The sequence below is a fragment of the Nonomuraea sp. NPDC003707 genome (genome assembly GCF_053587055.1).
The window spans coordinates 676,805-731,943 of the sequence record NZ_JBSFNK010000001.1; the positions used below are offsets into that span (position 1 = coordinate 676,805).

A 55,139-nucleotide genomic window follows, 5' to 3' on the forward strand; every position below is an offset into this window, starting at 1 on the left:
TGACCTCCCCGCCGAGGAACTTGTCGATGTTGTCCTGGAAGCGGCCCCGGTCCTCGTACGGCACGCCCAGCAGCTCGCAGATGATGATGGCGGGGATGGGCTTGGCGAAGGCGGTCACCAGGTCCGCCGACGGGCCGGCCTTCTCCATGGCGTCCAGGTGCTCGGCGGTGACCTGCTCGACGCGCTCGGTGAGCAGCCGCATCCGCCGGACCGTGAACTTGCCCACCAGCGGTTTGCGGTAGCGGCTGTGCTGCGGGTCGTCCATGAGGAGGAACTCGCCGGGCGGCGCCGGAGGGAGCTCGATGTCGCCGTATTCGCTGTAGTCGATCAGCGGGTGGTGGCGCATGAGCTCCTTGCGCGAGCTGAACCGCGGGTCGGCCAGGACCGACCGGGCCAGGTCGTATCCGGTGATGAGCCAGCCCTGGTGTCCGCCGGGGAACGGGTAGGGGGTGATCGGGCTGTGCTCGCGGGTCTGGATCAGCTCCTTGGGCGGGTCGAAGGGGCAGCCGGGCTGACGCGCGGTCGGCATCTTGGTGAGGGGGATTTCCATGGTCATTCCTCTCATCGACCTAGGTTCAAGTCGGGACATCGCGATCAGGACTGAACGGAAGCGATGACGCTGGGTCTGCCATCAGCAGCGGGTTTTCCTCGCCGGTGAGCCGGTCGTGCGGGGGCCAGCAGCGTGGTCAACACGTTCGCTGCCGCGGTCTTCCCAGCGCCGTCGGATCCGAGCCGTGCCGGTCCGGGCATCCGGCGCGATGCCGTCGAGCACGGGGCCGTGATGGCTGAGCCGTTCATGGGATCCACCATCGCCGACCGCGCTGATATCGGACCGTTGCCGAGCTGACACGGTCTCTGACACGTCACCGCATCAGACCTGATCGCCGCCGGGACCTCCACTGCGGCACATGCGCGCACAAGACAGCAGAGCCACCGTCACCTCGGCGGCATCCCAAGCTTCGGCAGTGGCCTCGTCGGCATACATCGGCCTCTACAGCGTCTCCCGCCCCAACAGCCTCGGCGGCATCCGGGCCTCAGCGGCCTTGGCGGCATCTCCGGCTGTGCCTCCAACCACGCCGACGCCAACCAGCCCATCAACCAACCGGCTCGGCACCGCCGAGGAGATCGCCCAAGCCGCCCTACGGCCACCGGGACGAACACCTCGGGTCACACGGCAAGGACACCCACGCTCACGCCCCGCCACGGACGGCTTCGATCAGTGCGCGGAGGAGGGCGGTGCGCCGGGGCATCTCGGCGACGATGACGTGCTCGTCGTCCGCGTGCGCCCCGCCGCCCACCGCACCCAGCCCGTCGAGGGTCGGGCAGCCGACTCCCGCCGTGAAGTTGCCGTCCGAGGCGCCGCCCACCGAGGCCGAGATCAGCGGCCCCACTCCCAGGTCCGATGCCAGCTCCTGCGCCAACGCGTACAACGAGGCCGACATCGCGCTCTCGAGCGGCGGCCGGTTGGGGCCGCCCAGGACCTCCAGGCGGGTGCCGGGCAGGACCGGCCGGAGCGCGCGGAAGGCCGCGTCCACCCGATCCTGCTCCGACATCTCAGCCACTCGCACGTCCACCGAGACCGAGGCCGCGGCGGGGACGGTGTTGCGTGCCGTGCCGGCCGACAAGACCGTCGGCGTGACAGTGGTGGCCCCTGCGCCCATGGCGGCGATGGCCAGGACCTGGTGAGCCAGCTCGATCGCGGAGTTCAGCCCCTTCTCGGGCTCCAGCCCGGCGTGCGCGGCCCGGCCGCGGACGTTGACGGTGTAGAGAGCGGTGCCCTTGCGGGACGTCTTCAGCGCGCCGCCGTCGGCGCTCGCCTCCATGACGAACGCGGCGGCCAACCCGCGGGCGGTCTCCTTGATCAGCTCGGCCGACGTACGGGAACCGCACTCCTCATCACCGTTGATCAGCAGAGTGATGCCGTCGAGCGAGTCGAGCCCGGCCAGCGCGTGGAACGTCTGCACCAGCCCCGCCTTCATGTCGAACACCCCGGGCCCCCGGGCCACGCCGTCCACCACGGACCAGGGGTGGGTGGCGAGGGTGCCGATCGGCCAGACGGTGTCGTGATGACACAGCAGGAACACCTTGGGGGTGCCGAACGTCCAGCGCAGGTGCGTGACGCCGTCGATCACGAGGAACTCGGGCTGCGTGCCCAGGTAGCGGGCTCCCATCGCCGCCACGACCTTCGCGCTGCGGGCAACGGCTTCCAGGTCGTGGGTGAAGGACTCGCACAACACCAGCTCTTCGAGATCCTCGATCATGCCGTCCCTCCGTAGAGCTCGTGCTTCATTCCGTTTCCTCTCCGCAGCCGTCAGCTCGCACCGGCCCGATCGCCGTCCGAGAAGGGGTGATGAAGGGGTCATGCGCCTGCCGCGCACTTAGATCCTCTGAAAGCGGTGCATGCTGCCGCCGACCGAACCGGCTCCCGCCCAGGAACCAGCGCACGCTGTCGCCAACGCCGTCAATTGCTCACTCAGGAGATGGCGAACGCCGCCGCCCACTCCACCGACCACTCGCCCAAGCAGCACATCCGCTGCCACCAACCGAACCGGCTCCCGCCCAGGAACCAACACGCCTTGCCGCCAACACCATCAACCGCTCACCCAGGAGACGGCGCCGGCCGCCGCCACCCACTCCACCTGCTACTTACCCGGAAAACGGTGCACGCTGCCGCCAACCGGCCCAGCTATTTGCCGGAAAAGCGTGCGCGCGGTCGTTAACCGACCGAGTTACCTGGCCGGAGAGCGATGCTCGCCGGCGTTAGCCGACCCGGCTATTTCCCGGAGGCGGTGCACGCCGGCGTTGACCAGCTCAGCTGTTGCCCGAAGGCGATGCACCCTGCCGCTGACCGAACCTCGACCGCATGCCGCCGATCACGCCAGTTGCTCGCTCAGGAAGCGGTGCACGTTGCCGCCGATGATCTTCGTGACGTCCTTCTCCGGGAGGCCGCGGGCGAGCAGGCCCTCGGTGACCATGGGCAGGCCGGAGGGACCCGCCAACCCCGGGACGGCCGACTTCGGGTTGACGCCTCTCGTGTTGAGGCCCTCGCAGCACGGCGGCGTCAGGTCGTCCATGACCTCGCGGATGAAGTCGGGGCCGAGCCCGACGTGGTCGATCCCGGCGACGGACACGATGTGCTCGATGTGGTCGAGCAGGCGGTCGAGGGTCATGTCCTCCTCGCGTTCGGCGAGGAAGGGGGCGAAGAAGTTGACGCAGATCACGCCGCCCGTGGCGGCCACCGCGCGGAGCTGGTCGTCGGTGAGGTTGCGGTGGTGGTCGCGCAGCGCCCTGGCGGCGGAGTGGGTGGCGATGACCGGTCTGGTGGCCAGCTCCAGGACGTGCGCCACGCCGGAGGCGCCCAGGTGGGAGACGTCGAAGACGATGCCGAGCCGCTCCATCTCCTCCAGCGCCGCGATGCCGTGGGAGGTCAGGCCGCTGCCCGTGGCGTCCTCACCGCTGCCGTCGGCCAACGCCGTGCGCCCGAAATGCGCGATGGACGCCACCCGTACGCCAAGGCGGTGAACGGTCGAGATCAGCTCGACGTCGGCGTCGATGCCCGGCATGCTCTCCAGCGCGATCACCAGCGCGATCTTGCCCTCTTCGAGCGTGCTGTCGATGTCGGCCGCGTTCAGACAGATCCGGACGTGGTCGGGATTTCCCTCGGCCAGCACGTGCGCACACTCGATCATGCGCAACGTCTGCCTCAGCGCACCCTCCGGCCGATATTGGTCGTCGATGAAGACCGGCAGGACCTGCAGATCGACTCCGCCCTCGACGAGCTGGGGCAGCCATCTCTCCCGGAAGAACGAGGCCCACTGCTGAGGCGGCCGCGCGGAGACGGCCATGAGCAGATCGTTGTGTGTGTCGGCCACGACTGCGCGTCGGTGGAGGGAAAGCGTCATGCGATGGACGTTATCGCGAGGGCTGGACCTGCTCCAATGCGCCCTGAGTCCGATTTTTTGGATCACTTGTACGACTGTGGGTTGAGTTTCAAGTGTGCCCAGTGGGGAATCGCGTGCACCCGGTCAGGCACCCACCGCGCGCGGCGACGGGTGACGGCCGAGTCCGTGGTGGTGACCGAAGGGGGCACCGTGCTGCAGATGTGGCACCGGGAGTGGCCTCGCCGCTGGGAGTGGCGTCGCCGTCGGGAGTTCACCCCAGGATCGGGTGAGCCGGTCAGGCGTCCTCGTGCGACTCCGGCCAGCCGGATTCGAGCAGGTCGAAGATGGCGTTCATCGCGGCCAGGGGGTCGGCCTCCACACCCGCGAGCTCAGGAATCTCCAGGACATAGCGGGCGAGCGCGCGGACGGTCATGTCGGACGGGTCGCGGCCGCTCTCGGCGGCGATCGCCTCGGCCAGGGGCCCTTCACCGGCTATCCAGAGCCTGCGCGAGTACTCCCGCAGGGCGGGCGTACTGACGATCAGGTCGCGCTTGGCCCGCAGTTCGGGCGGGAGATCGTCGGTGAACGGCCCCCGACCCGCCAGGCACCGACGCAGGGCTTCCAGTACGGACTGACCGGCGGGCCGGTCGCGGACCGCGGCGGCCAGCCAGACATGCCGTTCCGCGCCGTCGTCGAAGATCAGCGCTTCCTTGCCGTCCGGCACGTGCGCGAACAGCGTGGCGATGGAGACGTCCGCCTCGTCGGCGATCTGGGCGACGGTGACGCCGTCGTACCCGTGCTCGGCGAACAGCCGCAACGCGGCGTCCGACAACGCCCGGCGGGTCTGTGCCTTCTTGCGCTCCCGGCGCCCCATCTCCACGTCCCCATCGTAGCGAAACCTGTAACGCCTACGAATCCATAATGACTATAGTTTCAGAGTCAGTTCAGAAACCATCGAGCCAAGGAGCCGACCATGTCCCCCTGGGACGTACGACGTCTTCCGCCCGCCAAGGGCAAGCACTTCCTCGTCACCGGCGGCAACGCCGGCATCGGATACTTCGTCGCCGAACAACTCGCCGGCACCGGCGCCACCGTCATCCTCGGCAGCCGCGACACCGCCAAGGCCGAAGCCGCGCGGGCCTCGATCCGCGCTCGCGTCCCCGGCGCCGACGTACGGCACATCCGCCTGGACCTCGCCGACCTCTCCTCGCTCAAAGCCTCCGTGGACGCCCTGAGCCTGGAGAGGCTCGACGCGGTCGTCTGCAACGCCGGAGTGCTGCTCGACCAGCCACAACGGCGGGTCACCGGAGACGGAAACGAGCTGATGTTCGCCACCAACCACCTGGGGCACTTCGCGCTGATCCACTGGCTCTCGCCCCTGCTCGCGGCCACGCCCGCGAGCCGCGTCGTCACCACCGGCAGCTTTACCGCCAAGTCCGAGAGCCTGGACCTCGACGATCTCCAGAGCGCGCGCGACTACCGGCCCAAACGCACCTACGCGCGATCCAAGCTCGCGCAGATGCTCTTCGGCTTCGAACTCGACCGCCGCCTGCGCGCCGCCGGCAGCACGACGCTGAGCGTGGTCACCCACCCCGGCGGCGCACTCGACTCCCTCACACCGGCCCGCCCGCCGGTCCACCTGCCCACCACCGGCGAACGGCTGCGCGGCCTGCCCGCCGGCCTCCTCCTCCAGGGCAAGGAAGCCGCCGCCTGGCCCGCCGTCCGGGCCGTCCTCGACCCGTCCGTACGCGGCGGCCAGCTATGGGGACCCCGGGTCTTCGGGATCCGCGGCCTGCCCACCCTCGAACCTGTACGCGGCCATCTGGCCGACACCGAACTCGCGGCCCGCGTGTGGACCGCCAGCTCCGCCCTGACCGGCCTCGACCCGAGCCCTCCGGCGGCATTGCGGTAGCGGACCACAGTCCGATAATGTCCTCCCGGCACCGACCGGCACCAGAAGAACGCCACTCCAGCGAACCTCACCCGGCGAGGGCCGCACCGTTTCCCCCCGCGCGAGAGTGAAGGTCAGCGCCCATGAGGAAGATCCTCAACGTTGCTCACGTCTACATGATCCTCGGACTGGTCAGCGGCCTGTACTACCGCGAGCTGACCAAGCTGACGGGCTTCACCGGCGACACGCAGCTGGGCGTCGTCCACACGCACCTGCTCGCGCTCGGGATGCTGTTCTTTCTCGTGGTCCTCGCTCTGGAGAAGCTGTTCGCGCTGACCTCCGTCCGGCTCTTCGGCTGGTTCTTCTGGATCTACAACGCCGGCCTGGCGGTGACCGTCGCCACGATGACCCTCCACGGCACCCTGACCGTCCTGGGCCGCCCCAGCGGTGAAGCCATCGCGTTGATCTCCGGACTGGGTCACGTCCTGCTGACCGTGGGCCTGATCCTGCTGTTCGTCACCCTGGGCAAGCGCATCCCCGCCAAGCCCGCCCCCGCGACTGACCCCGTCCCGGCCGACGCGGCACCGCGGAACGCCGAAGCCTGACGAGGGCTCATGGTCGCGCCCGGGCCTGACCCTCGACCAGGGCTGCGAAGCCGTCGAGATGGCGCGCCAGGCTGTACTCGAACAGCCCGTCCAGGTCCGACACCGTCTCCTCCGGGATCGTGGCCAACAGCGGAAATCGTCCGCTGTCGAGGAGTTCGTCGGCGCGGTTCCGTTGCGCGAGCCACCACCGGTCGAGGGTCACGCCGGTCTCCTGCTCGGCCTCGACCTCGTCCGCCATCGACAGGGCGACGGTGATGACCAGTCCGTGCAGCGCGAGCGCCTCCCGGATGCATGTCTCCATGGGCAGGCCGAGCCCGTCGAGCGCGCGCAGGGTCCATTCGGTGTGGGCCATCATGTTGGGCACGAGCAGCGGGCGCGTGAACGAGACGGCCCTGGGCAACCAGAGGTGCCGCCGTACCAGCTGCCATTGCGCGCGGGAGATCAGTTCGAGCTTGGCCCGCCAGCCGTCCGGCCCGGGCACGGGGAGCTCCGGTTCGCCGAAGACCTCGTCGACCATCTGCGTCACCAGCTCGTCCTTGTTCTCCACGTGCCGGTAGAGCGACATCGGACCGGCGCCGAGCTCGGCCGCGAGCCGCCGCATGGACACGGCGTCGAGCCCTTCGGCATCGGCGATCTTGATGGCGGTGCGGAGCATCTGCTCGCGATTGAGCGCCTGCTTGGGGACACCGGCCTGCCGCGGTCTCGGCGGCACGACCGGCTGCTTGAGGGTCGTACGTGAGCTGACCACCGCGCCGGAGCCGACCTTCGTCTCGACCAGCCCCTCGTCGCGCAGCGCCGCCATCACCTTGGTCGCGGTGGCGAGCGCGACGCCCCATCGCTGGGCGATCTGCCGGATGGACGGCATCCGGTCGCCGGGCCGCAGGGCGCCGCTCAGGATCCGGGCACGGATCTCCGCGACGATCCGCTGGTAGGGCGGATCCGTTCGCTGCATGGGGACCTCCGATCCATCGATAAGTGCACTAGTTCACTCTATACAGTACTAGTTCACTTCTTTCCCCTAAAACCGCCAGAAAGGCGGCTATCCAAATACTCTGTACGCATGACAGTTGATACGCCGTACGCATCCGTGCGGAAGGCGGATGGAGCAGACGAGCAGGCGGTGCTGGACGTCCTCACCGAGGCGTTCATGAACGACCCCCTCGCCTGCTGGCTCTTCCCCGAGGCGAGCGAACGAGGTCGGCTCCAGTCGTACTTCTACCGCTCCCTGCTGGCCCAGCCCACCGCCGAGGCGTACCTGATCGGCGGTCGCGAAGGCGCCTCGTTGTGGCTGGCGCCGGCCACCGGCCAGACGTCCCACGATGGGGCGGACCAGGTCTTCGGCGAGAACGGAGCACGGCTGCAGGCCGTGGGCGAGGCGCTGGCCCAACGGCACCCCGGCCACGAACCGCACCTCTACCTCGCGTGCATGGGAGTGGTCGGCGGGCGGCAGGGCGCCGGACTCGGTACGGCGATGCTGCGGCACCGGCTGGAGCGGGCGGACGCCGATGGGCTCGCCGCGTACCTGGAGGCGAGTTCGCCCCGCAGCCGCGACCTCTATCTGCGGCACGGCTTCGAGGATCTCGGCGAACCGGTACGCGTGGCCGACAGTCCGCTCCTGTGGCCGATGTGGCGCCGGCCGCGGCCTTGACCACCCACACAAACCCAACGAACCAGGAAGAGAGCAACCATGACCAACCATGAAGCAGGACGCGCGCCGACTCTGGTGTTCGTCCACGGGACCAACTCCTCCTCGGCCCTGGGCACGGGGCTGATCCGCGAACTCACCCTGCGCGGGCACCGAGCCCTGATGGTCGACCTTCCGGGACACGGCGACGAGGCGTTCTACCCCCGCGCGTACCAGGCCCCGCAGGACCTCCAGGCGCTGGCGACCGAGCCGTCGCCGCTCGCCAAGATCACCATTGACGACTACGTCGAACGCGTCGTGGACGTGGTCCGCCGCGCCCACCGCCTCGGGCCCGTGATCCTGGCCGGCGCCAGCCAGGGCGGCGTCACCGTGAGCAGGGTCGGCAACGCCATCCCCGAGCTGCTCGACCGGGTTGTCTATGTCGCCGCGTACTGCTGCGTGGACCTGCCGAACCTGGCCGCCTACCTCGCCACGCCCGAGAACAGCGACAGCCTCCTCCCCCAAGTGACCCAGGCGCTGGTCGCCGACCCCGCGGTCCTCGGGGTGACCCGGCTCAACTGGCGCTCGGCCGACCCGGCGGTGTTCCGCGGCGTCAGGGAGGCCCTGGCCGGCGACTTCACCGACGAGGGGGTGAGCCGGCTGCTCAACCTGCTCGAACCGGATGAGACCGCCGGCATCCCCATGGCCGACGCCCGGGGCGAGGCGCACACGTGGGGCCGCATTCCCCGGACCTACGTACGTTTCACCCTCGACCGGCTGATCCCGCCGGCGCTGCAGGACCGGTTCATCCAGGAGGCCGACCGCCTCACGCCGGACAACCCGACCGACGTGCGAAGCGTCGCGGCGCCCCACGTCGGCCCCTTCGACCGGCCCGAAGTGGTGGAGATCTTCAGCGAGCTCCTCAGCCGTTAGTCCCGCGCGCGCGAGGTCTCAGGGGGTACGGACGTCGCGCGTGGTGCCGTCCGCGATGGCCTGGAGTTTGTCCGGGTTGGCGATGTTGTGGATGGTGAAGATGCGGCCCTCGGCGTCGAAATCGAACGTGACAGTGGCGATCACCCGGCCCAGGCCGCTGAACACCACGCCCGGGCCGCCGTTGATCTCGACCAGTGCGGCGTTCATGTCGGCGGGCTCGACGCCCTGGTAGGTGACCTCACCGATGGCGGCGAACCAGGCGGCCACCGTCTCCGCGCCCACCACCGGCCGCAGCGCCTGGCGAACCTTGCCGCCGCCGTCGGTCCACAGGGTGACGTCCGGGGACAGCAGTTCCATGAGGGTGTTGATGTCGCCGCCGGTCGCGGCGGCGAGGAAGCGTTCGGTGACGTCGCGTTGCCGCGACCGGTCCGCGGTGAACCGGGGCCGCCGGGCCCGTACGTGCTCGCGAGCACGGTGCGCGGCCTGGCGCACCGCGGGCTCGGAGCGCTCCACCGCCTCCGCGATCTCGGCGTGGCTGAAGCCGAAGACCTCCTTCAGCACGAAGACCGCGCGTTCGAGCGGGCTCAGGGTCTCCAGCACCACCAGCATCGCCGTCGACACCGACTCGGCGTTCGTGACGTCGTCGGCGGTGTCGCCGCTGGTCAGGATCGGCTCCGGAAGCCACGGCCCGACGTAGGTCTCGCGCTGGTGCTGCGTGGAGCGCAGCCGTTGCAGCGCCAGGTTCGACACGATCCGCGCCAGATAGGCCTTGGGGTCGGCCACCTGCGAACGGTCGGCGGCCGACCATTTGATCCAGGCCTCCTGGACCGCGTCCTCGGCGTCCGTCACGGTGCCGAGGATGCGGTAGGCCACGGAGAACAGCAGGTTGCGATGCTGGTTGAAGACCTGCTGGTCGCGATCGGAGTACGGCTGAGTCACCGCACGCCCCTGGTGAAGCGGCCGCCGCGGGGCCAGAACGCGCCCGAGGCGGGCAGCTTCTTCATGCGGCCATAGGTCGGCCAGGGCGAGGCGGTCACCGTCTCCTTATACCGTGCCGCCGTCCGGCCGGTGAGATAGGCCCGTCGGGGGCTGTCGTCGGGGTGGGTGAACTGGACGACGGCATCGTGCCGCCCCAGGCTCACCGGCGTGTGGTAGTAGCCGAAACGGAACGGCTTGGGCCGCCTGCCGTCCAGCGTGCGGACGATCGACACCGCGGCGTGCACACCGGTCGGCATGCCGCCCTGGCACGTGCCGTGCATGACGCCGTACCCCTGCCGGATCGCGGCCGCGTCGCCCACGGCGTACACGTCCGGGTGCGACACCGACCGCAGCGCGGCATCGGTGACGACCCGGCCACGCTCGTCGACGGTCAGACCGGCCGCGGCCGCCAGCGGCGACACTCGAGTACCGCTCGTCCACAGCACGGCGTCGGCGGCGACGAGCTCCCCGCCCACCAGCTCCACCGCGTCCGGCAGCACCTTCACCACCTCGGCCCCGCTGAGCACCCGGACGCCCAGGCGCGCGAGCGCGGCCTGCAGATACGCCCTCGGCTTGGGGCTCATGGCCACGCCGGGCTCCTGCCGGCCCAGCAGCACGACATCCAGCTCCGGGTACTGCTCGGCGATCTCCGCGGCCGACTCGACGCCGGTCAGCCCGCTGCCGCCGACCACGACCGTGCCACGGCCCAGCCGAGCCAGCCGATCGGCCAGCAGCTCGGCGTCCTGCGCGCTGTTGAGCGTGTACGCGTGATCCTCCACGCCCGGCACCGCCGACGTGTCGGCCACGCTGCCCAGCCCGTACACCAGCGTGTCGTAGTGCAGCACCCGGTCGTCGTCGATCCGTACGAGCTTCGCGTCCGCGTCGACCGCCGTCACCCAGCCCCGCACGAACCGCGCGCCCGTGCCCTCCAGCAGCTCCGGGATGCTCAGCTCGGCGACCCGCTGCCCGGTCGCCGACATGTGCAGCCGCAGCCGCTCGGTGAACCGCTCCTGCGCGTTCACCAGGGTCACCTGCACGTCCTCGCGCCGCGTACCCCGAGCCGCGAGCTGGATCGCCGCGGCCATGCCCGCGTACCCCGCCCCCAGAATCAGAACCCGATGTTCGGTCATCTTTGCGCCCTTCTCCTCGCACTGACGACCACGTGATGCAAGCTGCTCGCCGATACGTGACACGGGCCAGGTGTGACGTGCGCCACACCCCGCCTCATGAACAGGCTACGGAGGCTTTCGCCTGGTCAGCGGCCACGAGAGGACGCGAGCAACGGCGCTATCGCGGGCTCAGAACACAGAACTCATGGCCATCGGGATCGGCCATGACCACCCAGTCGACCTCGCCCTGACCGATGTCGACGCGCGTCGCCCCGAGGGCGACGAGCCGCTCGACCTCCGCTTGCTGATCACCGCCGGCGGGCGGAGCGAGGTCGAAATGCAGCCGGTACTTCCCGGTCTTCGGGTCCAGCGGCGGACCGCCCCAGGTGATCTTCGGGCCGCCCTGTGGCGAGCGGATCGCGGTCTCCTGGTCCTGATCCCAGACCAGCGGCCAGCCCAGCGCCTCGCTCCAGAAGTAGCCGACCTCCTGCGAACCGTCGCACGCGAGCGCCCCGACGAATCCGCATTCGGCGAGGAAGTTGTTGCCCGGCTCGATCACGCAGAACTCGTTGCCTTCGGGGTCCGCGAGCACGACATGCTCATCCTCCGGACCTTGACCGACGTCGATGTGCCGGGCGCCGAGCCGGAGCGACCTCGCCACCGTCTCCTGCTGGCCCTCGAGGGACTTGCTCGTCAGGTCGAAGTGCATCTGGTTCTGGCTGATCTTCTGCGCCTGGGACGGCAGGAACCGGATCCGGAACCCGGTGTCATCGCTCGGCAGGAGCGCGACGCCGTCGCGGGGGTCGTCGGCCAGCTCCCAGTCCAGGACGCCGGCCCAGAAGCGCGCGAGACGGAGCGGGTCGTGTGCGTCGAAGCAGAGCGCGTGGAGGCGACAAGCCATTCCGCTCCGCACCTCCGATCTGCTGATTCAAAGCCGCAGAAAGGGCACGTCCGCCGCGCCCATGGAGAAGATAACGTCGGGCATACAGGCCCCGCCACGCATTTTCTCCCGCGCCCGGCCCACGAACGGGCACAGCGCGCTTACCTGGGTGAAGCGCATTCGGCCCCCAGGACGTGCGGGTAGGCGTTTTTGCAGCACAGCGGCGTGTCGGAAGGTGGACCTTCGTTGCGCCTATTCGAACCCCGCCGAGCCCTGTCAGCGTCCTGTAGTCCTGCTATGCGCTATCGGGTGAGCACACCATCGCAGGGCCGGAAGTCTCCGTCTCCGTCGGCGTATGCAGAGCCTTGCCCGTCGGTGTAGCGATCCCAAAACTCGCGAGGAATCACGTATTCCTCTCGACGACAAACGCTCTTGAGCGGATCCTGGCCCACGTGCGAAAGATCCCAGACTCGGGGGCCACTCCACGCGCTGCCCATCACCGCGGTCCGCCCGTCGTCGCTGAGGGCTACCGCATGCACGGCACGAACCCCCGTCTTCAGGGCTGCCAACCTCACAGGTCTCGACGGTTCTGACAGATCCCACAGGACGGCACGCCCCCGATAATCGGCGGTAAGCACCAGGTCCCCCTTGCGTGCCATGGCAACGGCGAACACGTCATGAAATTCCCCGCCCATCGTCGCCACACGCACAGGCTTCGTGCGGTCGCTGAGGTCCCAGACCTCCGCCGCATTTCCGGTGCCGAACACGGCTCTGCGTCCGTCAGGGCTGAGCGCGACGGATTCCTCCCCTTGATCATCGGCATAGAGCTCGGCCGGATGGGCCGGATCCGTCAGATCCCAGACAAGGAAACCCTCGCCTCCAACCACCGCCGCCGTCTTGCCATCGGCGCTGATGGCCATGTTGTAGAGAAAATCGCCGGGCACCTTCAGTGTCGATCGGCGGGCCGGATGGGACAGACGCCTGAAGTCCCATACCTCCACCATCACAATATTTAGATCGTCGCTCAAATCGTCATATGCGATCAAGGCAGTCGCCCCATCGCGAGACAGGACGATCTCATCGAAGGACTCCCCGAGCGGCAGGAATGCCACCTTGCGTGGGCGTGTCCGCTCGCCGAGATCCCACAGGGTCACGCCGTCGAAATCCTCGGCGGTCGCAACAGCGCGCCCGTCTGCCGACATTGCCATTTGGTCGACCGAGGAGACTTTGAAATCAAGCACACTCACGTCTGGGTGCTCCTCGCGCAGATCCCACCGATGCACCTTCTCATCAAGGGGGCGGGCGAGGACGAAGGACCCGTCCGATGCGATCGCCACGTCATCGGACCGGCTGACGTCAGTGAGATCGGCAAGTCCTTCGTTCGCGAGGGTGTCAGCCAGTGCTTCCACCGTCTGAGCGTCGGCGTGCAGGCGTACGGCTGCCGCGCCGAGTAATCGGGCGTCCCCCGCATCGACTTCGCGTAGTTCCGCTCCTTTGAGCGCCAGCCTCTGCGCCAACGCTACGCGCTCAGCGTCACGCCGCCCGCCCGCCTCGACCGCGAGGCTCCAGGTGGAGACGGCTAAGACGACCAAAAGGGCAAGAAACCACCGTGTCCGGTCGGCGTGTGGGACATACACGTGTGCTCCGTTCGGGGACGATCCACGCCAGATCAAACCACGTCCGAACAAATAAAGGGGGTAAACGTGGCCGCATTGCCGAAGTGAAGCTTCGCTATGGACCCTTCGAATTCCTGCCGGACTCAGCCAACCTCCGGATCGAGCGTGAATTCCATCAGGATTCGTCGGCTCCGGAGACCTGGCCGATGGGGAGGAGGCGGCGCAGCTGGTTTCCCAAGTGGCTCCTGGAAGTCGCCGGGAAAACGGTCCGTGTAGCAAGCAGAAAACCGATTCGTTCCGCGACTTCGATACGGGTATGACCACGGCCAACCAACAGGTAGTCGTGGCGAAGAGCCGAGTGGCTCGGCCACGAGTCGACCACAACCACCGTGGACCTGTACGGCCACCTCGTCCCCGAAGCTTCTGCCAGGGCCGGAGAAGCGCTCGACAGGGCGGTCGGACCATCGCTGAACGTGCAGTGGCCTTGGGGCATCCCCGTTCCCTCCCAGGTCAGAGAGGGATTGGGTGACGAGTCGGCCTGTAGGCCGGGTTCTGTCCTTCGTGAGAAGGGGCGACCATCCATCTAGGGCCGCCGTTGCCGGCGGCCTCGAGCGGTCTACCCGCGCGGCTCGGGCGGGCAGCCCTCGAACGTCGCGCGCGGGACGCTCCGAAGAGCGTCCCTTCTTGACCTTGCTCCGGGTGGGGTTTACCTAGCCGCCCACGTCACCGTGGGCGCTGGTGGTCTCTTACACCACCCTTTCACCCTTACCTCCCGTCAACCGGGAGGCGGTCTGCTTTCTGTGGCACTGTCCCGCGGGTCACCCCGGGTCGGTGTTACCGACCACCCTGCCCTGTGGAGCCCGGACCTTCCTCGGCGGGCCGGATGGCCCGACGCGGTCGCCCGGCCGACTCGTCTGCAGCACTTTACCAAGCTCCGCGGCGTTCCCGGTCAACGGCGCAGGTGTGAGGTGTCGTTGAACGACTTCACCACGGCCGGGCCGTCCGCGTAGTACTCGATCAGCGACAGGCAGGCCACGTCGAGGTGCATGCGGTAGAGAGACTCCAGCGGGGCCATCAGGGCCAGCCGCAGCAGCATCTTGATGGGTGTGACGTGGGAGACCGCGAGGACGGTCTTGCCCTCGTAGCGCTCCACCAGCCGCTCCCCCGCCGCCTGGACGCGGCGGGCGACCGTGGCGAAGCTCTCGCCGCCGGGCGGCGCGGTCTCCGGGTCGGCGAGCCAGGTGGAGAGCTCGGCGGGCCAGCGGCGCTGGACCTCCGTGAACGTGTGGCCCTCCCAGTCGCCGAAATCGAGCTCCCTGAGGTCCTCGTCCACCTCGACGTCGAGCCCGGTCCGCCGGGCGACCGCCTCCGCGGTCTGCCTGGCGCGCTTGAGGGGCGAGCTGACGATCACATCCAGCCGGTACGGCTCGCGCGACAGCCGTTCGGCGGCCGCCGCGGCCTGGGCCAGGCCGTTGGCCGTGAGCTCGGCGTCGCCCCTGCCCGAGAACCTGCGCTCCACGGACAGCGCGGTCTCGCCGTGCCTGAGCAGGAGCAAGGAGGTGGCCACGCGGGTGGGCGGGGCCCAGCCGGTGCCCTTGGCGGGCGCCTTGGCCGTGCGTTGCTGGGCCGCGGCGGTGGAGGCGGTTGGGGCGGATATTTCGGAGATGGTGCCCGTGGTGCCGATAGCGCCTATGTCGAGGAGGTCTGTCTGCTGGGCGATGGCAGGCGGTGTGGTGGTGGGCGCCGTGGTGCGGGCCGTGGAGGGCTCTCCCGCTCCCGCTGCGGTCGGGGGCTCTTCCTGGAGCTCCGGTTGGGTGGTGCCGCCGGCCTTCCAGGTCAGGCCCTTGGCGGCCGCGTCCATGGCCTCGTTGGCCAGGCGGTCGGCGTGCTTGTTGCGCTCGCGGGGGATCCAGGTCCACTCCGTCACCCGCAGCCGCCTGACCAGGGATCCGGCTTCCATCGCGAGCGGCCGCAGCCCCTCGTTCTTGATCTTCCAGCGGCCCGCCATCTGCTCGATGACCAGCTTCGAGTCCATCCGGACGGCCACCGGCGCGCCCTCGCCGCCCAGCCGCAGCACGGCCTGCAGGCCGGCGATCAGGCCGCGGTATTCGGCGACGTTGTTGGTCGTGACGCCGATGGCCTCGGCCGCCTCCGCCAGCACCTGGCCGTCGGAGGCGTCCATGACCACCGCGCCGTAGCCGGCGGGCCCCGGGTTGCCGCGGGAGCCGCCGTCCGCCTCGATGACGTAGGAGGTCACAGGCCTGACTCTGCCGTACGTACGAGGATGCGCCGGCACTCCTCACAACGGAGGACGTCGTCGTGGGGCGCGGCCTTGATGCGGTTCATCTCGGCGATGGACAGGGCCACCTTGCACCCCTGGCACCGGCCGCCGCGCAGCATCGCGGCGCCCACGCCGTACTGGTCCTTGAGCTTCTCGTAAAGCGCCAGCAGGTCGGCGGGAATCTCGCCGGAGACGCCGCCCCGGCGGCCCTTTACCTCCGAAGCCTCCTTGTCGATCCCCTGGAGCCCCTCGTCGCGGCGGGCCTCGGCGGTGGACAGGGCGGCGGCGAGCTCGTCACGCTGCGCGATCAGGTCGGTGACCTTGGTGTCGGCGGCCTCCCTGCGCTCCATGATCTCCAGCACGACCTCTTCCAGGTCGCCCTGGCGCTTGTGCAGCGAGGCGATCTCGGACTGCAGGCTGGAAAGGTCGCGCGGCGAGGTCACGGCGCCGGAGTCGAGGCGCTTCTGGTCACGGTCGGCACGCGTGCGCACGGCGTCGACGTCGCTCTCCGCCTTGGCCTGCTCGCGGGCCAGGTCGCCCGCCTCGGTCTCGGCCTCGATCACCTGGGTGGCGACCTTGGCGAACAACTTCGACCGCTCGTCGATCTCGGCCAGCTCGGGCAGGGTGCGGCGGCGGTGGGCCAGCCGATCAATCACGGAGTCGAGCTCTGCCAGGTCGAGCAGTCTCTTCTGTGCCTCAGGGGCTGCTTTCATGATCAATATCCTTTTGTCCAAGCATCGGTGACCGTGGCGGAGACGCGCGTTTCAACGGTAACGCCACTGGAGTGCAGGATGGACGCCGCGCTGTCCAGCCAGGGCCACTCTGTCGCCCAGTGCGCGGCGTCGATGAGCGCGGGCCCGCCCGACTCCACGAACTCACTCGCCGGATGATGCCGCAGATCCGCCGTCAGGAACACATCGACCTCGGCCGCCTTGGCCGTGCCGAGCAGGGAGTCGCCGGCGCCGCCGCTGACCGCGACGCGGGTGACGGGCCGGTCGAGGTCGCCTGCCACGCGGATCCCCCAGGACGTACGGGGCAGGCTCTTGGACGCCTGTGCCGCGAAGTCGCCCAGCGTCATCGCCGAGGGCAGCTCGCCGATGCGGCCCAGACCCCGCCACGGGTCGTCCGGGAACGGCTGGAGCGGCACCAGGTCGCCCACCAGGCCCACGACCCTGGCCAGGGCGTCCGACACGCCGGGGTTGGCCACGTCGGCGTTCGTGTGGGCGGTGTAAAGCGATATGTCGTTCTTTATCAGGGTGTGGATCAGGCGGCCCTTCGGCGTGGTCGCGGCCACGCTGGTGGTGCCGCGCAAGTACAGGGGGTGATGGGTGACGATCAGGTCGGCCCGCCACTCCAGGGCCTCCTCGGCCACGGCCGCCACCGGGTCGACCGCGAACAGCACCCGGCGCACCTCCTGCGCCGGATCCCCGCAGACCAGCCCCACGGCGTCCCACGACTCGGCCCGGGCGGGCGGGTAGGCCGCCTCGAGCACCTCGATCACGTTCTTCAACGACACAGCAGCCACCTGCGCAGACTATCGGCACGGGAGAGGGTGTCGGTGGAACGGCGTTCGGCGTAATGTAAGTGAATCCTGACCTGCGGAGGGCGGCATGTCACCAAGCGTCGCGATCGTCGGAGCGGGGTTCGGCGGGCTGTGCATGGCGATCCGGCTCGAACGGGCCGGGATCCGCTCGTACACGGTCTTCGAGAGGGCGGACGACCTCGGGGGCACCTGGCGCGACAACAGCTATCCCGGGGCGGGGTGCGACATTCCCTCGCATCTTTACTCGTACTCATTCGAGAAGTACGCGAGCTGGACCCGCCGTTACCCAGAACAGCCCGAAATTCTTGGATATCTTGAACATTGCGCCGATAAATACGATGTCAGGCGAAAAATCCGGTTCGGCGCGGAAGTCCAGCGCGCCGACTTCGACGGCACCAGGTGGCAGGTGACGAGCGGCGACCGCACCGAGCCGTTCGACATGGTCGTCACCGGCGCGGGCCAGCTCAACCGCCCCCACCTACCCGACATTCCGGGAATGCCGGACTTCGGGGGCGTCTCCTTCCACTCCGCCCGCTGGAACCACACCCACGACCTCACCGGCCGCCGTGTCGCCGTGATCGGGAACGGGTCGTCGGCGGCCCAGCTCATCCCGCGCATCGCGGAGCAGGTCGAGCGCCTGTACGTCTTCCAGCGCACCCCGAACTGGGTCATCCCCAAGCCGGACACCACCTTCGGACCGCTGGCCAGGCTGGGGTTCCACTACGTGCCCGGCCTCCAGCGCGCCTACCGCGAGTGGCTCTACCGGTACGCCGAGGCCACCCTCTATCCCGCGCTCGCCCAGGGCTGGAGCGCGGACCTGCTCAGGAAACGCGCCCTGCGGCACCTGCACGACCAGGTGCCCGACCCGGCGCTGCGGGCCAAGCTCACGCCCGACTACCCGCCGGGCTGCAAGCGGGTCGTCATCGACAGCGCCTTCTATCCCGCGCTGACCAGGCCCAACGTCGACGTGGTGACGGACAGGATCGTACGGATCACGCCCACGGGCGTCGAGACCACCGAGGGCCCGCACGAGGTGGACACGATCGTCTACGCCACCGGCTTCCGGACCACCGAGTTCCTGGCCCCGATGGAGATCACCGGGCGCGACGGCCGCACGCTGGAGGAGCAGTGGAAGGGCGGGCCCGAGGCGTACCTGGGGATCTCCGTGCCGAACTTCCCCAACCTCTTCCTCCTGTACGGCCCCAACACCAACCTCGGCCACAACTCCATCGTCTTCATGATCGAGTGCCAGGTGGAGCACATCATGTCCTGCCTGCCGTACCTGTCCGCCAACGGGCCGATCGAGGTGCGGCCCGAGGTGATGGCGGCCTGGCGCGGGCAGCTCGACGCGGCGATGGCGCGGATGGTGTGGGGCGGCGGCTGCCGGAGCTGGTATAAGACGGCCGAGGGCCGCGTGACGAACAACTGGCCGGGCCCCACCACCCTCTACCGCCGCCTCACCGCCAGGCCCCCTGCCCCCGCCTACCGCCCCGTCGGCCTGAGGACGCCGTAGCCGCCACAGTGCGGGCCCGGATCTGCGGGCCTGGATCGCGCAGGCGTGCGTAAGGGGACGTCCGGTGGGGACTCGCGGGCGTGCGTAAATGGAGGGGTGAACGGTGGTGTGAAGATCAGGGAGTTGCGGGAGATCGACGAGTTCGAGGAGGTCTACCGGCTCTTCGACGACATCTGGCACCCGGCGCCGCACAACCCGCCCGTGACGATGGAGCTGATGATCGGGTTCGCGCACACGGGCAACTACGTGGCGGGCGCGTACGACGAGGGCGGCACGCTCGTGGGCGCCTCGGTCGGGTTCAGGGCGGCGGAGCGGACGCTGCACTCGCACGTGACCGGCGCGGTCATCGGCAGGGGCATCGGCCACGCGCTCAAGTCGCACCAGCGCGAGTGGTGCCTGGGTCAGGGGCTGGAGCGGATCACCTGGACGTTCGACCCCCTCGTACGCAGGAACGCGCGCTTCAACCTGGTCAAGCTGGGCGCCATGCCGGAGGAGTACCTGGAGGACTTCTACGGGAAGATGGCCGACGCGATCAACGAGGGGGATGCGTCCGACCGGCTGCTGGCCGCGTGGCGCCTCACAGAAACGGCGAAACCCGGCGAACCGCCCGCCGCCGAGGCGCTCCTGTCGGACGAGGACGGGTGGCCCGTGGCCAAGGAGGCGCGGGGCGGCACGGTGCTCGTGGGGACGCCGGCGGACGTCGAGCGGCTGCGGCGCGAGAACCCGGCGGCGGCCGCGGCGTGGCGGCTGGCCGTGCGTGACGCGCTCGGCCGGCGCATGAAAGCGGGCTGGCGTGTCGTGGGTTTCACCGAATCCGGAGAATACGTGGTCAAGCAGGTTAACTAGGTATTCCACCAGAGTTTGCGGTCTCTGTAATGTTGCGGCTAGGCAACGCTTAGCAAGGAGATTCGCATGGCGGAGTTCACCCCGACCGTTCCCGCGCGAGTCCTACCGTCCGTCACCGTCCGCGACCTGCCCGACCCTCCCCGATCGACCTGGCGCATCATCGGCCCGGGACTGGTCGGCGCGGGTGTGGGGCTGGCGTCGGGCGAATTCATTCTCTGGCCGTACATCGCCTCCCAAGTCGGGCTCATTTTCGTCTGGGGAGCCGCGATCGGCATCATCACGCAGTGGTTCCTGAACATGGAGATCGAGCGTTACACGCTGGCCACCGGTGAGACCGCGCTCACCGGCTTCAGCCGGATGTGGAAACACTGGGGCCTGGTCTTCGTGGTGATGACGCTCTGCTCGAACCTCTGGCCCGGCTGGGTCACCACGTCCGCGACGATGGTGACGTACCTGACCGGGTCGGGCGCGGGCAGCGTGCGGTGGATCGCGATCGGCATGCTCGTCGTGATCGCGCTCGGCCTGACACTGGCGCCGGTGATCTACACCGCGCTCGAACGGGTCATCTTCGTGAAGATCATCCTGGTGGCCACGCTGATCCTGGTCGCCGTCCTGTTCGCGATCAACGCGGAGAGCTGGGTCCAGCTCGGCAAGGGCCTGACCGTCGGCGCCCGGATCCCGGTGCCGCCGCTGGAGTTCTCGCTGCTGATGGGCGCCATCGCCTACGCCGGCGCGGGCGGCGGCCAGAACCTCTGCCAGAGCAACTGGATCCGCGACAAGGGCTTCGGCATGGGCCAGTACGTGCCACGCCTGGTCAGCCCGGTGACCGGCCAGGAGGAGGCGGCCGCCTCGACCGGCTTCCAGTTCGCGCCCACCAAGGAGAACCTGGCGCGCTGGCGGCAGTGGTGGCGCTTCGCGAACATCGAGCAGGCCTGGACCTTCGCCGTGGTGTCGTTCCTGACGATCGCGTTCATGTCGATGCTGGCCTACTCCACCGTGTTCGGCCGCGAGGGGCTGGCCAACGGCATCCAGTTCCTCAAGGTCGAGGGCGAGGTGCTGCAGGAGGTCGTCGGGCCCTGGTTCGGCGTGCTGTTCTGGGTGATCGGGGCGCTGGCGCTGTTCGCCTCCGCCATGGGCATCGTCGACTACACCTCGCGGCTGGCCTCCGACACGATCAAGACGGTCTACCTGCGTGACAAGCCCGTCTCGGTGAACCGCGTCTACTTCTACACCGTCTGGGCGATGGCGCTGATCGGGATCGCCTTCCTGCTGGCGGGCTTCGACCAGCCGCTCATCCTGCTGGTGCTCTCGGCGTGCTTCGCGGCCGTGATGATGTTCGTGTACTCGATCCTGCTGATCATCCTCAACCGGCGGTCACTGCCCGAGCCCATCAAGGTGCGTTCGTACCGGCTCGGCGCGCTGATCTGGTCGGTGGCGTTCTTCGGCACGCTGACCGTGATGGTCCTCATCCAGCAGGCGGACAAGCTGTTCGGCTGAGAGTGACCTGCCCCGGAATTGACCTCAACCGGACTTGAGGTTACAGACTCGGCCGCATGAACGTGATCGAGGTGACGAGGTTCGGCGGTCCCGAGGTGCTGGAGGTCCGGCAGGCGCCGGAGCCGGAGGCCAGCCCGGGGCAGGTGCTCATCGGCGTGTCGGTGGTGGACGTGATGTCGCTCGACGCGCAGCTGCGGGCCGGGTGGGGACGGGAGTGGTTCCCCGGCGAGCCGCCGTTCGTGCCCGGCACCGGCGTGGCCGGGCGGGTGCTGTCGGTGGGCGACGGGGTGGACGGCGCGTGGGCGGGGCGGCGGGTGGCCGCGTTCCTGCCCGGCGGCGGCGCGTACGCCGAGCGGGTCGTCGCCGACGTCGAGACGGTGGTCCCGGTGCCCGACGAGGTGCCTCTGTGGTGGGCGGCCGCGCTCATCCAGGTCGGGCCCGCGGCCCTGAGCCTGGTGGAGGCGGCCGAGTTGAAGCCGGGGACGCGGGTGCTGGTCACGGGGGCCGGTGGCGCGCTGGGGCTGCCGATCGTGGGGCTGGCGAGTGCGGCGGGGGCCCGGGTGACGGCGGCCGCCCGCGGCGCGGCGAAGCGGGCCGCGGCCCTGGGCATGGGCGCGGCGGAGGCCGTCGGGTACGACGAGCTCGGCGGGCCCTTCGACGTGGTGTTCGACGGGGTCGGCGGGGAGGTCGGCGGCGCCGCGTACGAGCTGCTCGAGCCCGGCGGCACGTTCTTCGCCTACGGCGTGCCCAGCGGCTCGACCGCCCGGATCGAGCCCGGGGCCGCGCGGGTGGTGGGCATGGAGCAGGTCCAGTTCGCCCCGGACGAGTTCCGGCGGCTGGCCGGGCGGGCCCTGGAGCACGACATCCTGACGACCGTCGTGGGGCTGGCCGTGCCGCTGGAACGCGCGCACGAGGCCCACGCCGCCCTGGGGAGCCGCGAGCTGGTCGGCAAGGCGGTCCTGCTGGTCACCGCCCAGGCCGCCCGCTACCGCGCCCACGGCGGTCCGGAGGTGCTGGCGCTGGAGGAGATCCCGCTCCCCCAGCCCGGCCCGGGACAGGTGCGGATCGCGGTCAGGGCGGCCGGGGTCAACCCCATCGACTGGAAAATCCGCCGCGGCCTCATGGGCGCGCCCCTCGGGGAGCCTCAGGGCACCGGGCTCGAACTGGCCGGGACGATCGACGCCCTCGGCCCCGGGGTGACCGGGTGGCGGCTGGGCGACCCGGTGTTCGGGCAGGTCGAGGGAGGTGCCGCCGCCACGCACGCGATCGCGGACGCGGGCCTGCTGGCGGCCAAGCCGGACGATCTGACGTACGAGGAGGCCGCCGCGCTGCCCGTCGCCGTCGAGACGGCCCGGCGCGCGCTGGACGGGCTGGGCCTGGAAAAGGGCCAGACGCTGCTGATCCACGCGGTCGCGGGCGGCGTCGGGCTGGCCGCCGCGCAGCTCGCCCTCGCCGCGGGCGCCCGGGTCGTCGGGACGGCGGGCGAGCGCCACCACGCCTTCCTGCGCGGCCTCGGCGTCCACCCGGTCACGTACGGCGAGGGCCTGGAGGAGCGCCTGCCCGGCCCCGTCGACCGGGTGCTGGACGCCTCCGGCAGAGGCGAGCTGGAGCTGTCGGTGAAGCTGGCCGGCGACCCCGCCAACGTGATCACCATCGCCGACCGGGCCGGCGCGGCCGAGCTCGGCGTGCGCTTCTCGTCCGGCGGCGCGAAAGGGCCGGTGGACCACCAGAACGTCCGGATCCCCATCGCGGAGGCGTTCCCCCTGGAGCGGATCGCCGACGCGCACCGGCTCAGCGAGGACGGCCACTTCCTGGGCAAGATCGTGGTGAACACGGAAGGGACCTTGCCGCGATAGCGCGGCACACTGGTCTCATGCTGGAAACCTCGGCCCGCCTCCTGAAGCTCCTGTCCCTGCTCCAAGCCCGCCGGGACTGGACCGGCCCCGAGTTGTCGTCCCGGCTCGGGGTCTCCACCAGGACGATCCGCAACGACGTCGAGCGCCTGCGCACGCTCGGCTACCCCGTGCACGCCACGCCCGGGGTCGCGGGCGGCTACCGGCTGGGCGCCGGGGCCTCGCTCCCGCCGCTGCTGCTCGACGACGAGGAGGCCGTCGCGGTGGCGGTCGGGCTGGGCCGGGCGGCCAGGGGCGGCGTCGAGGGCATCGAGGAGACCTCCGTGCGGGCCCTGGCCAAGCTGGAGCAGGTGCTCCCGTCCCGGCTGCGCCGCCGGGTGAACGCGCTCAACACCTACACCGTGCAAATACCGGGGCAAGTACCGGGCGACGTGCCCGCCGTACCCCCCGAGGTGCTGACCACGATCGCGAACGCGGCCCGCGACCACGAACGGCTGCGCTTCGACTACACCGGCCACGACGGCGCGACGGCCGTGCGGGACGTGGAGCCGCTCCGCCTGGCGCACCGGCGCGGCCGCTGGTACCTCGTGGGGTACGACGTCGAGCGGCAGGGCTGGCGCACGTTCCGGGTGGACCGGGTGCGCCCGCGCACCCCGGCCGGGCCCAGGTTCACCCCGCGCGAGCCGCCGGAGGGCGGCGACGTGGCGGCGTACGTGGAGAAGGGCGTCAACACGGCGACGTGGCGCCACCGGGCCACGGTGCTGGCGCACGCCCCGGCCGACCGGCTGGCCCACCTGCCGGCGGGGCTGGAGGTGGAGCCGGTGGACGAGGCCACCTGCCTGGTCAGGCTGGGCGGCGACGACCCGGACAGCATGGCCAGGTGGATCGGGTTGATGGGCGTGGACTTCGAGGTGCTCGACCCGCCCGAGCTGGCCGAGGCCGTGCTGAGGCTGTCCGAGCGCTACCGGCGGGCGGTCAGCGAACGGTAGGGCTCCGGTCAGCGGACGGCCCCAGGCTCGGCGGCATGAAGAACATGACGCGGGTGGCGGGCGGCAAGGACGATTTCCAGCTCGTGCACCACCTCACGCTCACGGGCAGCCAGTTCGAGATCGGCAGGGCGCTCACCGAGGAGGCCCGCCGGCTGGGCTGGGCCCCCATGCCGGCCGACCCGGCGGTGAACCGGGCCCGCAGGACGTGGTTCGAGCGGCACTGGCCGCAGCACCATGCCCGTATGGACGGCGCGGCGGCGGTCCTCGGCCTCGACCCCGACCAGGACGATCTGGCCCTCGACGGGCTGAACTACGTCCCCGAGGGCACCGGCTGCTCGGCCCTGTGGATCCCGCCGTCGGCCGCCGCGGACGGCCACGGCCGGGTGGGCCGCAACTACGACTTCTTCCCGATGACCAGCAGCGAGGTGATGGGCACCGCGCCCAGGCCGGGCGAGCTGCCGATGGCCTCGCGCCCCTACGTGATCACGACGGTGCCCGACGAGGGGCTGGCCTCCACCGTGATCACCATGTCGGACCTCGACGGCTGCATGGACGGCATCAACTCGGCCGGCCTGGCGGTCGTGCTGCTGGTGGCCGACTTCGAGCGCGCCGCGCCGCCGGAGCACATCGCGCCACAGGTCGGGGTGGGGAGCGTGCAGTTGCCCAGGTTCCTGGTCGACACCTGCGCGAACGTGGAGCAGGCCAAGCAGGCGCTGCTGGGCGCCAAGCAGTACGACCACGGCACCTCCCTGCACTACCTGGTGGCCGACGCCCACGGGCAGGCGTTCGTGTGGGAGCGCGGCAGGGACGGCAGCGAGCACATCGTCCAGCTCGGCGACGGCCCGCTCTGCGTCACCAACCACCTGCTGCACCGCCACCCCGACCCGATGAACCTGCCCGAGGACACCCCGGGCGGCTTCCGGACCTACGAGCGGCTGCGCACGCTGTACGAGCGCAGCAAGGGCGCCGCCGTGTCACCGCGGGAGCTGCGCGACCACCTGCGCGCGGTCCGGCAGGCCGAGGACCCGGCCCTGCCGTTCCGCACGTTGTGGACGACCGTCTTCGACACCGCCGACCGCACCCTGTCAGCCCGCTTCTACCTGGGAGACGGCCGGCGCTACAGCGAGGAGCTGGTCTTTCACCCCTCCGACAGGTAGTCCTCGCGCACCTTGGAGCGCGACAACTTGCCCGTGGGCGTGCGCGGCAGCAGGGAGCGGTATTCGATCTCCTTCGGGTGCTTGAACCTGGCGATGCGCGGCCCGCAGTGCTCCAGCAGCTCGGCGGTGAGTCCGGGGCCGGGCGTGACCCCTTCGGCGGGCTGGACGAGGGCCACCACGTGGTGGCCCCACTCCTCGTCCGGCACTCCGATGACGGCCACGTCCGCCACCGCCGGGTGCTCGAGCAGGGCGGCCTCGATCTCGGCGGGGTAGATGTTGACCCCGCCGGAGACGATCAGGTCGGTCCGCCGGTCGCACAGGAACAGGTAGCCGTCCTCGTCCAGGTAGCCGATGTCGCCCGGCGAGTACCACTCCCCCAGCATGCTGGCGGCCGTCTTCGCCGGGTCCTTGCGGTACTCGAACGTGCCCATGGCCGACTTGACGTAGATCAGGCCGGGCTCGCCGGCCGGCAGCTCGGCGCCGTCCTCGTCCACGATCTTGGCCTCGAACGTGGGCACCGGCCGCCCCACCGTGCCGGGCCTGGCCAGCCAGTCGTGCGGCTTGACCGCGAACGCGATCGTCGACTCGGTGGAGCCGTAGTACTCGTACAGCACCGGCCCCCACCAGTCCATGATCTGCTGCTTGACCGCGACGGGGCAGGCGGCGGCGGTGTGGATGACCTGGCGCAGGCTCGACACGTCGTACTTGCCCCTGACCTCCTCCGGCAGCTGCAGCATGCGGTGGAACATGGTCGGCACCATCATCGCGTTGGTGACCCGGTATCGCTCGACGAGCTCAAGGATCGTCACCGGCTCGAACTTGGGCGCGACGACCACGGTGTGCCCGAGGTGCAGCGCGAACTGGGTGTGCGCGCACGGCGCCGAGTGGTACATCGGCGAGGTCACCAGATGGACGTCGTCGCCCGGCTTGAGGTCCACGACCTCGCCGAGGAACCACTGGTAGGCGGGCACCATCTGCTCGGGCGCGACGCCCGGCAGCGGCCGCTGCACGCCCTTGGGGAAGCCGGTGGTGCCGGAGGTGTACCACATGACCGCCCCGGACGTCCGCTCGCCGGGCGTGTCGGCAGGCTGCCCTTCGGCCAGCCCCGCCGTGCCGATCTCCCCGCCGGGTACGGCGTGGTCGGGCCCGGTGACCACGACCTTGGCGTCGCAGTCGGCCAGGATGTACGCCACCTCGGACGCCGTCAGGTGCCAGTTGATCGGCACGTAGTAGAGCCCGATCTGCGCGGTCGCCATGACCATGACGATGGCGTCGATGCCGTTGGGCAGCACGCCCGCCACCACGTCGCCGGTGCCGAGCCCGCGGGCCCTGAGACCGTGCGACACCTGGTTGACCCGGGCGAGCAGCTCGCCGTAGGACGTCCTCGTGCCGTCGGAGTCGATCACCGCGAGGCGGTCCGGGTCGGCGGCGGCGATGGCGTAGAAGCCGGGCAACTGGCTGACATCCATTTAGAGCTCCAGCAGCTGCGCGAGGCGGGCGCGGTGGATGCGGGGCGGGCCGAGCAGCACCTCGTCCGCCTTGGCCCGCTTGTAGAACAGATGCGCGTCGTGCTCCCAGGTGAAACCGATGCCGCCGTACAGCAGCAGGTGGTCGCGGGCCACCTCGAAGCAGGCGCGGCCGACGTACGCCTGGGCGAGGGCGGCGGCGCCGGGCAGTTCCTCCGGCGACTCGTCGGCGGCCCAGGCGGCGTACCTGACGATGGACTCGGCCTGTTCGAGCTTGCAGTGCATGTCGGCCAGCTTGTGCTTGACACCCTGGTAGGAGCCGATGTACCGGCCGAAAGTGACGCGGATCTTGGCGTAGGCCACGATGGCGTCCAGCGCCGCCCGCATCACGCCGAGCTGCTCGGCCGCCAGCGCCACGCACAGCCGGTCGCCGACCTCCGGCGCCGGCCCCAGCACGCGGGCGGGCGCGCCCTCCAAGACCACCCGCGCCTGGCCGCGCGTCAGGTCGAGCGTCTCCAGCGGGGTCCTGGTGACGCCGGGCCCGGCCAGCTCGACGGCGACCAGGAGCTCGCCGTCGCCGCCGCGCGCGGGCGCCACCAGCACGTCGGCCTCCATGCCGCTGAGCACCTGCGTCAGCGTGCCGCGCACGGCCCCGCCGTCGAGGTCGACGGGGGCCTGGGCGAGCGTGGCCGTGGTGCGGCCCTCCGCGACGGCGGCGAGCAGCTCCTTGTCAGGGGTGCGGGTCAGGGCGATCGCGGCGAACGCGGTGGCCAGGAACGGCCCGGGCAGCAGGGCCGCGCCCGTCTCCTCCAGCGCGACCGCCAGTTCGGCCAGGCCCGCGCCCGCGCCGCCGTACTCCTCCGGAATGATCAGGCCCGCCAGGCCCAGCTCGCCGTTGAGCCTGGCGTACACCTGCGGGTCGTAGCCGTGCCGCGCCTTGGGCAGCGGCGAGGCGGCGCCCAGGAAGGCGCGTACGGCCTCGCGCAGCTGCCGCTGCTCCTCATCGAGTACGAGCTTCACCCCTGCGTCCCCACCTTCAGGTCCTTGAACGGCACGGTCTTGTCCATCCGGGGCTCCGGGGGCAGGTTGAGCACGCGGTCGCCCACGATGTTACGCATGATCTCGTTGGTGCCGCCGCCCAGCGACATGGCCGGGGCCAGCGAGATCGCCTGCGCGAGCGGGGAGTCGCCCAGGACGGCCTCCGGGCCGGCGAGCCGCGTGGCCAGGTCGGCCTGGAACATGGTCAGCTCGGCCAGCAGCAGCTTGGCGGCGCTGCCCCGGGCGCCGGGGAAGATCCCCGCCTCGGTCTCCTGGGCCAGCCGCTGGTTGAACAGCGCCAGGGCGCGGCTGCGGATGTGCAGCTCGACCAGCTCGTCGCGGACCAGCGGGTCGCCGGTGTCGACCACCCGGCGCAGCGCCTCCAGCGAGGTCGGGTCCTCCTTCTGGCCGCTCATGCCCACGCCCGCGGAGATCGACAGCCGCTCGTGCAGCAGGGTCGTGACGGCCACGCTCCAGCCGTCGTTGACCTCGCCGACGCGGTGCTCGTCGGGGATGGGGACGTCGTCGAAGAAGATCTCGTTGAAGTTGGACCTGCCGGTCATGTCCTTCAGCGGCCTGACCGTGACCCCGGGGTGATGCATGTCCACCACGAACATGGTCAGCCCCTTGTGCTTGGGCACCTCCACGTCGGTGCGGGCCAGCAGCAGCCCCCAGTCGGCGTGGTGGGCGACCGAGGTCCACACCTTCTGGCCGTTGACGATCCAGTGGTCTCCGTCGCGCTCGGCCCTCGTCTGCAGGCTGGCCACGTCGCTGCCCGCGCCCGGCTCGGAGAAGAGCTGGCACCAGATCTCCTCGCCGCGCAGCAGCGGCCGGACGAACCGCTCGCGCTGGGCGTCGGTGCCCCGGTCGACCAGCGTGGGCCCGGTCATGCCGAGGCCGATCGAGAAGACGTACGTGGGGAGGGTGAAACCGCGGGCCTCGGCGGCGAACGCGCGCTCCTCCGCCTGCGTCAGCCCCTGGCCGCCCCACTGCCGCGGCCACGTGATGCCGGAGTAGCCGGCGTCGTGGAGCTTGGCCATGAATTCCTTGGCCCGGGCGATCGGGTCTCCCCCGGGCCGGTCGTCCGCCGGGACATTTTCCTGCAGCCAGGTCCTGGCGGACCGCCGATAGTCAGCAAGGTTCACATCGACTCCTTGGCATCAGTGCTCACTTACTCTAGTCAGGCGACCGGATGCCGCATAGAGCACTGTTCTGCAGGTCTTTTGGCGTGATTTGTCACTGAATCTCCGATAATTGGATGTAGAGGCACGTACTGTGATCATCTGGTCACGGGGGGATTGGGTGTGATCGAACGGCTGGGCCGGTCCATTCGCGCGCGCCTGGCGCTGTTCGCCAGCGTCGCCATGGCACTGCTGTGCCTGGCGGCGGGCTCGTTCTTCCTGTGGGTGGGGCACAACACCGCCGTCGACATCCGCACGAGGGAGGTGACCACCGCGGCGCTGCATGTGGGCCACGACATCCAGCGCTATCACCGGCACTCCCTGACCAACTTCGATCTGAAGGGCATCCAGGTCATCGACCCGACCGGTCGCGTGGTGGCCTCGACGCCGAACCTGGAGGGCAAGCCGCGCCTGACCGCCGTGGTGCCCGACCCGAACAGCCCCAGCCGCACCGACCTGCTGTGCGAGCTGCCCGAGCTCGGCGACGAGTGCCACATCACGGCCGCCGTCCGGGTCTACGACGAGGCCGGCGATTACTTCGTCTACGCCTACGACGCCATGGTGCCCTGGTACATCCACCCGTTCGTGATCTCCCTGCTGGCCGTGATGACCGTGGCGCTGGTCGCGATCACCTGGTTCGGCGTGTCCAAGGTGGTGGCCAGGACGCTCGCGCCGGTGAACCAGATCACCCGGCGGCTGACCGACATCAACTACGGCGACGAGATCATGCGCGTGCCCGTGCCGGAGAAGGCCGAGGAGATCAAGGCGCTCGCGGATGCCGCCAACTTCATGCTCGCGCGGCTGGAGGCCGCGATGGAGCAGCAGCGCCGGTTCGCCTCCGACGCCTCGCACGACCTGCGCAGCCCGATCACCGCCATGCGCGCCGAGCTTGAGGCGGCGATGCTCGCACCCGAGGAGACCGACTGGTGCGAGACCGGCGGCAAGCTGATGGCCAGCCTCGACCGGCTGCAGAACATCGTCGCCGACCTGCTGACGCTGGCCAAGCTCGAAGCGGGCGCGCCGTCGCGGCTCGAATCCGTCGACCTGGCCGAGCTGGTCGCCGCCGAGACCACCAGGCCGCGGTCGAAGAAGATCGTCACCGCGCTGCAGCCCGGCGTGGTCGTCACGGGCAACCGGCTCAAGCTGGCCCGCCTCCTGACGAACCTGCTGGACAACGCCGAACGGCATGCCGAGAGCACGATCATCGTGACCCTGCGCCGGAACGAGCAGGCCCTGCTCGAAGTGCTCGACGACGGCGCGGGCATCGCGCCGGACCAGCGCGAGGTGGTCTTCAGGCGGTTCACCCGGCTGGACGCCTCGCGCAGCCGCGACGCCGGCGGCACCGGGCTGGGCCTGCCCATCGCCCGCGAGATCGCCCAGGCCCACAACGGCACCCTCACGATCGAGGACTCCGACATCGGCGCGCGCTTCGTGCTGCGATTGCCGATACGAAAGGAGTGAATGTGGGTATGAGAAATTTTCCGCCCCTTGATGGATCTCTGGGCGCACACGATTACTATGCATCGGAGGTGAGTTACTCGCTGTGACTTCAGGGTTCAGCCGATTACGGCGCGAGGATTTACTGAAGACGGCCTGCGAGGTCATCGCGGAGCGCGGGTTCGGGCATACCCGGACCATTGACATCGCCAGGGCCGCCGGGGTGAGCCAGGCGCTGCTGTTCTACCACTTCGAGACCAAGGATCGGCTGTTCGCGCAGGCCTTCACCTACGCCGCCCGCCAGCATCTCCACTCGCTCGAACACATCGAGGAGTCCACGGGCACGCCGCTCGAACGGCTGCGCACCCTGCTCAGGCTCTCCTCCCCGGCGATCCCCACCGAGGGATGGCGGCTGTGGATCGACGCGTGGTCCGAGGCGATGCGCAACCCGGAACTGGAGGAGATCTCGCGCCGCCTCGACTCCCGGGGCCGGCTGGTCATGCGCGCGATCATCGAGGCGGGCGTGTCGTGCGGCGAGTTCAAGTGCGACGACCCCGACTCATCCACGTGGCGGATTCTCGCGCTCGTGGACGGGCTCGCGATCCAGACGCACGCGCATCCCAAGGTGCTGACCAGGCGCAAGGTGAACACGCTGATCCGTACGGCCGCCGCGGCCGAGCTCGGGCTCTCTGCGGAAACCCTGTGACCCTCCCCTCTTCCGACGCTATTGGATGCTCCGTACAATTAGCGGCGAGGAGAGGAGCACGTGATGGCATCCGCACCGAGCTCTGCCACCGCCCGCGAACGCGACGAGCAGGTCGCCAGCAGGAGCGCCTACCGAGCGGTCATCGAACGGCTCTCGAAGGCGTCGGTCGACAAGCACTGGGAGCCGTACCGGGACATCCCGTGGGATGACCCGGAGTTCGCCGTGGATCCGGCGGACCCCCGCTGGGAGCTGCCGGAGGTCGACAAGCTGGGCGGCCACCCGTGGTACCGCAGCCGCCCGCCCGAGGTGCGGGCGGCGATCGGGCTGTGGCGGGTGGCCACCGCGATGAAGGTCGGGCTGCAGTTCGAGAACTTGCTCAAGCGCGGGCTGCTCAACTACGCCTACCGGCTGCCGAACGGGTCGCCGGAGTTCCGGTACGTCTACCACGAGACCATCGAAGAGGGACATCACGGGATGATGTTCCAGGAGTTCGTGAACCGCACCGGCTTACCGATCCGCGGGATGCCCGGGCCGCTGTCGCTCATCGCGCAGGTGGCGCCGTGGATCCCGCTGATCTCGACGGAGCTGTTCTTCGTGTTCGTGCTCGGCGGCGAGGACCCGATCGACCACGTGCAGCGCAAGGTGCTGAAGGACGAGCGGGCGCATCATCCGCTGGAAGAGACGATCATGCGGATCCACATCGCGGAGGAGGCCAGGCACATCTCCTTCGCCCGGCACTACCTGCGCAACCGGGTGCCCCGGATGCCCGCGTACCGGCGGCTCCTGCTGGGGGTCATCTCCCCCGTCATCCTGGGCGTGATGGCCCGGATCATGCTGGCGCCCCCGGGGCCGATGATCCGGCGCTTCCGCATCCCGGCCCACGTGGTCGCCGACATCTACCTGCGCAATCCCGCCGCCAAGCAGGAGATCCGCGACTCGGTGGGCAGGACGCGGGAGCTGTGCACGGAGATCGGCCTGATCAACCCGGTCACCCGGCGGATCTGGCGGGCGATGGGCATCTAGCCGGTCGGCCGCCGGGCGATCAGCACCTCGGTGACCTCGGTGTGCTCCCATGTCCCCGAGGGGTCGAGGTCGAGCAGCGCCTTCCTGGCCGCCTCCTTGAACGGCTCCAGCCGGTCGCCGAGGCGGACCGGGGAGCTGTAGGAGTAGGACAGCTGCAGGCCGATCACGGCGTCCACGTCGTACGTCAGGCGGTGCTCGTACACGGCGGACTCCAGGTCGCCGAACGGCGTGGTGACCAGCACGTCGTGGGGGTGCTCGCCGCTGACCTGGAAGGAGCCGGTGGCCGTGAACGTGTTCGCGTCGAACTCCTCGCGCACCCGGCGCATCGTCGCCTCCCAGGGCTCCTCCTGGGGCTCGCGGCCCGGGCCGAGGAGGGCCACGACCCCGCCGGGCGGCAGCAGCTCGTCCAGGTCGGCCAGCACCGCGCGGCGGTCCATCCAGTGGAACGACCTGCCCATGACGATGTGGTCGAACGCCGGGAGCTCGCGCAGCCTCGTCGAGTCGCCGCGCAGCCACCGGATGTTGCGCACCTCCGCCGCCAGCCCCCTGCCCGTCTCCAGCATCTCCTCGTCGGGATCGACGGCCAGGACCTCGCGCACGGCGGGCGCCAGCGGGATCGCCACCGTGCCGGGGCCGCAGCCGAGGTCGAGCACGGTGCCGTCCGGGCCGAACGTCCTCGCCAGGTGCCCGATCGCCTGATCCCCGTGGTCGGACCGGTACTTCGCGTAGTAGGGGGCCGTGCCGGCAAACAGGTCTGTCATGGATGGGACCATATACGGGTTCGTTTCGTCGTTGCTGGAAGGTTTTGATCTTTGAGGCGGCTACTCACGGTCCTGCTGCTCGCCTTCGCCGCCGCCGGGATCGCCCCTCCCGCGGCACAGGCGCACAACGTGCTCCTCAGCAGCGACCCCAAGGACGGTGCCACGTTGCCGGCCGCGCCCGCGCGGGTGACGCTGGTGTTCGACCAGGCGGTGCGGCAGGGCTACGCGCAGGTGGGCGTGACGGGCCCGGACGGGTCCTCGTGGGCGGACGGGTCCGCGGAGGTCGCCGCGGAGCGGGTGTCGGTACGCGTCAAGCCGCTGCCGTCCGGGGGCGCGTACACGGTGGGCTACCGGATCCTGTCGGCCGACGGCCACCCGGTCACCGGCAAGATCACCTTCACCCTCGCGGCCGGGGCCGGGACCGGTGGCCCGGCCCGGAACACGGGCCAGGGCGCCACCGGGCAGGCGCCGCAGGACGCGAGTGCGCAGGCCGCCGAGGCGGCCGCCAACGGCGGCGCGGGCATGGCCGTGGTGTGGATCGTGGGCGCGCTGCTGCTGCTCGCCGCCGGCACGGCGGTGGCGCTGCGCCGCCCCCGCCCGGCCGCGCCCGCCCAGGGCTCCGCCGGAGAGGCCCAGCCGAATGCCGGGCACGATGCCGCCGGCGAAGAGGCCCGGGCATGACCGTCACCGCGCCTCCCCTCCCCCGGCAGCGGGTCGGCGGCCGGCTGGTTGCCGGGGCGTTCGGCGTCTGCGCGGTCGCCGCCGCGGTGGCGGCGAGCACGTTCACCGCGCAGGAGGCCGTGCCCGGCATCCCCATGCCCGGCCCGCTGGTGTCCTTCGGGCTGCCCGTCGTGCGGGTGCTGCTCGACCTGGCCGCCGTCGCCGTGGTCGGGCTGAGCCTGCTGCCCAAGCTGCTCGGCTTCGACGCCCCCGAGCGGACCGAGCCCGTCATGCTCAGGGTGCGGCCGCTGGCCGTGCTGGCCGCCTGGGCGTGGGCGATCTGCGCGCTGCTCACCATCGTGTTCCAGACGGCCGAGCTCAATCCCGGCAGCGTGCCCACGTTCGGGATGATCGCCGGCTACGTCGAGACCGTCGGCACCGGTCAGGGGCTGCTGTTCAGCGCGGCGTGCGCGCTGGCGGCGGCCGGCATCGGGCTCATGGCGGTGCGGTTCGGCGAGAAGGTGCCGGCCGAGCTGCGGGTGATCGTGGCGCTGTTCGGGCTGCTGCCCATCCCCGTCACCGGGCACGCCGTCAACTCGGTCTGGCACGACCCCATCATGGTCTCGATGGAGATCCACGTGATGGGCGCTGCGGCGTGGGCGGGCGGGCTGGCGGCCACGGCCGTGTTCGTGGCGCCGCACCGGGAGCTGCTGGCCGTGGTACTGCCCAGGTTCTCCAGGATCGCCACGGTGTGCCTGCTCCTGGTCGGGCTGTCAGGGCTGGTCAACGGGCTCGGCACGATGGCCCTCACCCCCGGCGTGACGCTGCCCGACGCCCTGCTGACCAGCCACTACGGCGTGCTGGTGGTGATCAAGACTGTCCTGGTGGCGGCGCTGGTGCCGCTGGCCGCCCACATCCGCTTCCGCCTGATGCCCGCCGTCCGCGCAGGCCGGGCCACCGCCCTGGTGGGCTGGGCGGCGGCCGAGGTGGGCGTGATGGGGCTGGCCTACGGCGTGGCGGTGGCGATCACCCGGGCCTCGATCGGCTGAGACCCGCGCCGCCTGGCGGCCAGCCACTCGACCGCCAGCCAGACGACCAGCAGGCCGAGCCCCGCCCAGACGGCCGACGACGTGGCCAGTGGAGGCGCTCCGAGCAGCCCCTTCTGACCCTTGATCGCGCTGTACACGCCGCCCATGATCGCGCTCTGCGCCACCAGCGCGCCGTAGGCCGCGGCCGTGACGCCGACGCTCCCGAGGACGGCCCGTACGTACGGCATGCGCACCAGGAACGCGAGGTCCACCACCAGCCCCGCCACGACCAGGAAGAACGGCACCGCCGACGGCGGGAACCCGGTGAACGTCAGCAGCGGCCAGAGCAGCGTGCGGACCCCCACGTAGGCGCCCGCCACCAGCGTCGCGGCCCCGAACCTGCCGATCAGCAGCCGGGCCGCGACCAGCACCGACAGGCCGACGACCACCGCGTAGACCGGATAGAGGAGGTCGGGGACGGGCAGCGAGAACGCGACCATCATCGCCCGGTCTACCGGCCGCCCCATCTGGTCGGCCGCGAACTGGAGCAGGATCTGCTCGGCGTAGGTCGCGTGGTTGTCCCAGGCGCCGATCGACAGGATGCCGTACTCCTGGTGCTGCTCGGGGAAGTGCACGTTCTCCAGGAAGAACGCGAAGAACGCGCCCAGCACGACGGTCCGCTCCCGCCCCGGCGGCGAGCCCATGAACCAGCCGCGGAGCACGCCCGCGATCATGAAAAACGTTCCAAGATAGAGCATGATGTGCGACGGGCTCCACGAGGTGATGTCGAGCCCGTTGACCCGGTGGTTGATCAGGTCGAGCGGGACCGCGACCAGGAAGATCCCGGTGCCCCACTGGATCAGCCGCAGCGCCGCCTTGTCCACGCCGTAGCCGGTGTAACCATGGATGATGGTCAGCGCGACGGCGATGGCCGTGCCGGCGGAGTTGAGCAGGTGGGGCGGGGCGAGGTCGTCCCGCAGCCACTTGAAGTGCCATGAAACGTCCCACGCCGAGCCGAGCAGCTTGAGCGTGAACGCCACCAGCCAGCCGAAATAGAGCACCCTGAACAGATCCTGCGGCGTCTCACGCCCCGCCTGGCCCCTGGTCCAGTACGGCAGGGCCCACTCGGCGGCCCTCTTGAGAGATGCTGGAGACTTCACGGGAGTGAATCTTACGGTTCCCTGCGTTGAGCTGTTGCTGGGGTAATGCCAGGCAATGTCTTGGCAGGTCAGGCTACCGCCGAGGCCCGCAAGGTGTACAGGAGCGGGATCCTGGGGGCACCCTCCGGGAGCCGGAAGCCCTCCTGGCCGTCGACCAGCGTGCCGAAGCGGCGGAAGTACGTGCGGTCGTGCTCGCGCAGGAACTCGACCCGCAGGCCCGCCGCCGCGATCGCGCTGACGACCTCGCCGAGGCCGTGCTGGAACTGCACGGAGGTCTGGTGCTCCAGGATTTCGCTGCCGGTGTAGGTGTGCGGGTATTCCCAGACGTGGGGGCCTCGGTCGAAGTAGTCAGTGGTGACGGTGGTGCCCGTCTCGTTGTCCATGGTGTCGGCGAACGGATGGAATTCGGCGAGATAGAGGAATCCGCCCGGCTTGAGCAGCGCGGCGACCGTCCGCGCCCAGGCGGTGAGGTCGGCCAGCCACACCAGCGCGCCGAGGCCGGTGTAGACGATGTCGTACGTGGCCCCGCCGAGCGCCTCGACCGCGTCGTAGACGTCGGCGGTGACGAACTCCGCCGGGATGCCGCATTCGGCGGAGATGGCCCTGGCCTGCTCGATGGCGGCCGCGGAGAAGTCGAGTCCGGTCGCCTCGGCGCCGAGCCTGGCCCAGGCCATGGTGTCCAGGCCGAAGTGGCACTGCAGGTGCAGCAGGCGGCGGCCGGTCACGTCGCCGACCTCGTCCCGCTCGAACGCCCGCAGCGGGCTCCGGCCCGCCTTGAAGCCCTCGACGTCGTAGAAGTCGCTGGCGACGTGGATGGGGACCCGTCCGTCCCAGTTGGCCCGGTTGACGTCCACATAGTCCATGGGGGCAGCGTAGGCGAGCCCTTGATCGCGGCGCCGCTGGTTTTCGGTGGGCCGGGGCCGGTCAGGGGCGCCTTCTCGTCAGCCGTACCGGGAGGTGCTTGAGGCCGTTCTGGAAGTTGGACGTCAGCCGTCGCGGGCTGCCCGCCGGCTCGACGTCCCATTCGCGCAGCAGCTCCGTGAACACCGAGCGGAACTGCGCGCGGGCCAGGTGGGCGCCGAGGCAGACGTGGGGGCCGAACCCGAAGCTGACGTGGTCGTTCGGGGTGCGGGCGATGTCGAAGCGGTCGGGGTCGGGGAAGACGGACGGGTCGCGGTTGGCGGAGGCGTGGTAGACGACCACCTTGTCCCCGGCACGGATGCGCCGGCCGCCCAGGGTGAGGTCGCGCGTGGCCGTCCGTCGGAAGTGCATGACGGGAGGCCAGAAGCGGAGCATCTCCTCGATGGCGGAGCCGAGCAGCGACGGGTCCGCGCGCAGGCGGGCCAGCTCCGCGGGGTGCTGGAGGAGCGTGAGCAGCCCGCCGGGGATGCCGTTGCGCAGGGTCTCGTTGCCCGCGACGGCGAAGAGGAAGAACATGTTCTCGAACTCGTCTTCCGTCAGGCCGCCCTTCCGCATGGCCGACATGACGGACTCGCCGTCCACGGGGGTCTCGGCCAGGGCGTGCCGCCGCCACGATCCTGCGCAGCCTGGAGTGGTCGGGCGGGTCCATGTTCAGCATCTGGACCTGCACGAACGCCAGGTCGCCCGGGGTGTCGGGGTCGCGGAGCTGGGTGGCGCCGAGCTGCGAGGAGAAGTCCTCGGGCGTGCGCAGGACGTGTCTGACGTCGGCGTGCCTGAACACCCCCCAGTAACCGGGGCCCTCCCGCCACGGGCCGACGGCGGGCTCCGGGATCCGGCAGACCGGGGATTCCTCCCGCAACGCGGCGAACAGGTCGTACGGGACGGCCGACTCGTACGTGGCCGGCATGAACACCTCGACCACCGGCCGCCCGCTCGCACCCGCCATGCCGCCCACCCCCGCGCTCGTAGGTCGTGGCTCCGCCCTATACCGGCACCCTGACACGACGCAAGCGATCGAGCCAGGAGCGGCGCGGCGCTCCGGCGGGCATCATGAGCGCGTGACTCCAGCAGACGCAGAGGCGATCCTCCAGGAATACTTCGCCCCCTGGATCCAGCGGCTCGGGTTGCGCGTGGAGGAGGTGGGCGAGCGCCACGCCGTCGTACGGCTCCCGTGGTCCGACGACCTGGCCCGGGAGGGCGGCGGGCTGTGCGGCCAGGCGATGATGGCGGCCGCCGACACCGCCACCGTCGTCGCCATCTCCTCGGCGCGCGGCGGGTTCGTGCCGATGACCACGGTGCAGCAGTCGACGACGTTCCAGCGGCCGGTGCTGGGCAAGGACGTCCTGATCGACGTCCGCATCACGAAACTGGGCCGCACCCTGGCCTTCGCCGACGTCACCCTCACTGCCGCGGGCAGCGCCGAGACCGCCGCCCACGCGACGACCGTCTACGCCATCCTGGCCTGATCCCGCAGCTCAGGCCTTGATCTCAGGGATCTCTCAGGTGCGGAAAGTAGGCTCACGGTCATGAAGCGTGTGGCCGCGCTGGTAGCGGCGCTCGCCCTCATCGGGGTGACGACGTGGCTCGTGTGGCCGTCGGCTCCTGGGGTGCGGGGCCAGGACCAGACAATCAGCGTCGTCGACGGACCCGGCGACGACCAACGGGTGGAGCTCGATACGACCTTCTTCCCGCCGCCCGACGGCGGGAAGGCTCCAGCCGTACTGATCGGGCACGGCTTCGGCGGCAGCAAGCAGAGCGTGCGGGACCAGGCGGTCCGGATCGCCCAGCAGGGCTACGCCGTGCTGACCTGGTCGGCGCGCGGGTTCGGGCGCTCGACCGGCGAGATCGCGCTCAACTCGCCCGACTACGAGGTCAAGGACGTCAAGCAGCTGATCGACTGGCTGGCCAAGCGGCCGGAGGTCCAGCTCGACGCGGCGAACGACCCGCGCGTGGGCATCGCGGGCGGCTCGTACGGCGGCGCCATCTCCCTGATGACGGCCGCCTACGACCACCGGGTCGACGCCATCGTCCCCCAGATCACCTGGGCCGACCTGGCCGACGCGCTCTTCCCCAACGCCGCCGCGCAGGGCGCCGGCCCCGCCGCCATCGGCCAGGACGCCGCGCACGGGGTCTTCAAGCGCATGTGGGCCGGCATCTTCTTCGGCCAGGGCGTCTCGCTGGACAGCTTCGCGGGGCGGGGCGAGCGGCAGGCCGCAGCCGGCCCGCTGACGCCCGAGCAGGCGCGGTGCGGCAGGTTCCTGCCCGCGATCTGCGACGTCTACCAGCAGGTCGCCAAGGACGGCAAGGCCACGCCGGAGGCCGTCGCCCTGCTGCGCAAGTCGAGCCCGATCACCGTGGCCGGCCAGATCAAGGCGCCGACCCTGCTCATCCAGGGCCAGCGCGACTCGCTCTTCCCGCTCGGCCACGCCGACGCCAACGCCAAGGCGATCGCCGCCGCCGGCACGCCGGTGAGCCTGGCCTGGTTCGACGGCGGGCACGACGGCGGCAACGGCGAGGCGGACTGGGTGTTCGAGCAGTCCACGGCCTGGTTCGCCCGCTACCTGAAGGGTGACGAGTCCGCCCCGGCGGTGAGCGCGTTCACGGTGACGCGCGACGGCGGCCGCGACCCCGGCACCCGCCAGCGCATCCGCCTGCACCCGGAGGCCGCCTCCTACCCCGGCCTGACCGGCACCGACACCACCACGGTCCAGCTGAACGGCCCCGCCCAGAACATCGTCAACCCGCCCGGCGGCGCGCCCGCCTCCATCTCGACGGTGCCCGGCATCGGCGGACTGCTGGGCGGCGGCCAGGCCGGCACCGGCGTGTCCATCGACATGCCGGGCCAGAGCGCCGCGTTCGAGTCCCGTCCGCTCACCGCCCCGCTCCAGCTCACCGGCAGTTCCACGGTCAGGGTCAAGGTGTCGGGCAAGGGCGAGGCGACGCTGTTCGCCAAGCTGTACGACGTGGCCGACGGCACCCAGCCGCCCGCCCTGCCCGCCGGGCTGGTGGCGCCGGTCCGGGTGACGATCCCGGAGGGATCGGGCAGCGCGGAGATCACCGTCACCCTGCCCGCCGTGGATTACCGCTTCGCCGCAGGCCACCGGCTCCGGCTGGTCCTGACCACGACGGACATGGGTTTCGCGACCGCCGCCGAGCCCGCTTCGTACCAGGTGTCCCTGGCCTCCCCCGCGCTCGCCGTGCCGACGGTGCGCACGCTCGCCGCTCCGCCGACCGGGGTGGCGTGGTGGGTGTGGGCGATGCCGCTGGCCGCCGTGGTCGTCGCCGCCGTGCTGCTGGCGACGGGGCGCGTCCCGTCCCGTCGCCGGACCGCACCCGCCGTCCTGGAGAGCGGCGAGCGGCAGGACGGGGCCGGGGACAAGGACGTGCCGCTGGAGATCAGCGGGCTGACCAAGGCGTACCGGAACGGCGAGCTGGCCGTGGACGGGCTGTCGTTCCGCGTCGAGCGGGGCCAGGTCCTGGGCCTGCTCGGGCCGAACGGCGCGGGCAAGACGACCACGATGCGCATGATGATGGGCCTCATCCAGCCGGACGGCGGCGAGATCCGGATCTTCGGTGACCGCGTCACGCCCGGGGCGCCCGTGCTGTCCAGGCTCGGGTCGTTCGTCGAGGGGCCGGGGTTCCTGCCGCACCTGTCCGGGCGGGACAACATCGAGCTGTACTGGGCCGCCACCGGACGGCCCGCCGCCGACGCGCACTTCGACGAGGCGCTGGAGATCGCCGGCCTGGGCAAGGCCCTGGACCGGGCCGTCCGCACCTACTCGCAGGGCATGCGCCAGCGGCTCGCCATCGCCCAGGCCATGCTCGGGCTTCCTGACCTGCTGGTGCTCGACGAGCCCACGAACGGTCTCGACCCGCCCCAGATCCGGGAGATGCGCGAGGTGCTCAAGCGCTACGCGCAGGACGGCCGTACCGTGATCGTCTCCAGCCACATGCTGGCCGAGGTCGAGCAGACCTGCAGCCACGTCGTGGTCATGCACCGGGGCCGCCTGGTCTCGACCGGGCCGGTGTCGCTGCTGCTCACCTCGGCCACCGTCCCCTCCAACGGGCACGGGCCGCGCCTGGAAGACGTGTTCCTCGACCTCATCGGAGACAAGTCATGACCGTCGCCGCGCCGGGCTACGCGCCCCGTCGCACGCTGCCGCTGCGCGTGGAGATCGTCAGACAGTTCAAGCGGCGGCGGACGCTGGTCATGTTCGGGCTGCTGCTGGCGCTGCCGTGGATCCTGGTGATCGCGTTCCAGTTCGGGCCGCAGCCGAGCGGGCAGGGGCAGTCGTCGCTGCGCATCTCCGACCTGGCGACGGCGAGCGGCCTGAACTTCGCCGCCTTCGCCCTGTCGGTGTCGGCCAGCTTCCTGCTGGTGGTGGCGGTCGCGCTGTTCTGCGGCGACACTGTCGCCAGCGAGGCCAACTGGTCGTCGCTGCGCTACCTGCTGGCCGCGCCGGTCCCCCGCGACCGGCTGCTGCGCCAGAAGCTGATCGTGGCGCTGGGCTACTCGGCGGCGGCGGTGATCTGCCTGCCGCTGATGGCGCTGCTCGCGGGCACGCTGGCGTTCGGCTGGAACGACATCCAGGTGCCCGGCACGGGCGAGACGATCCCGGCCCTGGACGTGCTGCCGCGCTTCGGCATCGTGATCGGGTACGCGCTGGTCAGCCAGCTGGTGGTGGCCGCGCTCGCGTTCCTCGTCTCCACCATGACCGACTCCCCGCTCGGCGCGGTCGGCGGGGCGGTCGGGCTCTGGATCGTCTGCAACATCCTGCAGGCGGTGGAGGCGCTGGGCTCGCTGCGCGAGTTCCTGCCCACGTTCTGGAACAACGCCTGGCTCGACGCGCTGATGCCGGAGCTCGACTGGAGCGGCATGGCGAAGGGGGCGTCGGTGTCGGTCACGTACGCGGCCCTCCTGATCGCGCTCGCGTTCCGGCGCTTCCGGCGCAAGGACGTCGTGAGCTAGACCCAGTCGAACGACCTGGTCACGGCCTTCTTCCAGCCCGCGTACGCCTCCTCCCGCCGCTCCTCGCTCCACCGGGGCTCCCAGCGGCGGTCCTCCGCCCAGTGCGCCCGCAGCTCCGAGATGTCCTTCCAGTATCCGGAGGCGAGCCCGGCGGCGTACGCGGCCCCGAGCGCGGTGGTCTCCGACACGACCGGGCGGCTGACCGGGACGCCGAGGATGTCGGACTGGAGCTGCATGCACAGGTCGTTCATGGTGATGCCGCCGTCCACCTTGAGCACGTCCAGGACCACCCCGGAGTCCTGCTGCATCGCCTCCACGACGTCGCGGCTCTGGTAGCAGATCGCCTCCAGAGCGGCCCTGGCGAGGTGGGCGTCGGTGTTGAAGCGCGACAGGCCGACGATCACACCGCGGGCGTCGGCGCGCCAGTAGGGGGCGAACAGCCCGGAGAACGCCGGCACGAAGTACATCCCCCCGGAGTCCTCCACCTGCCGGGCCAGGGCCTCGCTCTGCTCCGCGGAGGTGATGACGTGGAGCTGGTCGCGCAGCCACTGCACCGCCGAGCCGGTCACCGCGATGGACCCCTCCAGCGCGAACACGGCCGGCTGGTCCCCGAACTTGTAGGCCGGCGTCGTGAGCAGCCCGCTGCGCGAGCGCACGCGGTCGGTGCCGGTGTTGAGCAGCAGGAAGTTGCCGGTGCCGTAGGTGTTCTTGGCCTCGCCGGGCGCGAAGCAGGCCTGGCCGACGGTGGCCGCCTGCTGGTCGCCCAGGATCGCGCTGATCGGCACCTCCCCGCCGAGCGGCCCGTACGGGAGCGTGGTCCCGTACATCGCGGGGTCGGCCGACGGCCGGATCTCGGGCAGCATCCGGCGCGGGATCCCGAAGAACGACAGCAGCTCGTCGTCCCAGTCGAGCGTCTCCAGGTCCATCAGCATCGTCCGGCTGGCGTTGGTCACGTCGGTGATGTGCACGCCGCCCTTGACGCCGCCGGTGAGGTTCCACAGGGTCCAGGTGTCGGTGTTGCCGAAGACGGCCTCGCCCCGCTCCGCGTCCGCGCGGACGCCCTCCACGTTCTCCAGGATCCACTGGATCTTGCCGCCGGAGAAGTACGCCTCCGGCCGCAGGCCCGTCCTGTCGCGGATGACCTCCCCGCGCCCGTCCCGCTCCAGCGCGGCGGCGATCCGGTCGGTACGGGTGTCCTGCCACACGATCGCGTTGTAGTACGGGCGGCCGGTCCGCCGGTTCCAGACGACCGTGGTCTCGCGCTGGTTCGTGACGCCCAAGGCCGCCAGATCCTTGGCGTGCAGCCCGGCACGCTGGATCGTCGTCTGGATCACGGCCGCCGTCACGGTCCAGATCTCTATCGGGTTGTGCTCGACCCAGCCCGCCTTCGGCAGGATCTGCTCGTGTTCGAGCTGGTATTTGGCGACCTCGGCGCCGTCATGATCGAAGACCATGAATCGGGTGCTGGTGGTGCCCTGGTCGACGGCTCCCACGAACTCGGGCATGTCTTTCTCCTCTGCAAGATTCCGTCAGATCTCCACCGGCTGCACGATCCCGCGCTCCTCGCTCGGCGGCAGGAACCGGGCGATGCCCGCCTGGTAGAGGCCGGCGCCGATGAGACCGCCGATCAGCGGGGCGACGATCGGCACCCAGAAGTACAGATCGCCGTACTGATCTCGCCAGGCGGTGGAGTAGCCGGTGAGGTAGCTCGCCAGGCGCGGCCCGAAGTCGCGCGCGGGGTTGATCGCGTAGCCGGCGTCGGTGCCGAAGGACATGCCGATCCCCACAATGAGCAGACCGACGACGACGGGCCCGAGGTTCGCGCTGGGGGCCATGTTGGCGACGTCGGACACGGCGAAGATGACGAAGAGCAGGATGGCGGTGCCGATGATCTGGTCGCGGAACCCGCCCCACATGTCCACCGGCAGCACCCCGTTGCCGGGCAGGGTCGAGAAGACGCCCTGGGTCTTGATCGTGTGCCCGGGGTCCACCATGGCCAGCACCTCGGTGTAGTTCCAGCGCACGATGAGCGCCGCGATGAAGGCCCCGGCCGTCTGCGCCAGCGCGTACGGCAGGACCTTGCCCCAGGCGAAGCCGCGGAAGACCGCGAACGCCAGCGTGACCGCCGGGTTGAGGTGCGCGCCCGTGGTCCGGCCCGCGACGTAGACGCCCAGCGTGACACCGATGCCCCACGCCCAGGCGATGCTGTCGTGGTCGCCGAGCTTGCCCGCGACCACCTGGGCGACCACGCCGACGCCGAACAGAATGAGCACCATCGTGCCGGCGAACTCGGCGATCAGCTCACCGGTCAGCCCTATCCGGTCGCGACGTCCGGCCACCGCTCCTCCTTGCGCATGAGATCGTCGTGTGCCATTCCCGATTTCGGGACATGCATACGGTACGCACGCTATACGTCACGCAAAGTGACATCGGAGGCTGTTCGCGGTCACCGGTCCTCTGGAGCGCCTACTGATCAGAGATGCTTCGCCTGAAGGTCACCAGGGCGGTTCCCGGGCCGTTGTAGCCGGGGAGGGGCTCGCTGACCTCGAACCCCATGCGCCGGTGGAACGCCATGGACGTCTGGTTGACGGCCGAGGTGATGGCCTTCACGACGCGGCGGTCGTGGCGGCGGGCCAGATCGAAGAAGCGTTCGTACATGGCGCGGGCCACGCCGCCCGTCCTGGCCTCCGGGGAGACGCCGACGAAGTGGATGTACGCCTCGTCGGGCTCGGACGGGGAGATGAAGCCGATCAGGAACCCCGCCATGCCCGCCGGGCCCTCCGCGATCAGGCTCGTGCGGTGGAAGTGGTCGAGGAAGAGCCTGGGCAGGGAGGGCAGGACCGGCCGGCCCCACCACTCGTCGACGACGGCGGCTATGGGGTCGTAGTCGGCGGGGGTGGCGGGGCGCAGCTCGTACGCGGGGGACGTCATGGGCTCCGTCACCTGACCCGCGCGGCGATGGTCCGCGCGCACTCCAGGGATTCGGTACGCGTGGTGTCCACCTCCAGGTCGTAGGTCACGCCCTGGTGGACCACCTTCGCCTGCAACTCCGCCATCCCCCGGACCCGGTCTCCCCGGGCGATCTCCCGGCCCGCGGCGACCGCGCTCTCGCACTTGACGCCGACCCACAGCACGTCCAGCCCGGCAAGGGCCTTCTGCCACCGCTCCTGGGAGGCGGCCCCGCCGAGGAAGACGTCATCGATGATGACCCGGGCGCCCGCACGGACCATCGCGGCGACCCCTTCCGCCCACGCCCGGTCGAGCATCATGAACTGCGGCCCGACACTGACCCCGCCGTCCGGAGCGAACTCGATGCCCGCGTCCGATCCCTGCATGGACGCCGGCATCGCCTCGACCAGCGTGTCGACCCCGAGAGCGAGCCACGGATCCGGCAGGACCGCCTGCAGACACCGGACGATCCCGGACTTGCCCGAGCTGGAGCCGCCGTTCAACACGATCACCTGAGTAGTCACCGGCCCACGATAGGGGTGCTCCCCACCAGGCCCAAAGGCATTTTCGGGCGGAGGGCCGCCCGGACCCGGGCCCCGATGCCTACCTGCTCATGCGGTCGCGGAGCTGGGCCAGGGAATCGACGTACTTGAGCATCAGCCGGGCGAACTCGAGCCGGTCGCCCTCGTTCCACTCGGCGGTGATGTACTCGAACGCCTCGCGCTGGTGGCGGCGGAAGCGCTCCATGAGCTCCACCCCCGCCGGACTCAGCTCCAGCACGGTGCGCCGGCCGTCCTGCTGGGAAGCGGTGCGAATCAGGTAGCCCGCCTTGATGTTGTCGCTCACCATGCGGCTGGCGACCGAGGGGTCCACTGCCAGCAGCTCCGCTATCGCGCCGACGGTCACCTCCTTGTCCTGACCGGTGGTGTGCTCCAGGACCAGGTTCAGCACGAGCGTCCTGCTCAGGTCCTTGGCCGAGATGGCGTTCTCGACCTCCAGCAGCGAGGTGCGGCGCAACTTGGAGAAGGCCGGTCCCACGGCGTTGAGCAGGTCCTCGGCTGTCGCTGTCTCATCCATGCCCTCATCGTATCTCTGTGCAACCAGCAAGACATGTGTTGACACGAATTTATGTGCATGTCAGCATGCATGTGTCTTCACGCACCAACTACCTCCGGAGTCACCATGACCATCCTCATCACCGGCGCCCGCGGCAAGGTCGGCCAGGCCGTCATCCACCGCCTGGTCACCGCGGGCCTGCCCACCCGCGCCGGCAGCGCCGACCCCACCGGACTGACCGCCCCGACCGGCGTCGAGATCGCCGAGCTCAAGCTCGACCAGCCCGGCACCTTCCCCGCCGCGCTGGACGGCGTCCGCCAGGTCTTCCTCTACCCCGAGCCCTCCGGTGTCGACGCCTTCGTCAAGACCGCCCAGGCCGCCGGCGTCGAGCACGTCGTACTGCTGTCGTCCTCCTCCGTCACGGCCCCCGGCGCCGAGACCGACCCGCTGGCCTCCCACAGCCTCCAGGTCGAACGCGCCCTGACCGCCTCCGGCCTGACCTGCACCTTCCTGCGCCCGGACGCCTTCGCCAGCAACGCGCTCGGCTGGTCCTACCTCATCGGCCAGAACCAGCCGATCCAGCTCGCCTACCCCGACGCGCACATAGCGCCCATCCACTCCGACGACCTCGCCGACCTCGCCGTGGCCGCCCTGACCGGCGACGCGCTCACCGGCCGTCAGGTCACCCTCACCGGGCCGCAGTCACTCACCTTCCGCGAGCAACTGGTCATCCTGTCCGGCGCGATCGGCCGCGACATCCCCCTCCTGCAGATCACCCGCGCCGAGGCCGAGCAGCAGATGACCCGGTGGATGTCCGCCCCCTACGCCGGCTCGCTGCTGGACCTGTGGGCCGCCGCCACCGCCGGTCCCGCCCCGATCGCCGAGACCACCCAGACGCTCCTCGGCACTCCCGCCCGCACCTTCGCCCAGTGGGCCGCGGAGAACGTCGCCGCCTTCGACGCCCGATGAGCGCCATCCGTCCACGCCCCGCCCTGCTCGGGCCGGGGCTCATCCCCCTTCACCCTCATAGGAAGTCCTCATGCGCACCCCTGTGGCCCCCGCGCCTGCATCCACCTCCGCGCGCCGGCGCTGGGCCGTCCTCGCCGTCGTGCTGTTCGCCGCCATCCTCGACCTGCTGGATTCGACCATCACCAACATCGCCGCCCCCGCCATCGCCGCCGACCTGAACGGCGGACAGGCTCTCATCCAGTGGCTCGGCGCCGCCTACGCCCTGGCCATGGGAGTGCTGCTGGTGGTCGGCGGACGGCTCGGCGACAAGTACGGCCGGCGCCGCCTGTTCCTGATCGGCATCACCGGCTTCACCCTGGCCTCCATCGCCTGCGGCCTGGCCTTCGACCCGACCTCCATGGTGGCGTTCCGGCTGCTCCAAGGAGCGTTCGGCGCCCTGCTCATCCCGCAGGGCTTCGGCATCCTCGGCGCCGTCTTCCCTCGCGACCAGATCGGCACGGCCTTCAGCGTCTTCGCCCCCGCCCTGGGCCTGTCCGCCATCGGCGGCCCCATCCTCGCCGGCTTCCTCATCGACGCCGACCTGCTCGGCCTCGGCTGGCGTGCCATGTTCCTCATCAACATCGCCCTCGGCGGCCTGGCGATCGGCTGTGCCGTACGGCTGCTGCCCCCGGATCCCGGCGACCGTGCCGTCACCGTCGACGGACCCGGCTCAGCCCTGCTCGCCGTCACCATGCTCGCCCTGCTGTACGGCCTGATCGACGGCTCCAGTCACGGCTGGGGCCTGCCACCGGTCATCTGCCTGGGCGCCGGGCTGGTGTCCTTCGCCCTGTTCTGCCGCCGCCAGCGCACCGCGCCTCAGCCGCTCGTCAAACCCTCGCTGCTGACCAACCGCGGCTTCACCTCCGGGCTGATCCTCGGCCTGGCCTTCAACGCCGCCGTCGCCGGCCTGCTGCTGGTGCTCTCCCTTCACCTGCAGAACGACCTCGGCCGCACCCCCACCGGAGCCTCCCTCGGGCTGGCGCCCGTCGCCGCCGGCATCGTGGTCGCCTCGATCACCGCGCACCGGTTCATCGCCCGGCTGGGCCGCAGGCTCATCCTCATCGGCCTGCTGCTCACCCTGACCGGCGTCCTGATACTCCTCACCGGCATCGCGCTCATCCTGCCGGTGTTCGTGATCGGCCTGGGTCTGGGCACCTGCTTCGGCACCGTCTACCAGATCACTCTCGGCGACGTCGACCCGGCCGAGTCCGGCAGCGCCAGCGGCTCGCTGTCGGCCACCCAGCAACTGGCCAGCAGCCTCGGCGCCGCCGCCCTCACCACCGTCTACTTCCACGCCGGCCCGACGGCCAGCCTCGGCGTGGTGGCGGCCCTTCTGCTGGCCTCCTGCGTCCTGGTACGACTGCTGCCACACCACGCCCAACCCCACCACTGACTCTGTCGAGGACGGTGTGACCCGGTATGGGGCACACCGTCCTACCCACATGCCATGCGCCGCGATGGCCCCTGCTCGTCCGCACCCGAAGGGTCGCCCGTTGCCCGTGCGTCCCGGCTGTGGATCTCGTGTCGGTGCCACGGAAACCCTCGAGCCGCCGGCACCCACACCGCCCGCCGAGGACGTGGGCGACGGGACGGAGGATCACCCGTTCCCGCCCATGGTGCAGAGCTGGGCGCGGAGGGTCTCGCCGACCCACTGTTCCCAGCGCTCGCGCGTCCAGCCGCGCTCGTGCACGAACAGCAGGTACAGCTCGGGGCTGAGCAGGCCGTACAGCAGGTCGGCGGCCTCCTCCACCGACACCTCGGCCCGCGCCCCGGGTTTGCCGGCAAGCGCCCTGGCCGCGCCCTGCTGGACGACGTGCCGGGGATCGACGTCGTGCGGCCACAGCGCGGCAACCTCGGGGTCGCTCGCGACCGCCGCCTCCAGGACCCGGCCGATCGGCGCGACGCGTTCCAGGACCGCGGTCGTGCCGGCGACGTAGGCGCGCAGCATGTCCTGGGCGGTGCCGGCGGCCAGCGCCGCCACGTACCACGGCCGGTCCATCGTGGCCACCGGCTCGTCATCGCCCGCGATCGTGACGTCGACCAGCTCCTTGAGCAGGGCGCGCTTGTTGCCGAAGACGAAGTAGATCGTCTGCACCGCGACCCCGGCCTTCTCGGCGACGTCCTGCAGGTTTGTCGCGCCGTATCCGTCCTGCACGAACAACTCCGATGCGGCCGCGAGGATGCGCCGGCGCGTCTCCTTCGCCTTCTCAGCCCGCTTGTTCGTCCGCTTGACATCGCTCATGGCTAGAGTCTATCTCTAGATTCAGTAACTAGAAGTCAACTCTAGAGAGCAGGTACAGCCATGACGGTCATCAGCGTCACCCGCTTCCAGGCCGATCCCGCGGACGCCGAGCAGGTTCAGGCCCGGCACGCCGCCCTGGTCGCCGCCATCAGAGCCACCCAGCCCGGCCTCACCGAAGCGCGCCTCGGCCGGCTGAACGACGAGACGTGGGTCGGCGTCTGGCGCTGGGATTCGGCCGCCAGCCTGCAGGCCGCCCGCCAGGCCGCGCCCGGCACCCCCGCTGCCGTCGCGGCGTTCGCAGTCGCCCGCGACGTCATGGCGGAGGACATCGAGGTTCTGGCCGAGCTCTGACCGCCTGCCCCGGCCCTCCGGCCCCGCAGCCCGGAGGGCCGGGGTTCCCCGAACCAAGGAGATGACATGATCGAAATCGACGCGTTGACCAAGGTCTACGGCTCGGCGCAGGTCAGGGCGGTCGACGAGGTGTCCCTGCACATCCCCGCCGGGTCGGTCTTCGGCTTCCTGGGCCCCAACGGCGCCGGCAAGACCACCACCATCAAGATGCTGGCCGGCCTGCTGACCCCCACCTCCGGCCAGGTCCGGCTGGGCGGCTTCGACGTGACCCGGCAGCGCTCGGCCGCGATGGCACAGTTCGGCGCCGTGCTGGAAGGCTCGCGCAACGTCTACTGGAGCCTGTCGGCCTGGCAGAACCTCATGTACTTCGGCCGGCTCAAAGGCCTGCGCAAGGCCCAGGTCGCCGAGCGCGCCCGTGATCTGCTGACCGACCTGGAGCTGTGGGAGCGCCGCGACGACAAGGTCGGCGGCTTCTCGCGCGGCATGCAGCAGAAGGTCGCGATCGCCGCCGCTCTCATCGCCGACCCGCCGATCGTGCTGCTCGACGAGCCGACCCTCGGCCTCGACGTCGAGGCCACCCGCACCGTCAAGAACTGGATCACCGAGCAGGCCCGCGAGCTCGGCACCACCATCCTGATCACCACGCACCAGCTCGACGTGGCCCAGGAGCTGTGCGACCGGGTGGCCGTCATGCGCAAAGGACGGCTCATCGCCGACCTGCCCACGTACCAGCTGCTGGCGAGCTTCCGCGAACGGGACAGGTACGAGATCCGCGTCGAGGGCGCGGCGCCACCCGGGTTCGACGCCGTCACCCGCGACGGCGTCACCACGATCAGCGTGCGGGTGAGCCACCCGCACGAGGTGTACGACGTGGTCGAGCGCCTGCGCAGCCAGGGTGCCGTCCTGGAGTCGCTGACCCAGGTCCAGCCCGACCTGGAGGATGTGTTCCTCGCCCTGGTGAACGAGGCGTCCCATGCTGCTTGACGTCCTGCGCGCGGAGATCGGCAAGGGCCTGCGCGTGCAGCTGGCCCACCCGATCGGCCACGTCATCACCCTGCTGATCAGCACCACCATGTACCTCGGCCTGCAGTTCGTGCTCGGCCAGGGCGAGCTGCGCCAGGAGCTCCTGCCACAGACCCTGGTCGCGATCGGCGCCTACTGGTTCCTGCAGTACGCCGCTTTGGTGATGGTGGCCGACCTCATCGAGGAGAAACGCGCCGGCACCTTCGCCCAGGCGCAGCTGACCCCGGCGCCGCCCTGGCTGCCGATGCTCGGCCGGCTGCTCACCGCCTCGGTGTTCGGCCTGGCCGTGGCCGCGGTCGCCGCGCTCGTCCCCATGCTGGTGGCCGGTATCGCGATCCCGATGCGCTGGGCGGCGCTGGCGCCGGCCCTGCTGCTCGGAGCGAACGTGCTGGCCTTCACGTTCCTGCTGGCGGCCCTCGCACTGGTCTCCCCGATGATCGGGGCGCTGCAGTCGCTGTTCACCGCACTGGTGCTGCTGCTGAACGGGTCGTTCCTGCCGCTGGCCTTCTATCCGGACTGGCTGGCGGTCCTGGCCAGGGTCCTGCCCACCACGCTGGGCATCGAGGCTCTCACCCAGACGCTGTTCCAGGACCGGACCCTGGCCGACGTGTGGAACGGAGGCACCCTGCCCTGGCTGCTCGCCCATACGATCGCGCTCACCGCCGCCGGCGGGCTGCTGTTCGTCCGCAACCACCGCCGTGCCCTGCAGGAGACAGCATGATCTTCGCTCGCGGATTCGCCGCGGAAGTACGCAAGGGCCTGCTCAACCTCGTCGCCGGATGGCGCGAAGTCCTCATCCAGATGGCCACTTTCCCGCTGTTCTACCTGCTCATCGTGCTGTTCATGGGACGTGGGCAACTGCGCGCGGACCTCCTGCTCCCGGTCCTGCTCGGCATGGTGGCGCTGACCTTCATCCACGAGCAGGTCAACCGCGTGTTCTGGAGCTACCTGGGCGACATCCAGTCCGGCGTGCTGGAACAGACCTACCTGACCCCGCTGCCCTCGGCCGCGCTCATCCTCGGCCGCCAGGTCGCCGCCGTGATCTCCGCCCTGCCCACCGCACTGGCCGTCCTGGCCACCGGCGCGGTCACCATCACCCTCCAGGGCGGGCGACTGCCCTTCGACGCGCAGGTGATCGTGCCGCTGGCCGCCATCACGCTGGGCACCTGCGGCCTGGCCCTCATCCTGTGCGGGCTGACCCTGGTGTTCAAACGTATCGAGATCATCACCCAGCTGTCCGTGGCCGTCTACGCCATCGCCGGCGGCACCCTGGTCCCCCTGGCCGCCATGCCCGACCCGGTCGCCTTCCTCAGCCGGCTCGCGGTCCCCATCGCGCCCGGCATCGAGGCGATGCGGGACATCCTGCTCGGCGGGCATTCCCTGGCCGCCCTCCCGACCGGCTGGGGTCTCGGATGGCTGCTGGCCCAGCCGCTGCTCATCACCATCGCCGGGGTGGTCCTGTTCAACCGGCTCGAGCACCTCGCCCGACGCCGCGGCACCCTCGGCCGCTACTAGGCCAAGAACCTGCGAAAGGAGCAACTGACGTGAACGTGTTCTTGTGGGTACTGCAGGCCGTCCTGGCCACCATGCTCGGCGCCGCCGCCACCCACGTTCGCCGCAAAGAGCCTGCGGCCGTCGCCGTCAACGTCGTACTGCTCGCGCTGACCGCCTTGATCGCCTGGGGCCGCTTCTGACCGGCCATCCCGCTCGAGGTCGTGAACGTCTTTCGCCGGGGCTGTTCGCCCACGATGGTCAAGATCGGCGAATGTGGTCAACAGGCTTCGCAGCGTCGCTCCGCTGTCCAGGTCGGCAGTGCGATGGTGGTGAGTGCGTCAGGTCTCTTCGAGGACGTGCACCTGAGGGAGATCGCGGTGGCGGTGGTGGGCTTGGGCGATCGCAGCGAGGTTGTCGCGGCCCAGAGCGCGGTAGGCCATGGTGAGCAGCTCGTTCGCATGTTGTTCGAGTTCGGGGTCTCCTGCGCTGATCCAGTGCAGGTCACGGCCGAGGGTGAGAGCGTCGGCGGGGTGTCCGGCGGCGCAGCGGCGCCGTGCCTCGGTGAGGCGGGCTTCCCGGACGGCTGGGTCGTCGGTCAGCTCCTTCTGCAGGGTTGTGCAGAACTCGTAGTCGTCCCATGGTCTCTGTCGGCCGCGCCTGATCGCGGTGTCACCGTCGACGAGCGCGCCGCCGCCGTCCAGGGTTTCGATTCGATCCGGGTCTCCGTGCTCGAGCAGTTCTGGGGAGTGTTTGTAGACGTTGTGGTAGTCCTCGCCCTGCTCGTCGCGGTCGCCGGTCTCGAAGGTCATCAGGATCTCGCGCAGGAGCCGTAGCCGGTGCCGTCGTGCGACCACCTCGGGGTCCATGGGATCGGCCGGCTCGTCATCCTGGTCTCCGAGGTGGCGCCATCCCCATTCGAGCGTGTACCTGACCGCCTCGAGAGGGGTACGCGACGGGATGCCCACGCCGCCACCGTCGTTGTTGTAGTAGGAGGCGACTCCGGTGCAGGTGCGGCCGTCGTCGTACCAGAGCCCGAAATGCAGCCCGTCGGTGCCGCCGTGCATGAACGTGAGGAACTCGGGCGGGTCACGGTAGTAGCGGCCGTGTACTCGCACATCGATGCCGGCCCGGGAACCGCGTCCGGGATCATCGAACAGGTCCATGATCCCGAACGGGCACAGTTCCAGGTCGTCGAGGGCCTGCTTTTCGGCCGGGCCCAAGGACAGCAGGAAGGCCCGAAACCGGAAGATCGAGTCGGGCAGCTGGAATCCCCAGTCGCGGGCAAGGCGTTCCTCGATCGCGGCGCGTTGCTGCTCCACCTGGGCCGCAGCAGCCGACCTCGCCTGCTCCTGCGGTCGGTTCGCCCCCTTCCACACCGCGTAGTCCCGCAGTCCGGCGGCGGAACGCGATGCGGCCCGCCGACGGTCGGCCCGTTCCCACAGCGTCAGCGGCGGATCGGGCTCCCCGAATATCGCCGCCCGCAATCGTTCTTCGGTATTGGAGCGGTCGATGCCCGGGTATCGCGACCGGCGCTCCTCCCGGGCGGCCGCAGCCGGCAGCCAGCGACTGGGGTCGGCCGCCACCCGCCTTCTCGCCTCACCGGCGGGCAGGGGAGCGATCTCCTCATCGAACGCGCGCAACGCCACCGCCTTGCACCGTTGCACATCTGCGTCAATCTCGGTGCACAACGCGGTGTAAGCGTCCCACTCCTGGGCCAGATCCTCCTCGGGAAGGTCGGCACGCTCGAGAAAGAACTCGAACCTTCTCCCATACCTGAGGTCGTCGTATTGCGCCGCTATCTGCTCCCGCAGCCCCGCGAGGACCTGCCCGTCGTCCTCCTTCTCCCCGTACCACAGCACCGGTATGTCCTCGGGATGCTCTATCTGGTCCCGATGGAGTTCCACCGCTGTTTCCCGACCAAAAATCGTCACACGCGCGGTCAACCTTTGACCGTCCACAGAGACGATCTCCGCATCAAGGCCGGCGAACGGGCCATCGACAATCCTCGCGAAGTGACGCTCCATGGTGGGACCCCAATCGGCACGGATGATCTCTGGGGCAGCATGATAGAGATCGCCACTGACATGCGGACCCAACAAGGCACCCGGTCCGGAGCGGGCATCAGATGGCCCGCCGCTTCGCCGGTCAGCGGGTGGGCTCGATGGCGCCGCAACAGGCCGGGCGGCTCACGAAGCTCATCGGGCGGGCTGCCCTGCTGTGTCGCACTGTGCGAGTCACGGCTGGTTGTCGAGCGCGACGTAGTGCAGTTCGGGTTCGCTACGCGTCTCGTACAGGTCGGTGTAGGCCCGGGCGATGACGTCGGGCACGGCGTCCGGGTGGCCGGCTCCGATCCATGCGCTGATGGCGATGTGCGCGACGTAGATGTTGTGCGGCTTGAGCTCGTTGTGGAGGTTCAGGGTCCAGTTGCGCAGCCCGGCGGCGGCGAGCGTGATGTTCGCCAGGGCAGGGACCGGGGCGACCGAGCCGCCGCCGGTGGTGACGAGGATCGTCCCCGTCCTGGCGGTGATCATGTCGGGGACGACCTGCCGGACGGCGTGGATGGCGCCGTGGAGGTAGAAGTCGAGCTGCGGCTGGAGGTTTTCGGGGGTCACGTCGAGCACCCCGACGGCGTCGAGGCTCTGATCGACGGGCGAGAACTCCAGGACGTCGATCGCGCCGTAGCGCTCTTTGACGGACGTGAACGCCGCCGTGATGGTGTCGGGCTTGTAGATGTCGCCGGCGAACCCGGCGGCCTCGATGCCTTCGGCGTGGAGGTCGGATGCCAGAGCGTCGAGCTTGGCGGCGTTGCGGGCGATCATGGCGACGGTGAAACCTTTGACGCCGAAGGCGCGTGCGATCTCGATTCCCAGGCCAGGGCCGGCTCCGACGATGGCGATGACAGGCACAGCTATATCTCCTCAGCTGAAAACGGGTGAAAGGATTTCCGCGCGCGGCAGCGAGTCGCCGGGCGTGGAGGCGCGCGGCCTCGGGGGCCTCGCGGCGAATGCGGTCAGCGGAGCCGCCCTCCCTGACAGCGGCCTCGGCACGAGGCTGATCTCCGGACGGTTGCTCGCGTGACCCGGTCAGAGGCCGTAGACCTCTTGAAGGCTTTCGCTCAACGACATGGGTTTCCTGCCCAGCAGGTCTTCGAGGTCCTGCGTGACGATCTCGTACCGCCCCTCCCGCATGTCGGCGACGAACGCGGACAGGGCCGCTACGCCGAACTCGGGGACGCCTGCGCGGCGGAGGCCCTCCTCGAACGCCTGCGGAGCGGGGCTGACGTACCCGACCGGCTTTCCCGAACGTTCGGACAGCGCGTACGCGATGTCCTCGAACGTGTAGGTCTCGGACGCCGTGAGCTCGTAGGTCTTTCCCTCGTGGCCGCCGTGGAGAAGGACGTTGACAGCCGCCTCGCCCATCTCCCGCGCTGGGCCAGGAGCTTGCCGTGGTCAGTGGAGGAAACGAGCAGC

54 protein-coding genes, 1 other RNA gene and 2 pseudogenes (2 of these 57 running past the window's edge) are annotated in these 55,139 nt (G+C 70.3%); 27 read left to right on the forward strand and 30 right to left on the reverse strand.

The features are described 5' to 3' along the window. On the reverse strand, positions 1-550 hold the 5' end (the start) of the coding sequence (locus ACWDRB_RS03135; protein ID WP_449891644.1) for a cytochrome P450. 659 nt of this gene lie to the left of the window's left edge; only the first 550 of its 1,209 coding nucleotides appear in the window; the start codon lies at positions 548-550; its stop codon lies off the left edge, out of view. Between the two features lie 132 nt (positions 551-682). Here ACWDRB_RS03135 and ACWDRB_RS03140 point away from each other — a divergent pair, with 132 nt between their 5' ends. Next, positions 683-847: a hypothetical protein gene (locus ACWDRB_RS03140; protein ID WP_449891645.1), complete on the forward strand. Its 165-nt coding sequence runs from the start codon at positions 683-685 to the stop codon at positions 845-847. Between the two features lie 343 nt (positions 848-1,190). On the opposite strand, the gene ACWDRB_RS03145 is transcribed toward ACWDRB_RS03140, so the two are convergent. The 3 genes from ACWDRB_RS03145 to ACWDRB_RS03155 all read right to left on the reverse strand — a co-directional run bounded on the left by ACWDRB_RS03145 (position 1,191) and on the right by ACWDRB_RS03155 (position 4,755). Then, positions 1,191-2,261 (reverse strand): M20 family metallopeptidase, encoded by a 1,071-nt coding sequence (locus ACWDRB_RS03145; RefSeq protein WP_363965983.1) that lies wholly within the window; start codon positions 2,259-2,261, stop codon positions 1,191-1,193. Between the two features lie 612 nt (positions 2,262-2,873). Next, positions 2,874-3,902: a dipeptidase gene (locus ACWDRB_RS03150; RefSeq protein ID WP_449891646.1), complete on the reverse strand. Its 1,029-nt coding sequence runs from the start codon at positions 3,900-3,902 to the stop codon at positions 2,874-2,876. 274 nt (positions 3,903-4,176) lie between these two features. Then, positions 4,177-4,755 (reverse strand): TetR/AcrR family transcriptional regulator, encoded by a 579-nt coding sequence (locus tag ACWDRB_RS03155; RefSeq protein WP_449891774.1) that lies wholly within the window; start codon positions 4,753-4,755, stop codon positions 4,177-4,179. A gap of 99 nt (positions 4,756-4,854) precedes the next feature. Here ACWDRB_RS03155 and ACWDRB_RS03160 point away from each other — a divergent pair, with 99 nt between their 5' ends. Next, positions 4,855-5,793, forward strand: coding sequence for an SDR family NAD(P)-dependent oxidoreductase (locus tag ACWDRB_RS03160; protein ID WP_449891647.1), 939 nt, complete (start codon positions 4,855-4,857; stop codon positions 5,791-5,793). Between the two features lie 122 nt (positions 5,794-5,915). Further along, positions 5,916-6,377, forward strand: a complete 462-nt coding sequence (locus ACWDRB_RS03165; RefSeq protein ID WP_363965989.1) for a DUF2871 domain-containing protein — start codon at positions 5,916-5,918, stop codon at positions 6,375-6,377. 7 nt (positions 6,378-6,384) lie between these two features. Here ACWDRB_RS03165 and ACWDRB_RS03170 read toward each other — a convergent pair whose 3' ends face one another. Beyond that, positions 6,385-7,329 carry a TetR/AcrR family transcriptional regulator C-terminal domain-containing protein gene (locus ACWDRB_RS03170; protein ID WP_449891648.1) on the reverse strand — a complete coding sequence of 315 codons (945 nt, stop codon included), beginning with the start codon at positions 7,327-7,329 and terminating at the stop codon, positions 6,385-6,387. Positions 7,330-7,437: 108 nt separating this feature from the next. Between ACWDRB_RS03170 and ACWDRB_RS03175 the strand changes: the two genes are divergently transcribed. Then, on the forward strand, positions 7,438-8,025 hold the full coding sequence (locus tag ACWDRB_RS03175) for a GNAT family N-acetyltransferase (RefSeq protein WP_449891650.1): 588 nt from the start codon (positions 7,438-7,440) through the stop codon (positions 8,023-8,025). A 39-nt stretch (positions 8,026-8,064) separates the two neighbouring features. Then, positions 8,065-8,934, forward strand: a complete 870-nt coding sequence (locus ACWDRB_RS03180; protein WP_449891651.1) for an alpha/beta fold hydrolase — start codon at positions 8,065-8,067, stop codon at positions 8,932-8,934. 18 nt (positions 8,935-8,952) lie between these two features. Here ACWDRB_RS03180 and ACWDRB_RS03185 read toward each other — a convergent pair whose 3' ends face one another. The 8 genes from ACWDRB_RS03185 to ACWDRB_RS03220 form a co-directional block, all read right to left on the reverse strand. Continuing rightward, positions 8,953-9,873 (reverse strand): RNA polymerase sigma-70 factor, encoded by a 921-nt coding sequence (locus tag ACWDRB_RS03185; RefSeq protein WP_449891652.1) that lies wholly within the window; start codon positions 9,871-9,873, stop codon positions 8,953-8,955. Continuing rightward, complete coding sequence (locus ACWDRB_RS03190; RefSeq protein ID WP_449891653.1) at positions 9,870-11,042, reverse strand: NAD(P)/FAD-dependent oxidoreductase; 1,173 nt, start codon at positions 11,040-11,042, stop codon at positions 9,870-9,872. The genes ACWDRB_RS03185 and ACWDRB_RS03190 overlap by 4 nt, the downstream gene beginning before the upstream one ends. Positions 11,043-11,199: 157 nt before the next feature. Then, a complete protein-coding gene (locus ACWDRB_RS03195; protein WP_449891654.1) occupies positions 11,200-11,922 on the reverse strand; it encodes a VOC family protein in 723 nt (240 codons plus the stop codon). 281 nt (positions 11,923-12,203) lie between these two features. Next, positions 12,204-13,538, reverse strand: coding sequence for a WD40 repeat domain-containing protein (locus ACWDRB_RS03200; RefSeq protein ID WP_449891655.1), 1,335 nt, complete (start codon positions 13,536-13,538; stop codon positions 12,204-12,206). A 504-nt stretch (positions 13,539-14,042) separates the two neighbouring features. Further along, an RNA gene (gene rnpB, locus ACWDRB_RS03205) (RNase P RNA component class A) lies at positions 14,043-14,430 on the reverse strand. Positions 14,431-14,466: 36 nt separating this feature from the next. Further along, entirely contained in the window at positions 14,467-15,774 is a 1,308-nt protein-coding gene (locus ACWDRB_RS03210; protein ID WP_449891656.1) for a bifunctional RNase H/acid phosphatase, read from the reverse strand. Beyond that, positions 15,771-16,511 (reverse strand): zinc ribbon domain-containing protein, encoded by a 741-nt coding sequence (locus ACWDRB_RS03215; protein WP_449891657.1) that lies wholly within the window; start codon positions 16,509-16,511, stop codon positions 15,771-15,773. The genes ACWDRB_RS03210 and ACWDRB_RS03215 overlap by 4 nt, the downstream gene beginning before the upstream one ends. Before the next feature lie 2 nt (positions 16,512-16,513). Further along, on the reverse strand, positions 16,514-17,314 hold the full coding sequence (locus ACWDRB_RS03220; RefSeq protein ID WP_449891658.1) for a Nif3-like dinuclear metal center hexameric protein: 801 nt from the start codon (positions 17,312-17,314) through the stop codon (positions 16,514-16,516). Between the two features lie 94 nt (positions 17,315-17,408). On the opposite strand from ACWDRB_RS03220, the gene ACWDRB_RS03225 reads away from it, so the two are divergent. From ACWDRB_RS03225 to ACWDRB_RS03255, 7 genes and pseudogenes are all read left to right on the forward strand, one after another. Beyond that, positions 17,409-18,854, forward strand: coding sequence for a flavin-containing monooxygenase (locus ACWDRB_RS03225; protein ID WP_449891659.1), 1,446 nt, complete (start codon positions 17,409-17,411; stop codon positions 18,852-18,854). Positions 18,855-18,950: 96 nt separating this feature from the next. After that, positions 18,951-19,700 (forward strand): GNAT family N-acetyltransferase, encoded by a 750-nt coding sequence (locus ACWDRB_RS03230; protein ID WP_449891660.1) that lies wholly within the window; start codon positions 18,951-18,953, stop codon positions 19,698-19,700. Between the two features lie 66 nt (positions 19,701-19,766). Beyond that, the gene (locus tag ACWDRB_RS03235) at positions 19,767-21,197 is read left to right on the forward strand and encodes an Nramp family divalent metal transporter (RefSeq protein WP_363966016.1); all 1,431 of its coding nucleotides are present in this window, start codon (positions 19,767-19,769) and stop codon (positions 21,195-21,197) included. Between the two features lie 56 nt (positions 21,198-21,253). After that, a pseudogene (locus ACWDRB_RS03240) lies at positions 21,254-22,147 on the forward strand (zinc-binding dehydrogenase); the annotation flags it as partial. A 12-nt stretch (positions 22,148-22,159) separates the two neighbouring features. Continuing rightward, positions 22,160-23,053, forward strand: a complete 894-nt coding sequence (locus ACWDRB_RS03245) for an NADP-dependent oxidoreductase (RefSeq protein WP_449891775.1) — start codon at positions 22,160-22,162, stop codon at positions 23,051-23,053. A 17-nt stretch (positions 23,054-23,070) separates the two neighbouring features. Next, on the forward strand, positions 23,071-24,039 hold the full coding sequence (locus ACWDRB_RS03250; protein ID WP_449891661.1) for a helix-turn-helix transcriptional regulator: 969 nt from the start codon (positions 23,071-23,073) through the stop codon (positions 24,037-24,039). A 35-nt stretch (positions 24,040-24,074) separates the two neighbouring features. Continuing rightward, entirely contained in the window at positions 24,075-25,196 is a 1,122-nt protein-coding gene (locus ACWDRB_RS03255; protein WP_449891662.1) for a C45 family autoproteolytic acyltransferase/hydolase, read from the forward strand. Here the strand turns inward: ACWDRB_RS03255 and ACWDRB_RS03260 are convergent. From ACWDRB_RS03260 to ACWDRB_RS03270, 3 genes are read right to left on the reverse strand one after another with little or no spacing between them, the layout of a single operon-like run. After that, positions 25,178-26,665 carry an AMP-binding protein gene (locus tag ACWDRB_RS03260; protein WP_449891663.1) on the reverse strand — a complete coding sequence of 496 codons (1,488 nt, stop codon included), beginning with the start codon at positions 26,663-26,665 and terminating at the stop codon, positions 25,178-25,180. The genes ACWDRB_RS03255 and ACWDRB_RS03260 overlap by 19 nt on opposite strands. After that, the gene (locus ACWDRB_RS03265; RefSeq protein ID WP_449891664.1) at positions 26,666-27,682 is read right to left on the reverse strand and encodes an acyl-CoA dehydrogenase family protein; all 1,017 of its coding nucleotides are present in this window, start codon (positions 27,680-27,682) and stop codon (positions 26,666-26,668) included. Beyond that, a complete protein-coding gene (locus ACWDRB_RS03270) occupies positions 27,679-28,845 on the reverse strand; it encodes an acyl-CoA dehydrogenase family protein (protein WP_449891665.1) in 1,167 nt (388 codons plus the stop codon). The genes ACWDRB_RS03265 and ACWDRB_RS03270 overlap by 4 nt, the downstream gene beginning before the upstream one ends. Positions 28,846-29,004: 159 nt before the next feature. Between ACWDRB_RS03270 and ACWDRB_RS03275 the strand changes: the two genes are divergently transcribed. The 3 genes from ACWDRB_RS03275 (at position 29,005) to ACWDRB_RS03285 (ending at position 32,047) form a co-directional block, all read left to right on the forward strand. Then, a complete protein-coding gene (locus tag ACWDRB_RS03275; protein WP_449891666.1) occupies positions 29,005-30,342 on the forward strand; it encodes a sensor histidine kinase in 1,338 nt (445 codons plus the stop codon). Positions 30,343-30,424: 82 nt separating this feature from the next. Further along, the gene (locus tag ACWDRB_RS03280; RefSeq protein WP_449891667.1) at positions 30,425-31,024 is read left to right on the forward strand and encodes a TetR/AcrR family transcriptional regulator; all 600 of its coding nucleotides are present in this window, start codon (positions 30,425-30,427) and stop codon (positions 31,022-31,024) included. A gap of 63 nt (positions 31,025-31,087) precedes the next feature. Continuing rightward, a complete protein-coding gene (locus tag ACWDRB_RS03285) occupies positions 31,088-32,047 on the forward strand; it encodes an AurF N-oxygenase family protein (RefSeq protein ID WP_449891668.1) in 960 nt (319 codons plus the stop codon). Here the strand turns inward: ACWDRB_RS03285 and ACWDRB_RS03290 are convergent. Continuing rightward, positions 32,044-32,808: a class I SAM-dependent methyltransferase gene (locus tag ACWDRB_RS03290; RefSeq protein WP_449891669.1), complete on the reverse strand. Its 765-nt coding sequence runs from the start codon at positions 32,806-32,808 to the stop codon at positions 32,044-32,046. The two genes, ACWDRB_RS03285 and ACWDRB_RS03290, sit on opposite strands and share 4 nt — an antisense overlap. 51 nt (positions 32,809-32,859) lie before the next feature. Here ACWDRB_RS03290 and ACWDRB_RS03295 point away from each other — a divergent pair, with 51 nt between their 5' ends. Together ACWDRB_RS03295 and ACWDRB_RS03300 are read left to right on the forward strand one after the other, a co-directional pair. Next, on the forward strand, positions 32,860-33,489 hold the full coding sequence (locus ACWDRB_RS03295; RefSeq protein WP_449891670.1) for a copper resistance CopC family protein: 630 nt from the start codon (positions 32,860-32,862) through the stop codon (positions 33,487-33,489). Further along, the gene (locus ACWDRB_RS03300) at positions 33,486-34,517 is read left to right on the forward strand and encodes a CopD family protein (RefSeq protein WP_449891671.1); all 1,032 of its coding nucleotides are present in this window, start codon (positions 33,486-33,488) and stop codon (positions 34,515-34,517) included. The genes ACWDRB_RS03295 and ACWDRB_RS03300 overlap by 4 nt, the downstream gene beginning before the upstream one ends. Here the strand turns inward: ACWDRB_RS03300 and ACWDRB_RS03305 are convergent. The 3 genes from ACWDRB_RS03305 to ACWDRB_RS03315 form a co-directional block, all read right to left on the reverse strand. Continuing rightward, positions 34,475-35,656 (reverse strand): hypothetical protein, encoded by a 1,182-nt coding sequence (locus ACWDRB_RS03305; protein ID WP_449891672.1) that lies wholly within the window; start codon positions 35,654-35,656, stop codon positions 34,475-34,477. The genes ACWDRB_RS03300 and ACWDRB_RS03305 overlap by 43 nt on opposite strands. Before the next feature lie 68 nt (positions 35,657-35,724). Then, on the reverse strand, positions 35,725-36,519 hold the full coding sequence (locus ACWDRB_RS03310) for a class I SAM-dependent methyltransferase (RefSeq protein ID WP_449891673.1): 795 nt from the start codon (positions 36,517-36,519) through the stop codon (positions 35,725-35,727). 61 nt (positions 36,520-36,580) lie between these two features. Continuing rightward, a complete protein-coding gene (locus ACWDRB_RS03315) occupies positions 36,581-37,159 on the reverse strand; it encodes a cytochrome P450 (RefSeq protein WP_449891674.1) in 579 nt (192 codons plus the stop codon). Positions 37,160-37,635: 476 nt separating this feature from the next. Between ACWDRB_RS03315 and ACWDRB_RS03320 the strand changes: the two genes are divergently transcribed. From ACWDRB_RS03320 to ACWDRB_RS03330, 3 genes are read left to right on the forward strand one after another with little or no spacing between them, the layout of a single operon-like run. Continuing rightward, complete coding sequence (locus ACWDRB_RS03320; protein ID WP_449891675.1) at positions 37,636-38,043, forward strand: PaaI family thioesterase; 408 nt, start codon at positions 37,636-37,638, stop codon at positions 38,041-38,043. 60 nt (positions 38,044-38,103) lie between these two features. Beyond that, the gene (locus ACWDRB_RS03325; RefSeq protein WP_449891676.1) at positions 38,104-40,698 is read left to right on the forward strand and encodes a CocE/NonD family hydrolase; all 2,595 of its coding nucleotides are present in this window, start codon (positions 38,104-38,106) and stop codon (positions 40,696-40,698) included. After that, positions 40,695-41,546 carry an ABC transporter permease gene (locus tag ACWDRB_RS03330; RefSeq protein WP_192786611.1) on the forward strand — a complete coding sequence of 284 codons (852 nt, stop codon included), beginning with the start codon at positions 40,695-40,697 and terminating at the stop codon, positions 41,544-41,546. The genes ACWDRB_RS03325 and ACWDRB_RS03330 overlap by 4 nt, the downstream gene beginning before the upstream one ends. Here ACWDRB_RS03330 and glpK read toward each other — a convergent pair. The 5 genes from glpK to ACWDRB_RS03355 all read right to left on the reverse strand — a co-directional run bounded on the left by glpK (position 41,543) and on the right by ACWDRB_RS03355 (position 45,572). Next, a complete protein-coding gene (gene glpK, locus ACWDRB_RS03335; RefSeq protein ID WP_355194265.1) occupies positions 41,543-43,051 on the reverse strand; it encodes a glycerol kinase GlpK in 1,509 nt (502 codons plus the stop codon). The genes ACWDRB_RS03330 and glpK overlap by 4 nt on opposite strands. A 24-nt stretch (positions 43,052-43,075) precedes the next feature. Next, positions 43,076-43,885, reverse strand: coding sequence for an MIP/aquaporin family protein (locus ACWDRB_RS03340; RefSeq protein ID WP_397365044.1), 810 nt, complete (start codon positions 43,883-43,885; stop codon positions 43,076-43,078). Between the two features lie 127 nt (positions 43,886-44,012). Then, positions 44,013-44,477: an N-acetyltransferase family protein gene (locus tag ACWDRB_RS03345; protein WP_449891677.1), complete on the reverse strand. Its 465-nt coding sequence runs from the start codon at positions 44,475-44,477 to the stop codon at positions 44,013-44,015. Positions 44,478-44,485: 8 nt separating this feature from the next. After that, positions 44,486-45,019 (reverse strand): chloramphenicol phosphotransferase CPT, encoded by a 534-nt coding sequence (gene cpt / locus ACWDRB_RS03350; protein WP_449891678.1) that lies wholly within the window; start codon positions 45,017-45,019, stop codon positions 44,486-44,488. A 79-nt stretch (positions 45,020-45,098) separates the two neighbouring features. Then, a complete protein-coding gene (locus ACWDRB_RS03355) occupies positions 45,099-45,572 on the reverse strand; it encodes a MarR family winged helix-turn-helix transcriptional regulator (RefSeq protein ID WP_363966054.1) in 474 nt (157 codons plus the stop codon). A 105-nt stretch (positions 45,573-45,677) separates the two neighbouring features. Between ACWDRB_RS03355 and ACWDRB_RS03360 the strand changes: the two genes are divergently transcribed. Both ACWDRB_RS03360 and ACWDRB_RS03365 read left to right on the forward strand, forming a co-directional pair. Further along, complete coding sequence (locus ACWDRB_RS03360; protein WP_449891679.1) at positions 45,678-46,520, forward strand: NAD(P)H-binding protein; 843 nt, start codon at positions 45,678-45,680, stop codon at positions 46,518-46,520. A gap of 70 nt (positions 46,521-46,590) precedes the next feature. Continuing rightward, positions 46,591-47,952 (forward strand): MFS transporter, encoded by a 1,362-nt coding sequence (locus ACWDRB_RS03365; protein WP_449891680.1) that lies wholly within the window; start codon positions 46,591-46,593, stop codon positions 47,950-47,952. Between the two features lie 204 nt (positions 47,953-48,156). On the opposite strand, the gene ACWDRB_RS03370 is transcribed toward ACWDRB_RS03365, so the two are convergent. Continuing rightward, positions 48,157-48,801: a TetR/AcrR family transcriptional regulator gene (locus ACWDRB_RS03370; RefSeq protein WP_449891681.1), complete on the reverse strand. Its 645-nt coding sequence runs from the start codon at positions 48,799-48,801 to the stop codon at positions 48,157-48,159. 60 nt (positions 48,802-48,861) lie between these two features. Here ACWDRB_RS03370 and ACWDRB_RS03375 point away from each other — a divergent pair, with 60 nt between their 5' ends. From ACWDRB_RS03375 to ACWDRB_RS03395, 5 genes are all read left to right on the forward strand, one after another. Further along, positions 48,862-49,152, forward strand: coding sequence for an antibiotic biosynthesis monooxygenase (locus tag ACWDRB_RS03375; protein ID WP_449891682.1), 291 nt, complete (start codon positions 48,862-48,864; stop codon positions 49,150-49,152). Positions 49,153-49,218: 66 nt separating this feature from the next. After that, on the forward strand, positions 49,219-50,136 hold the full coding sequence (locus ACWDRB_RS03380; RefSeq protein ID WP_449891683.1) for an ATP-binding cassette domain-containing protein: 918 nt from the start codon (positions 49,219-49,221) through the stop codon (positions 50,134-50,136). After that, positions 50,126-50,896 (forward strand): ABC transporter permease, encoded by a 771-nt coding sequence (locus tag ACWDRB_RS03385; protein ID WP_449891684.1) that lies wholly within the window; start codon positions 50,126-50,128, stop codon positions 50,894-50,896. Before ACWDRB_RS03380 ends, ACWDRB_RS03385 begins: the two co-directional genes overlap by 11 nt. Next, complete coding sequence (locus ACWDRB_RS03390) at positions 50,893-51,690, forward strand: ABC transporter permease (RefSeq protein ID WP_449891685.1); 798 nt, start codon at positions 50,893-50,895, stop codon at positions 51,688-51,690. The genes ACWDRB_RS03385 and ACWDRB_RS03390 overlap by 4 nt, the downstream gene beginning before the upstream one ends. Positions 51,691-51,719: 29 nt before the next feature. Then, positions 51,720-51,869 carry a DoxX family protein gene (locus ACWDRB_RS03395; protein ID WP_449891686.1) on the forward strand — a complete coding sequence of 50 codons (150 nt, stop codon included), beginning with the start codon at positions 51,720-51,722 and terminating at the stop codon, positions 51,867-51,869. A 138-nt stretch (positions 51,870-52,007) separates the two neighbouring features. Here the strand turns inward: ACWDRB_RS03395 and ACWDRB_RS03400 are convergent, their stop codons facing one another. From ACWDRB_RS03400 to ACWDRB_RS03415, 4 genes and pseudogenes are all read right to left on the reverse strand, one after another. Further along, positions 52,008-53,693 (reverse strand): hypothetical protein, encoded by a 1,686-nt coding sequence (locus tag ACWDRB_RS03400; RefSeq protein WP_449891687.1) that lies wholly within the window; start codon positions 53,691-53,693, stop codon positions 52,008-52,010. Between the two features lie 210 nt (positions 53,694-53,903). After that, positions 53,904-54,575 (reverse strand): SDR family NAD(P)-dependent oxidoreductase, encoded by a 672-nt coding sequence (locus tag ACWDRB_RS03405; RefSeq protein ID WP_449891688.1) that lies wholly within the window; start codon positions 54,573-54,575, stop codon positions 53,904-53,906. A 177-nt stretch (positions 54,576-54,752) separates the two neighbouring features. Then, the gene (locus tag ACWDRB_RS03410; RefSeq protein ID WP_449891777.1) at positions 54,753-55,088 is read right to left on the reverse strand and encodes a hypothetical protein; all 336 of its coding nucleotides are present in this window, start codon (positions 55,086-55,088) and stop codon (positions 54,753-54,755) included. Between the two features lie 35 nt (positions 55,089-55,123). Beyond that, positions 55,124-55,139 (reverse strand): annotated as a pseudogene (locus ACWDRB_RS03415) (NAD(P)H-binding protein); its annotated part runs 206 nt beyond the window's last position; the annotation flags it as partial.

What these genes read in the sequence shown, in the direction of transcription:
- ACWDRB_RS03155 (WP_449891774.1), bottom strand. Translation starts at nt 4,755, where the DNA reads ATGGGGCGCCGGGAGCGCAAGAAGGCACAGACCCGCCGGGCGTTGTCG.
- ACWDRB_RS03215 (WP_449891657.1), bottom strand. Translation starts at nt 16,511, where the DNA reads ATGAAAGCAGCCCCTGAGGCACAGAAGAGACTGCTCGACCTGGCAGAG.
- ACWDRB_RS03325 (WP_449891676.1), top strand. Translation starts at nt 38,104, where the DNA reads ATGAAGCGTGTGGCCGCGCTGGTAGCGGCGCTCGCCCTCATCGGGGTG.
- ACWDRB_RS03190 (WP_449891653.1), bottom strand. Translation starts at nt 11,042, where the DNA reads ATGACCGAACATCGGGTTCTGATTCTGGGGGCGGGGTACGCGGGCATG.
- ACWDRB_RS03250 (WP_449891661.1), top strand. Translation starts at nt 23,071, where the DNA reads ATGCTGGAAACCTCGGCCCGCCTCCTGAAGCTCCTGTCCCTGCTCCAA.
- ACWDRB_RS03170 (WP_449891648.1), bottom strand. Translation starts at nt 7,329, where the DNA reads ATGCAGCGAACGGATCCGCCCTACCAGCGGATCGTCGCGGAGATCCGT.
- ACWDRB_RS03175 (WP_449891650.1), top strand. Translation starts at nt 7,438, where the DNA reads ATGACAGTTGATACGCCGTACGCATCCGTGCGGAAGGCGGATGGAGCA.
- ACWDRB_RS03290 (WP_449891669.1), bottom strand. Translation starts at nt 32,808, where the DNA reads ATGACAGACCTGTTTGCCGGCACGGCCCCCTACTACGCGAAGTACCGG.
- ACWDRB_RS03235 (WP_363966016.1), top strand. Translation starts at nt 19,767, where the DNA reads ATGGCGGAGTTCACCCCGACCGTTCCCGCGCGAGTCCTACCGTCCGTC.
- ACWDRB_RS03160 (WP_449891647.1), top strand. Translation starts at nt 4,855, where the DNA reads ATGTCCCCCTGGGACGTACGACGTCTTCCGCCCGCCAAGGGCAAGCAC.
- ACWDRB_RS03195 (WP_449891654.1), bottom strand. Translation starts at nt 11,922, where the DNA reads ATGGCTTGTCGCCTCCACGCGCTCTGCTTCGACGCACACGACCCGCTC.
- ACWDRB_RS03375 (WP_449891682.1), top strand. Translation starts at nt 48,862, where the DNA reads ATGACGGTCATCAGCGTCACCCGCTTCCAGGCCGATCCCGCGGACGCC.
- ACWDRB_RS03345 (WP_449891677.1), bottom strand. Translation starts at nt 44,477, where the DNA reads ATGACGTCCCCCGCGTACGAGCTGCGCCCCGCCACCCCCGCCGACTAC.
- ACWDRB_RS03330 (WP_192786611.1), top strand. Translation starts at nt 40,695, where the DNA reads ATGACCGTCGCCGCGCCGGGCTACGCGCCCCGTCGCACGCTGCCGCTG.
- ACWDRB_RS03370 (WP_449891681.1), bottom strand. Translation starts at nt 48,801, where the DNA reads ATGAGCGATGTCAAGCGGACGAACAAGCGGGCTGAGAAGGCGAAGGAG.
- ACWDRB_RS03225 (WP_449891659.1), top strand. Translation starts at nt 17,409, where the DNA reads ATGTCACCAAGCGTCGCGATCGTCGGAGCGGGGTTCGGCGGGCTGTGC.
- ACWDRB_RS03285 (WP_449891668.1), top strand. Translation starts at nt 31,088, where the DNA reads ATGGCATCCGCACCGAGCTCTGCCACCGCCCGCGAACGCGACGAGCAG.
- ACWDRB_RS03390 (WP_449891685.1), top strand. Translation starts at nt 50,893, where the DNA reads ATGATCTTCGCTCGCGGATTCGCCGCGGAAGTACGCAAGGGCCTGCTC.
- ACWDRB_RS03150 (WP_449891646.1), bottom strand. Translation starts at nt 3,902, where the DNA reads ATGACGCTTTCCCTCCACCGACGCGCAGTCGTGGCCGACACACACAAC.
- ACWDRB_RS03400 (WP_449891687.1), bottom strand. Translation starts at nt 53,693, where the DNA reads ATGGAGCGTCACTTCGCGAGGATTGTCGATGGCCCGTTCGCCGGCCTT.
- ACWDRB_RS03360 (WP_449891679.1), top strand. Translation starts at nt 45,678, where the DNA reads ATGACCATCCTCATCACCGGCGCCCGCGGCAAGGTCGGCCAGGCCGTC.
- ACWDRB_RS03165 (WP_363965989.1), top strand. Translation starts at nt 5,916, where the DNA reads ATGAGGAAGATCCTCAACGTTGCTCACGTCTACATGATCCTCGGACTG.
- ACWDRB_RS03300 (WP_449891671.1), top strand. Translation starts at nt 33,486, where the DNA reads ATGACCGTCACCGCGCCTCCCCTCCCCCGGCAGCGGGTCGGCGGCCGG.
- ACWDRB_RS03255 (WP_449891662.1), top strand. Translation starts at nt 24,075, where the DNA reads ATGAAGAACATGACGCGGGTGGCGGGCGGCAAGGACGATTTCCAGCTC.
- ACWDRB_RS03260 (WP_449891663.1), bottom strand. Translation starts at nt 26,665, where the DNA reads ATGGATGTCAGCCAGTTGCCCGGCTTCTACGCCATCGCCGCCGCCGAC.
- ACWDRB_RS03145 (WP_363965983.1), bottom strand. Translation starts at nt 2,261, where the DNA reads ATGATCGAGGATCTCGAAGAGCTGGTGTTGTGCGAGTCCTTCACCCAC.
- ACWDRB_RS03310 (WP_449891673.1), bottom strand. Translation starts at nt 36,519, where the DNA reads ATGGACTATGTGGACGTCAACCGGGCCAACTGGGACGGACGGGTCCCC.
- ACWDRB_RS03385 (WP_449891684.1), top strand. Translation starts at nt 50,126, where the DNA reads ATGCTGCTTGACGTCCTGCGCGCGGAGATCGGCAAGGGCCTGCGCGTG.
- ACWDRB_RS03180 (WP_449891651.1), top strand. Translation starts at nt 8,065, where the DNA reads ATGACCAACCATGAAGCAGGACGCGCGCCGACTCTGGTGTTCGTCCAC.
- ACWDRB_RS03365 (WP_449891680.1), top strand. Translation starts at nt 46,591, where the DNA reads ATGCGCACCCCTGTGGCCCCCGCGCCTGCATCCACCTCCGCGCGCCGG.
- ACWDRB_RS03380 (WP_449891683.1), top strand. Translation starts at nt 49,219, where the DNA reads ATGATCGAAATCGACGCGTTGACCAAGGTCTACGGCTCGGCGCAGGTC.
- ACWDRB_RS03410 (WP_449891777.1), bottom strand. Translation starts at nt 55,088, where the DNA reads ATGGGCGAGGCGGCTGTCAACGTCCTTCTCCACGGCGGCCACGAGGGA.
- glpK (WP_355194265.1), bottom strand. Translation starts at nt 43,051, where the DNA reads ATGCCCGAGTTCGTGGGAGCCGTCGACCAGGGCACCACCAGCACCCGA.
- ACWDRB_RS03355 (WP_363966054.1), bottom strand. Translation starts at nt 45,572, where the DNA reads ATGGATGAGACAGCGACAGCCGAGGACCTGCTCAACGCCGTGGGACCG.